General features: G+C 60.7%; 52 protein-coding genes, 3 pseudogenes and 1 riboswitch. Of the genes and pseudogenes, 36 read left to right on the top strand and 19 right to left on the bottom strand.

From position 1 onward, the window contains the following. Positions 1 to 607 precede the first annotated feature (607 nt). The 8 genes from ACTJI5_RS22480 (at position 608) to ACTJI5_RS22445 (ending at position 5,381) form a co-directional block, all read left to right on the top strand. Positions 608 to 856 carry a hypothetical protein gene (locus ACTJI5_RS22480; protein WP_440861910.1) on the top strand — a complete coding sequence of 83 codons (249 nt, stop codon included), beginning with the start codon at positions 608 to 610 and terminating at the stop codon, positions 854 to 856. 52 nt (positions 857 to 908) lie between these two features. Next, entirely contained in the window at positions 909 to 1,838 is a 930-nt protein-coding gene (locus ACTJI5_RS22475) for a nucleotidyltransferase and HEPN domain-containing protein (RefSeq protein WP_440861909.1), read from the top strand. Positions 1,839 to 2,254: 416 nt separating this feature from the next. Further along, entirely contained in the window at positions 2,255 to 2,854 is a 600-nt protein-coding gene (locus ACTJI5_RS22470) for a hypothetical protein (RefSeq protein WP_440861908.1), read from the top strand. Then, positions 2,845 to 3,462, top strand: a complete 618-nt coding sequence (locus tag ACTJI5_RS22465) for a hypothetical protein (protein ID WP_440861907.1) — start codon at positions 2,845 to 2,847, stop codon at positions 3,460 to 3,462. The genes ACTJI5_RS22470 and ACTJI5_RS22465 overlap by 10 nt, the downstream gene beginning before the upstream one ends. A 184-nt stretch (positions 3,463 to 3,646) precedes the next feature. Then, positions 3,647 to 4,063: a hypothetical protein gene (locus ACTJI5_RS22460; RefSeq protein WP_440861906.1), complete on the top strand. Its 417-nt coding sequence runs from the start codon at positions 3,647 to 3,649 to the stop codon at positions 4,061 to 4,063. Between the two features lie 46 nt (positions 4,064 to 4,109). Then, a complete protein-coding gene (locus ACTJI5_RS22455) occupies positions 4,110 to 4,415 on the top strand; it encodes a hypothetical protein (RefSeq protein ID WP_440861905.1) in 306 nt (101 codons plus the stop codon). A gap of 4 nt (positions 4,416 to 4,419) precedes the next feature. Continuing rightward, positions 4,420 to 4,950 (top strand): MbcA/ParS/Xre antitoxin family protein, encoded by a 531-nt coding sequence (locus ACTJI5_RS22450; RefSeq protein ID WP_440861904.1) that lies wholly within the window; start codon positions 4,420 to 4,422, stop codon positions 4,948 to 4,950. 278 nt (positions 4,951 to 5,228) lie between these two features. Continuing rightward, positions 5,229 to 5,381 carry a hypothetical protein gene (locus tag ACTJI5_RS22445; protein ID WP_440861903.1) on the top strand — a complete coding sequence of 51 codons (153 nt, stop codon included), beginning with the start codon at positions 5,229 to 5,231 and terminating at the stop codon, positions 5,379 to 5,381. A gap of 316 nt (positions 5,382 to 5,697) precedes the next feature. Here the strand turns inward: ACTJI5_RS22445 and hslU are convergent, their stop codons facing one another. Genes hslU through wecB (ACTJI5_RS22420) form a run of 5 tightly spaced genes read right to left on the bottom strand, consistent with a single transcriptional unit; the run spans position 5,698 to position 10,827 of the window. Next, entirely contained in the window at positions 5,698 to 6,999 is a 1,302-nt protein-coding gene (gene hslU, locus ACTJI5_RS22440) for an ATP-dependent protease ATPase subunit HslU (protein WP_440861902.1), read from the bottom strand. A 4-nt stretch (positions 7,000 to 7,003) separates the two neighbouring features. Continuing rightward, complete coding sequence (gene hslV / locus ACTJI5_RS22435; protein WP_440861901.1) at positions 7,004 to 7,570, bottom strand: ATP-dependent protease subunit HslV; 567 nt, start codon at positions 7,568 to 7,570, stop codon at positions 7,004 to 7,006. 49 nt (positions 7,571 to 7,619) lie between these two features. After that, complete coding sequence (locus tag ACTJI5_RS22430) at positions 7,620 to 8,426, bottom strand: class I mannose-6-phosphate isomerase (RefSeq protein ID WP_440861900.1); 807 nt, start codon at positions 8,424 to 8,426, stop codon at positions 7,620 to 7,622. A gap of 45 nt (positions 8,427 to 8,471) precedes the next feature. Next, positions 8,472 to 9,767: a UDP-N-acetyl-D-mannosamine dehydrogenase gene (wecC, locus tag ACTJI5_RS22425; protein ID WP_440861899.1), complete on the bottom strand. Its 1,296-nt coding sequence runs from the start codon at positions 9,765 to 9,767 to the stop codon at positions 8,472 to 8,474. Continuing rightward, positions 9,757 to 10,827, bottom strand: a complete 1,071-nt coding sequence (gene wecB, locus ACTJI5_RS22420) for a non-hydrolyzing UDP-N-acetylglucosamine 2-epimerase (RefSeq protein WP_440861898.1) — start codon at positions 10,825 to 10,827, stop codon at positions 9,757 to 9,759. The genes wecC and wecB (ACTJI5_RS22420) overlap by 11 nt, the downstream gene beginning before the upstream one ends. A 179-nt stretch (positions 10,828 to 11,006) precedes the next feature. Here wecB (ACTJI5_RS22420) and ACTJI5_RS22415 point away from each other — a divergent pair, with 179 nt between their 5' ends. The 4 genes from ACTJI5_RS22415 to ACTJI5_RS22400 all read left to right on the top strand — a co-directional run bounded on the left by ACTJI5_RS22415 (position 11,007) and on the right by ACTJI5_RS22400 (position 16,481). Beyond that, entirely contained in the window at positions 11,007 to 11,906 is a 900-nt protein-coding gene (locus tag ACTJI5_RS22415) for a metallophosphoesterase family protein (RefSeq protein ID WP_440861897.1), read from the top strand. Positions 11,907 to 11,958: 52 nt separating this feature from the next. Beyond that, positions 11,959 to 13,431 (top strand): O-antigen ligase family protein, encoded by a 1,473-nt coding sequence (locus tag ACTJI5_RS22410; protein ID WP_440861896.1) that lies wholly within the window; start codon positions 11,959 to 11,961, stop codon positions 13,429 to 13,431. Between the two features lie 125 nt (positions 13,432 to 13,556). Next, positions 13,557 to 14,228, top strand: coding sequence for a polysaccharide biosynthesis/export family protein (locus ACTJI5_RS22405; RefSeq protein WP_440861895.1), 672 nt, complete (start codon positions 13,557 to 13,559; stop codon positions 14,226 to 14,228). A 42-nt stretch (positions 14,229 to 14,270) separates the two neighbouring features. After that, entirely contained in the window at positions 14,271 to 16,481 is a 2,211-nt protein-coding gene (locus tag ACTJI5_RS22400) for a GumC family protein (protein ID WP_440861894.1), read from the top strand. Between the two features lie 509 nt (positions 16,482 to 16,990). Here ACTJI5_RS22400 and ACTJI5_RS22395 read toward each other — a convergent pair. Continuing rightward, positions 16,991 to 17,968, bottom strand: coding sequence for a hypothetical protein (locus ACTJI5_RS22395; protein WP_440861893.1), 978 nt, complete (start codon positions 17,966 to 17,968; stop codon positions 16,991 to 16,993). A 369-nt stretch (positions 17,969 to 18,337) separates the two neighbouring features. Between ACTJI5_RS22395 and ACTJI5_RS22390 the strand changes: the two genes are divergently transcribed. The 5 genes from ACTJI5_RS22390 (at position 18,338) to ACTJI5_RS22370 (ending at position 23,955) form a co-directional block, all read left to right on the top strand. Next, on the top strand, positions 18,338 to 19,048 hold the full coding sequence (locus ACTJI5_RS22390) for an acetyltransferase (RefSeq protein WP_440861892.1): 711 nt from the start codon (positions 18,338 to 18,340) through the stop codon (positions 19,046 to 19,048). A 290-nt stretch (positions 19,049 to 19,338) separates the two neighbouring features. Then, positions 19,339 to 20,220: a glucose-1-phosphate thymidylyltransferase RfbA gene (gene rfbA / locus ACTJI5_RS22385; protein ID WP_440861891.1), complete on the top strand. Its 882-nt coding sequence runs from the start codon at positions 19,339 to 19,341 to the stop codon at positions 20,218 to 20,220. A 41-nt stretch (positions 20,221 to 20,261) separates the two neighbouring features. Further along, positions 20,262 to 21,392 carry a dTDP-4-amino-4,6-dideoxygalactose transaminase gene (gene rffA / locus ACTJI5_RS22380; protein ID WP_440861890.1) on the top strand — a complete coding sequence of 377 codons (1,131 nt, stop codon included), beginning with the start codon at positions 20,262 to 20,264 and terminating at the stop codon, positions 21,390 to 21,392. Further along, positions 21,389 to 22,666: an O-antigen translocase gene (locus ACTJI5_RS22375; protein WP_440861889.1), complete on the top strand. Its 1,278-nt coding sequence runs from the start codon at positions 21,389 to 21,391 to the stop codon at positions 22,664 to 22,666. The genes rffA and ACTJI5_RS22375 overlap by 4 nt, the downstream gene beginning before the upstream one ends. Continuing rightward, positions 22,663 to 23,955, top strand: a complete 1,293-nt coding sequence (locus ACTJI5_RS22370; RefSeq protein WP_440861888.1) for a glycosyltransferase — start codon at positions 22,663 to 22,665, stop codon at positions 23,953 to 23,955. Before ACTJI5_RS22375 ends, ACTJI5_RS22370 begins: the two co-directional genes overlap by 4 nt. An 86-nt stretch (positions 23,956 to 24,041) precedes the next feature. Here the strand turns inward: ACTJI5_RS22370 and rfbB are convergent, their stop codons facing one another. Together rfbB and ACTJI5_RS22360 are read right to left on the bottom strand one after the other, a co-directional pair. After that, positions 24,042 to 25,097: a dTDP-glucose 4,6-dehydratase gene (gene rfbB, locus ACTJI5_RS22365; RefSeq protein ID WP_440861887.1), complete on the bottom strand. Its 1,056-nt coding sequence runs from the start codon at positions 25,095 to 25,097 to the stop codon at positions 24,042 to 24,044. Positions 25,098 to 25,198: 101 nt separating this feature from the next. Further along, positions 25,199 to 27,115, bottom strand: coding sequence for a hypothetical protein (locus ACTJI5_RS22360; protein ID WP_440861886.1), 1,917 nt, complete (start codon positions 27,113 to 27,115; stop codon positions 25,199 to 25,201). A gap of 255 nt (positions 27,116 to 27,370) precedes the next feature. On the opposite strand from ACTJI5_RS22360, the gene ACTJI5_RS22355 reads away from it, so the two are divergent. The 6 genes from ACTJI5_RS22355 to ACTJI5_RS22330 all read left to right on the top strand — a co-directional run bounded on the left by ACTJI5_RS22355 (position 27,371) and on the right by ACTJI5_RS22330 (position 33,205). Further along, positions 27,371 to 28,117, top strand: a complete 747-nt coding sequence (locus tag ACTJI5_RS22355) for a hypothetical protein (protein WP_440861885.1) — start codon at positions 27,371 to 27,373, stop codon at positions 28,115 to 28,117. 133 nt (positions 28,118 to 28,250) lie between these two features. Then, positions 28,251 to 29,291 carry a polysaccharide biosynthesis protein gene (locus ACTJI5_RS22350; RefSeq protein WP_440861884.1) on the top strand — a complete coding sequence of 347 codons (1,041 nt, stop codon included), beginning with the start codon at positions 28,251 to 28,253 and terminating at the stop codon, positions 29,289 to 29,291. 1 nt (position 29,292) lies between these two features. After that, a complete protein-coding gene (wbjC, locus tag ACTJI5_RS22345; RefSeq protein WP_440861883.1) occupies positions 29,293 to 30,399 on the top strand; it encodes a UDP-2-acetamido-2,6-beta-L-arabino-hexul-4-ose reductase in 1,107 nt (368 codons plus the stop codon). 4 nt (positions 30,400 to 30,403) lie between these two features. Then, the gene (gene wecB / locus ACTJI5_RS22340; protein ID WP_440861882.1) at positions 30,404 to 31,534 is read left to right on the top strand and encodes a non-hydrolyzing UDP-N-acetylglucosamine 2-epimerase; all 1,131 of its coding nucleotides are present in this window, start codon (positions 30,404 to 30,406) and stop codon (positions 31,532 to 31,534) included. 10 nt (positions 31,535 to 31,544) lie between these two features. Next, a complete protein-coding gene (locus tag ACTJI5_RS22335; protein ID WP_440861881.1) occupies positions 31,545 to 32,741 on the top strand; it encodes a glycosyltransferase family 4 protein in 1,197 nt (398 codons plus the stop codon). Further along, a complete protein-coding gene (locus ACTJI5_RS22330; protein ID WP_440861880.1) occupies positions 32,738 to 33,205 on the top strand; it encodes a WbuC family cupin fold metalloprotein in 468 nt (155 codons plus the stop codon). The genes ACTJI5_RS22335 and ACTJI5_RS22330 overlap by 4 nt, the downstream gene beginning before the upstream one ends. Here ACTJI5_RS22330 and ACTJI5_RS22325 read toward each other — a convergent pair. The 5 genes and pseudogenes from ACTJI5_RS22325 to ACTJI5_RS22305 all read right to left on the bottom strand — a co-directional run. Then, a complete protein-coding gene (locus ACTJI5_RS22325; RefSeq protein ID WP_440861879.1) occupies positions 33,202 to 34,446 on the bottom strand; it encodes a tetratricopeptide repeat protein in 1,245 nt (414 codons plus the stop codon). The genes ACTJI5_RS22330 and ACTJI5_RS22325 overlap by 4 nt on opposite strands. Positions 34,447 to 34,525: 79 nt before the next feature. Then, positions 34,526 to 35,776 (bottom strand): sugar transferase, encoded by a 1,251-nt coding sequence (locus tag ACTJI5_RS22320; protein WP_056375872.1) that lies wholly within the window; start codon positions 35,774 to 35,776, stop codon positions 34,526 to 34,528. Between the two features lie 231 nt (positions 35,777 to 36,007). Next, entirely contained in the window at positions 36,008 to 36,181 is a 174-nt protein-coding gene (locus tag ACTJI5_RS22315) for a hypothetical protein (RefSeq protein ID WP_440861878.1), read from the bottom strand. Between the two features lie 52 nt (positions 36,182 to 36,233). Then, positions 36,234 to 36,401: a hypothetical protein gene (locus ACTJI5_RS22310; RefSeq protein ID WP_440861877.1), complete on the bottom strand. Its 168-nt coding sequence runs from the start codon at positions 36,399 to 36,401 to the stop codon at positions 36,234 to 36,236. 288 nt (positions 36,402 to 36,689) lie between these two features. Then, positions 36,690 to 36,965, bottom strand: a pseudogene (locus ACTJI5_RS22305) (NAD-dependent epimerase/dehydratase family protein); the annotation flags it as partial. Between the two features lie 467 nt (positions 36,966 to 37,432). On the opposite strand from ACTJI5_RS22305, the gene ACTJI5_RS22300 reads away from it, so the two are divergent. The 6 genes from ACTJI5_RS22300 (at position 37,433) to ACTJI5_RS22275 (ending at position 47,844) form a co-directional block, all read left to right on the top strand. Next, on the top strand, positions 37,433 to 38,896 hold the full coding sequence (locus ACTJI5_RS22300; protein ID WP_440861876.1) for a protein adenylyltransferase SelO: 1,464 nt from the start codon (positions 37,433 to 37,435) through the stop codon (positions 38,894 to 38,896). 101 nt (positions 38,897 to 38,997) lie between these two features. Beyond that, the gene (locus ACTJI5_RS22295) at positions 38,998 to 40,167 is read left to right on the top strand and encodes a nucleotide sugar dehydrogenase (RefSeq protein ID WP_440861920.1); all 1,170 of its coding nucleotides are present in this window, start codon (positions 38,998 to 39,000) and stop codon (positions 40,165 to 40,167) included. Between the two features lie 196 nt (positions 40,168 to 40,363). Next, positions 40,364 to 42,643, top strand: coding sequence for a BamA/TamA family outer membrane protein (locus ACTJI5_RS22290; protein WP_440861875.1), 2,280 nt, complete (start codon positions 40,364 to 40,366; stop codon positions 42,641 to 42,643). Beyond that, positions 42,643 to 46,878 (top strand): translocation/assembly module TamB domain-containing protein, encoded by a 4,236-nt coding sequence (locus ACTJI5_RS22285; RefSeq protein WP_440861874.1) that lies wholly within the window; start codon positions 42,643 to 42,645, stop codon positions 46,876 to 46,878. The genes ACTJI5_RS22290 and ACTJI5_RS22285 overlap by 1 nt, the downstream gene beginning before the upstream one ends. Beyond that, positions 46,878 to 47,099, top strand: coding sequence for a hypothetical protein (locus ACTJI5_RS22280; RefSeq protein WP_440861873.1), 222 nt, complete (start codon positions 46,878 to 46,880; stop codon positions 47,097 to 47,099). The genes ACTJI5_RS22285 and ACTJI5_RS22280 overlap by 1 nt, the downstream gene beginning before the upstream one ends. Further along, a riboswitch (yybP-ykoY riboswitch) is annotated at positions 47,078 to 47,255 on the top strand. It overlaps the preceding gene by 22 nt. A 16-nt stretch (positions 47,256 to 47,271) precedes the next feature. Continuing rightward, positions 47,272 to 47,844, top strand: coding sequence for a TMEM165/GDT1 family protein (locus tag ACTJI5_RS22275; RefSeq protein ID WP_440861872.1), 573 nt, complete (start codon positions 47,272 to 47,274; stop codon positions 47,842 to 47,844). Here the strand turns inward: ACTJI5_RS22275 and galE are convergent. Then, on the bottom strand, positions 47,841 to 48,857 hold the full coding sequence (gene galE / locus ACTJI5_RS22270; protein ID WP_440861871.1) for a UDP-glucose 4-epimerase GalE: 1,017 nt from the start codon (positions 48,855 to 48,857) through the stop codon (positions 47,841 to 47,843). The genes ACTJI5_RS22275 and galE overlap by 4 nt on opposite strands. A 174-nt stretch (positions 48,858 to 49,031) precedes the next feature. Here galE and ACTJI5_RS22265 point away from each other — a divergent pair, with 174 nt between their 5' ends. Both ACTJI5_RS22265 and ACTJI5_RS22260 read left to right on the top strand, forming a co-directional pair. Further along, entirely contained in the window at positions 49,032 to 49,553 is a 522-nt protein-coding gene (locus tag ACTJI5_RS22265; protein WP_440861870.1) for a sigma-70 family RNA polymerase sigma factor, read from the top strand. Between the two features lies 1 nt (position 49,554). Beyond that, positions 49,555 to 50,202 carry an NrsF family protein gene (locus ACTJI5_RS22260; protein WP_440861869.1) on the top strand — a complete coding sequence of 216 codons (648 nt, stop codon included), beginning with the start codon at positions 49,555 to 49,557 and terminating at the stop codon, positions 50,200 to 50,202. Positions 50,203 to 50,205: 3 nt separating this feature from the next. On the opposite strand, the gene ACTJI5_RS22255 is transcribed toward ACTJI5_RS22260, so the two are convergent. From ACTJI5_RS22255 to ACTJI5_RS22245, 3 genes are read right to left on the bottom strand one after another with little or no spacing between them, the layout of a single operon-like run. Beyond that, positions 50,206 to 50,529, bottom strand: coding sequence for a DUF3325 family protein (locus ACTJI5_RS22255; protein ID WP_440861868.1), 324 nt, complete (start codon positions 50,527 to 50,529; stop codon positions 50,206 to 50,208). Beyond that, positions 50,519 to 52,126 (bottom strand): PepSY-associated TM helix domain-containing protein, encoded by a 1,608-nt coding sequence (locus ACTJI5_RS22250; protein ID WP_440861867.1) that lies wholly within the window; start codon positions 52,124 to 52,126, stop codon positions 50,519 to 50,521. Before ACTJI5_RS22250 ends, ACTJI5_RS22255 begins: the two co-directional genes overlap by 11 nt. Next, entirely contained in the window at positions 52,123 to 52,377 is a 255-nt protein-coding gene (locus ACTJI5_RS22245) for an iron transporter (RefSeq protein WP_440861866.1), read from the bottom strand. Before ACTJI5_RS22245 ends, ACTJI5_RS22250 begins: the two co-directional genes overlap by 4 nt. Positions 52,378 to 52,507: 130 nt before the next feature. Between ACTJI5_RS22245 and ACTJI5_RS22240 the strand changes: the two genes are divergently transcribed. Both ACTJI5_RS22240 and ACTJI5_RS22235 read left to right on the top strand, forming a co-directional pair. Beyond that, the gene (locus ACTJI5_RS22240) at positions 52,508 to 54,829 is read left to right on the top strand and encodes a TonB-dependent siderophore receptor (RefSeq protein ID WP_440861865.1); all 2,322 of its coding nucleotides are present in this window, start codon (positions 52,508 to 52,510) and stop codon (positions 54,827 to 54,829) included. Positions 54,830 to 55,293: 464 nt separating this feature from the next. Next, positions 55,294 to 55,701, top strand: a complete 408-nt coding sequence (locus ACTJI5_RS22235) for a hypothetical protein (RefSeq protein ID WP_440861864.1) — start codon at positions 55,294 to 55,296, stop codon at positions 55,699 to 55,701. Positions 55,702 to 55,782: 81 nt separating this feature from the next. On the opposite strand, the gene ACTJI5_RS22230 is transcribed toward ACTJI5_RS22235, so the two are convergent. Beyond that, the gene (locus tag ACTJI5_RS22230) at positions 55,783 to 55,968 is read right to left on the bottom strand and encodes a transposase domain-containing protein (RefSeq protein ID WP_440861744.1); all 186 of its coding nucleotides are present in this window, start codon (positions 55,966 to 55,968) and stop codon (positions 55,783 to 55,785) included. 28 nt (positions 55,969 to 55,996) lie between these two features. Between ACTJI5_RS22230 and ACTJI5_RS22225 the strand changes: the two are divergent. The 3 genes and pseudogenes from ACTJI5_RS22225 to ACTJI5_RS22215 form a co-directional block, all read left to right on the top strand. Beyond that, positions 55,997 to 56,197: pseudogene (locus ACTJI5_RS22225) on the top strand (transposase domain-containing protein); the annotation flags it as partial. Then, complete coding sequence (locus ACTJI5_RS22220) at positions 56,194 to 56,793, top strand: plasmid pRiA4b ORF-3 family protein (RefSeq protein ID WP_440861743.1); 600 nt, start codon at positions 56,194 to 56,196, stop codon at positions 56,791 to 56,793. The pseudogene ACTJI5_RS22225 and the gene ACTJI5_RS22220, both read left to right, overlap by 4 nt. Positions 56,794 to 56,805: 12 nt before the next feature. Further along, positions 56,806 to 56,922: pseudogene (locus tag ACTJI5_RS22215) on the top strand (integrase core domain-containing protein); the annotation flags it as partial. A 7-nt stretch (positions 56,923 to 56,929) separates the two neighbouring features. Here ACTJI5_RS22215 and ACTJI5_RS22210 read toward each other — a convergent pair. After that, a complete protein-coding gene (locus tag ACTJI5_RS22210; protein ID WP_440861791.1) occupies positions 56,930 to 57,001 on the bottom strand; it encodes a hypothetical protein in 72 nt (23 codons plus the stop codon). Between the last annotated feature and the right edge of the window lie 23 nt (positions 57,002 to 57,024).

Raw genomic sequence — 57,024 nt, 5'->3', positions numbered from 1 at the left:
ATGTAATAACATAGAAAATAGTATTAGTGTATTTCTGGATATTTCTGGATATTTCTGGATATTTCTGGATATTTGTGGAAGTTTTATTGATAAATTGAATCCAGATCTTTCTGGAAGATCCTTCATGACTTTTGCCGCGCGCTGCTAGCTTGAGACGGCGTCGAAGATCCATCTTGAACCACGCAAAGGATGCAAGGAACGCAGTGCCATGCTCTCGCCGCAGCCAGCGGCGCTGCTCCAGACGTGGTTGCGCGAGGGCGAGCGTCGCAATGTCATGCTACCGGCGCACGACGCCCGGAGGTCGGGTCGATATTGCGGTTTCGTCGCCGATACAGCCAGTATTGTGGTTTCGAAGCGGGTTTCAAGCCCGTAACCGTCGCGCCAAACCGACCCAGCTGGGGCGCATCCACCGAATGCGAGACCAGGGGGAGGCAAGTGAAGGGGAAGGGGGAACATCAGAGATACCGCAGCAGCAGATTGCAAATGTGAAAGAGGGAAGGAGCGACCGGACGCCGTCCGCCGATGCCTTCGATGTCAACCGCTTGATCGATGCGGGCAGCGACATTGACCCGTAACGGGCCTCTACAGGCAACTGCCGGAACGTAAAATGATCTACTTCGCTCTGAAGAACCGCCGGCTCATACGCAAGTTAGCGCAGGCGATGCGGCTGATGGCGCCGCGCGACCGTAAGATATTTTTGGGACATTTCGTTGAAGAGGCGACCTTCATAGAACTTGCGCATCTGCATTCCATCAGCATTCCTGAAGTGGAAGCGGCGCTGCGTCGCGGGCTTGAGATAATCGCCGATGTCTTGGAGCCTGAGCCGCCGCGCCGGCGGCGGTTTTGGCGGCGCTAAGCGAGTTTGGCGCTTGCCAATCAGTAGCCAGCGGGACAGGGTGAAACTGATCATGCGTACCGACCTGGACCATCTCCCCGCGAATAAGCAGCGCGAATTGGAGCGCGTTGTCCAGATCATTTTCGAGGAATTCGAGGATGCGCTGGCGCTCGCCCAAAAGCAGTGGAAGAAGAAGGGGCGCATCGAAAAAATTATCCTGTACGGCAGCTACGGCCGGGGCGGCTGGGTCGATGAGCCCCACACCGCAAAGGGATATCTGTCCGACTTCGATTTGCTCATCATCGTCAACGATAAGCGCCTAACGGAACGCGTCGATTATTGGCTGAAGCTAGATGACCGGCTGATCCGCGAACATGCGATCGACAAGAGCCTGCACACGCCAGTTAATTTCATCGTGCATACGCTGCAAGAGGTAAACGACGGTCTCGCGCACGGACGATATTTTTTCATGGACGTCGCGAAGGATGGCATCGCGCTCTACAGTTACGATGACAAGTTACTTCATACTCCAAAGCCGAAGACGCCCGAACAGGCGCTGGCGATGGCGAAGGAGTATTTCGCTGAGTGGATTCCTGCTGCTGAAGATTTTCGCGATAGCGCCGGCCATCTAATAGCGAAGGGACGCTACAAGCGATCTGCTTTTCTTCTGCATCAGGCGACTGAAAGCCTCTATCACTGTGTGCTCCTAGTGTGCACCTTCTATACGCCCCACGTCCATAATCTCGCCTTCTTGCGTACGCAGGCAGAGCGGATAGATATGCGCTTAGTCGATGCTTGGCCCCGAGAGCGGCGTGAAGATCGCGCGCTGTTTGAAAAGCTGAAAGAGGCCTATGTAAAGGCCCGCTATTCGAAGCATTACCGTATCAGCCACGAAGAATTGCTCCGGCTGAGCGGGAACGTAGACGCATTAGGGCAGGCTGTGCACGCGGTTTGCCTGGACCGAATTTCGGAGCTGGAAGCAAGCGTGCTTGGTTTTAGGTAGCGGGTTGTGTGCTCTCTTGTTGCGGTTTGGACCGTCGCCTTACAAGCGAAGAGTCGTCCCTGCTCGGGCATTCCCCTACCGCTTACGACGGCGCGCGCAAAATCGGACCATCACCGTCCCGAATCGCGACCGGCGTGCAGTCTACTGGCCCGATGGGATGATCGACGCGAGGAATAGAGCTTCGGATATCACGCCGCGTCTATTCCAGCCTGCCACGTGCAAAAGCGGCGTGCCGGCGCGGCCGATCGGCGACCTAGATATTGCCGCGACCTAGGACAATAGTGCGGCGCGTTCACGCACCGAAGCTCAAACAGAAGAAAAGGCGCAGGTTGGCCCTGCGAGAAGGATGAAAAACATCTGACGCCGGGGCTGCCGCGAGCCCCGGCACGAGGGCTCGTTCAAAACGAGTAAGCCCAATGACGAACTTCTATCCACCCGACAGCGCCATCGATCTCGTGATCGAGCCGCGCCCGACCATGCTCGACCTTATGATCAAAGGCAGCGTCCCGCTACCGATGGCGACGCGCGCCGACATGAAACTGATGCACTATCTGGCATCGTTGATGCACAGTCGCGCAAGCCGGGATGTGCTAAACATGGCGGGCCTTCTGGCCGACAGCCTGTTCATTGAGACGACCGCCGTCATCGTGCGGGCAACGGCCTGCGCCGCGCCGCTGTTCCTCAGCGAGATGGAAGCCGAGGCGATCGCAACCCGGCATTCGGTCGTGCTGCTGCGGCATACGCAGGGGCAGGCCACGGTCGATGTGACGATCGATCTCGTCCTGCCCGACGACGGCTATTTCCGGTGGCTTCAAGACTATCGGCTGTTCCGCGGCCTCGCAGGCGACAGTTGGCTGGTGCCTTATGGCGATGGCCCCTCCGTCCGATTGCTGCCTCACGGGCTCTTCCTGACCGAGCACGCGCCTTACGCCGACGACTGGGACCGGAGGGCCGGCGTCGCGCGCGCCAGCGCGCATCTCGATTCCCATTTGCATGGAGGCTGGTCATGGAGATGAAAAAACGACCTGCACCCGATGGCCTCGATTTTGTGCCCGTAGAAGGCGGCAGCGATCCCAATCTCGTCTTCGGGGTCGTCCGACGCCGGATTGGAATGGGAGCGATCCAGACCGCTCCGGCTTCCGTGCTCCGGCGTCTCTCGCCGGGGCGCAAGGCCGATGTCGCCGCGCCATGGGAACCTACCTGCTACCGCTGGGACGTCCTGCTTCCGCCGATGGCGCACGATGATTGCCTCGATCCCAAACGCCTGTGCGAGAAGTATGAGGAGCAAGCCTGTGAAGGGTTGAAGGATTTGCTCGTCATGATGACGATCCGCTTTCCCGAAGCCGACCGGCTCCATGCCATCTGGGAAGACATACGTGCATTTGCGCGCGAGCGCCTTTGCCGTGAGCGCAGTCTCGCCGTCATCGCCGCCTTCCACCTCCCGGTCCAGATCGGCTCGACCAACCCACCGCACATCCATCTGATGGCGCTCGCCAGAGAGCTCAAAAGCTACGGCTTCACCGACTTTGTCCGGCCGTTGGCGGCAGATCCCGGCAAGGCGATCTTCGCCGCAGAGTGGGCCGAATGGCAGGCGGGGCAGGGACGCGGCGCCGACGGCGTCTGACGAGGCGCCCCCTTGCCAGCGCACGGCGACTGACGTCGCGAAGTGCCTGGAAAGAAAAAGGTCCAGCTGTGGCTGGAGCGAATGAAGGAAAGCAGCCGCTGCCCAGCCAGCGCTGCCAACGAATGGATTGTACATGTCAAAATACCCCACCGCAACCGAGCGGGCCGAAGAAGTGGAAACGCTGATGGCGGCGCTCGCCATTATCCAGGTCGCCGAACTCGATCTCGACGAGAAGCCGCCGATCCTGCCCGTGCAATGCGCGCATTATCTGATCGCTGCCGACGCCTGTCTGCTCATCGTCCCCACCAAACCCTCGGCCGCTGGCGATCATCATATAGTAGAGGATATCATGTGCTTGTCGCGCTGCGACGCCCTGCTGGTCCGCGTCGCACGCCCGTGCGCCGGCGAGAAGCGAGTGCTGGTCGACATCGGGATCGACGGGCTCGTTCCCGTCTGGTTCCGGGAGTATCGGCCCTGCCTGATCGAACGCGCACTCCATTTCGTGCCTGATCAGGATGCAAGCAAACCCGCATTCAAACTGACCAAGCACGGCCTGGAGCGGGCGGCTGACTTCGACGCCCTGAGCTCTGAGTGGCTCTGACCCGCGAAGAGGGGGACGCACTGACGAATATGAAAAGGAAGAAGCTATGCTGGTGGTAAATATCGAGGTCTGGCCTTGGGGCCGTGAGGAGCGGAAGTATAAGATCGGCGAGATCACCGCCGGAAATATCGCGGGCGGCCGCATCTCTAGCTACGAGGTCCGCGTTCAACAGGCGGCCTACGAGCCCGAAGACGTACCCGCGATCAATGAAGAATTCCTGCTTCGCGATCACGACCGCCGCGACGGCGCATTGGCGTTAATTCGAGACGCGCTGCTGATTGCGGTGCCACCCATCGAAGAAAGTTCCGGCGAGGCTGGTGCTGGGACCGGGTCAACCTCGAAGGAGGGGTGAGGCGATGGATAAGCCCCCCGGTTCCCCGCGCTCTGGCTCCGCCGCCAAGATCGATATCGCACGGTTTGCGATAGCTAACCGGCGTCGACTAAGCGGGCCTGGCCTGCGCGCCTTCCTTGCTATTGCCGATCTTTGGGGACTGACCGAGGAACAGCGCCGCCTGGTCCTCGGCTATCCGGCTCGATCGACATATCATAGCTGGGTCAAGAAAGCTCGCGAGCGCCGCGACATCACGCTGAGCGTCGATGTCCTGATGCGGACTTCAGCGGTCCTCGGCATTTACAAAGGGCTTAGAATTCTCTTCGCCGACGACGATAAAGGTGTCGAATGGCTCCGGAGGCCTCATAAAGCCCGCGTTTTCGGTGGCGCGTCTCCGATCGAACTCATTGCCAGTGGAACGCAGCACGCACTTCTCACCGTACGCCGCTTCTTGGATGCTGCCTGTGGCGGACTCTACATGGGCCCGTTGTCGGAAGAGCGCGATAGGCCGCCCTATGAGGATAGCGAGATCATATTCGATGGCGCAGACGATTGAGGGCGCATCCGCTATACTGGCCCTCGTCCCCTGATCGCATCATGCTGAATCGCGACGAAGTTTTCGCGCCATCCGTTCATGCCTGATTGCAGCCTCGCGAAGCCGGACCGCCAGAAACGGATCGTCGGTCGCGCTCGCTTTCCGGCGGGCGACAGGGCTAGCTGTTCATAATAGATGGCGTCGCGCTCAGGCTCGATATCCAGCCTGATATCATGGTCAAATCGACAACTAGCTAAGTCGCGCGGGAATCCTCCTCATCTAAAAACGTGAAGATTCATATGGCAAAAATCCCGCCGAACCGTCGAAAGACAGCATATAAATCTCTTCGCCAGATCGCCGAGAAGCTGGGTGTTCCCTTTATCGTTAGTCCACCGGCAACACCGCCGACGAAGGATGGGGAGCAAGGTGAACTTGCCGATCCGAAACGCTGATCGAATTGGGCCGTTGTAAGCGTATGCCGGTGATACGTTCAAAGGCGCACCGGGAGGGACATCGGACATGATTCTGATTTTCACCGGATGCTCATCGTCTCGCTGTAATTACCGCTCGACCCCGCTGCGCTAGCGACCCAGCGCTGCGGGGCAAGCTCAAACGAGTGTGGGCCCCTCTGGCTGAGTCGATTTTCATTTGAACCATGGATCATCCGTTCCATCGACAACCAGCTGGTCAGCCGGATATCGCCGCACGAGCGCGATGCCCTAATATGCCGGGCCGCCCAGTCACAAGCGTCCGAGCGACACCCGATGCTCAAAGCACATATTTGCTGAGGTCGGTGTCGCCCACGATTTCCGAAAGCTGACGTTCGACATAGGCGGCGTCGATCTCGAGCTTGGTGCCGGGAACGTCCTCCGCGGTGAAGCTGATTTCTTCGACCAGCCGCTCCATGATCGTCTGCAAGCGGCGCGCGCCGATATTCTCGACCTTCTCGTTGACCTCGGCCGCGAGGTTCGCGACGCGCTCAATTGCCTCGGGAGTGAAGTTCAGCGTCACGCCTTCGGTACCGAGCAGCGCCACATATTGTTCGGGAAGGCCGGCCTTGGTCTCGCTGAGGATGCGGACAAAATCCGCCTCGGTTAGCGCGCCGAGTTCGACGCGGATCGGCAGGCGGCCCTGCAGTTCGGGGAGCAGGTCGCTCGGCTTGGCGACATGAAAGGCGCCCGACGCGATGAAGAGGATATGGTCGGTCTTCATCGGACCATATTTGGTCGCGACGGTGGTGCCCTCGATCAGCGGCAGCAGGTCGCGCTGGACGCCCTCGCGGCTCACCGAACCGCCGCGCACATCGCTGACCGCGATCTTGTCGATCTCGTCGAGGAAGACGATGCCGTTCGCTTCGGCGTCGGCGAGCGCGACACGCGCAACATCGTCCTGGTCGAGCCGCTTGTCCTGCTCTTCCTCGATCAGCCGAGTCGCGGCTTCGATTACCTTCAGCTTGCGGCGCTTCTTGGGTAGGCCGCCCATCGCCTTGCCGAGCATGTCCGACAGGTTGATCATGCTCATTTGCCCGGGCTGACCCGGCAATTCGAACGGCATGCCCGGGGTGTCGGCAACCTCGATTTCGACTTCGCTCTCGTCGAGATGTCCTTCGCGGATGCGCTGGCGAAAACTCTGGCGCGTGGCCTCGCTGGCGCCCTTGCCGGTGAGCGCGTCGAGTAGCCGCTCCATCGCGGCCTCTTCGGCTGCGGCGCGCACAGCCTCGCGGCGGCGGTCCTTTTCGAGCCGCACCGCTTCTTCGACGAGATCGCGCGCGATCTGTTCAACATCGCGACCGACATAGCCGACCTCGGTGAATTTGGTCGCCTCGACCTTAATGAACGGCGCGTCGGCGAGTTTGGCCAGCCGCCGCGAAATCTCGGTCTTGCCGCAGCCGGTCGGGCCGATCATCAGGATATTTTTCGGGCTTACCTCGTCGCGCAGTTCGGCGGAAAGCTGCTGGCGGCGCCAGCGATTGCGCAGCGCCACGGCAACCGCACGCTTGGCGGCGTCCTGGCCAATGATATGCGTGTCGAGGGCGGCGACGATCGCCTTCGGAGTCAGGTCCTTGTTCATATGATTATGCCTGGATTTCTATGATTTCTTGGGTGAACTGGTCGTTGGTGTAGACGCATATGTCGGCGGCAACCTCCATCGCCTTGCGAACGAGGATTGCGGGATCCTTTTCATAATCGATGAGTGCGCGCGCGGCCGACAGCGCGAAATTGCCGCCCGATCCAATTGCGGCGATGCCGCCGAGGGGCTCAAGAACGTCGCCGTTGCCGGTGATCACAAGTGTAACCTCCTTGTCGGCGACGATCATCATCGCCTCGAGGTTGCGCAGATATTTGTCGGTGCGCCAGTCCTTAGCGAGCTCGACCGCGGCGCGGAGCAACTGGCCATTGTGGCGCTCAAGCTTTGCTTCGAGGCGCTCGAACAACGTAAAAGCGTCGGCGGTCGCACCGGCAAAGCCGCCGATCACGCTGCCGTCGTGAAGACGGCGAACCTTGCGCGCGTTGGGCTTCATCACCGTCTGGCCCATCGACACCTGACCATCGCCGATGATGACGACCTTGTCGGCGCTGCGGGCAGAAAGGATGGTGGTTCCGTGCCAGGGCGCGGCACTTTGCGCATTAGGATTGGTCATGCGGCGCGATATGGGAGATAGCGGGCGGGGCCGCAAGGGGAGGGCGGCGTCAGGCCGGCCAAGTCAGTAGCGCACGGGCGCCTTGGTCGATTTCGATGCTTCGCGGATCGTCGAGCAACACCGCCTCGCCAAGGTCGACGATTTCGCCCGCGACGCGGCAGCCCGCCGACAGTGGCACGAAGGTGAGTTCGCCCGTCGTCTGTTCGAGCAGCGGCGCATCGACTGGCGCGGCGAGTTGCGCAAGATGAAAATGGGGGCCGCTGACGAGCATAAGGTTGGCGCGCGGATCGACCACCGTGTCGCGCGGATCGTGAACCGGGCCGGGGTGCAATACCTTCACTGCTTCGTCGAGATGGAGTTCGCGCGGGCGGCCATAGTCATAGAGCCGATAGGTGCAGTCGACATTTTGCTGCACCTCGACGACAGTCAGCCCGCCGCCGATCGCATGGATCGTGCCCGCGGGGTTATAGACGAAGTCGTCGGTCTTCGACGGCCGCCAGTCGATCATGTCGACGATCGATCCGTCGAGCGCGGCGTTGTGCAGGGCTTCGCGGGTCGTTTCATGCGTCAAGCCGACGCCGAGTTTGGCGTCGGGTTCGGCGTCGAGGATCATCCAGCATTCTTCCTTGCCGCGCGGAAAACCCGCAGTTTGCGCCGCCTCATCGCCCGGATGGACCTGGATCGACAGCCGTTCCGAGGTGAAGAGGAATTTGACCATGATCGGCGCTTCATCGCCGGCCGGATTGGAAAACCATATCTCGCCGATCCGACGACGGCCGAAATCGCCGAACGCGGCCGGAATATCGGTGCGTCCCCAGGGCTTTTCGACGACGATGGTTTCGAGGCGCGTCAGCATGCCACCTAGATGCGGAGCCGCCGTCGGAGCGTCAAGCGCGATGCGTCAGGCGGCCCTGTGCAAACGACTGCCGTTGCCTCCATTCGGCTGGTCGAGCCACAGGCCGCGCGTATCATAGACGATCTTGTCGCCGCGTTCCTCGATCGGGATCGATTTGAACAGGTCGTGGTCGACGAGGACGATCAACACGTCGCAGCCGGCGAGCGCGCTGTCGAGGTCGATCAGTTCGGCGCCAGTGCCCGCGAACTCCATTGGCAGGCCGCGCGCATAGGGCTCGACGATCTCGATCTGCTTGCCGAACCGGCGCGCGAGCGCGGCCGCGACCTCGACCGCGGGGCTCTCGCGGAAATCGTCGATATTGGGCTTGAAGGCGAGGCCGAGGCACGCGACGCGCGCGCCGGGGTGCTGCGCGACAAGCATTTCGGCGGCGCCAATGACGTGCGCAGTCTTGGCCAGGTTCACTTCGCGCGCGGTGCGGATCAGGCGGCTGTGGTCGGGGGCGCCATGGACGAGGAACCAGGGGTCGACCGCGATGCAATGGCCGCCGACGCCGGGGCCGGGCTGGAGGATGTTGACGCGCGGGTGACGGTTGGCGAGACGGATCACCTCCCACACATCGACGCCCATATGCTCGGCCATCATCGACAGCTCGTTGGCGAAGGCGATATTGACGTCGCGGTAGCTGTTCTCGACGAGCTTCACCATTTCGGCGGCACGCGCCGAGGTGGTGACGCACGCGCCGCGCACGAACTGGCGATAGAAGGTCATCGCGCGGCGGGCGCAGCGCGGCGTGATGCCGCCGATGCAGCGGTCGTTGTCGACGAGCTCGACGAGGATGCGGCCTGGAAGCACGCGCTCGGGACAGTATGCGACGAAGATGTCGGCCGCGCCGGTGCAGGCGCCCGGAACCTTGAGGTCGGGGCGCAGCTCGGCGATCAATTCGGCGACTTTTTCGGTCGTGCCTACGGGAGATGTCGATTCAAGTATAACGAGATTGCCTGCTTCGAGCCGCGGCGCGATCGCACGCGCCGCCGAGAGAACGCGGCGGATATCGGGTCGATGCTCCTCGTCATGCGGCGTCGGCACTGCGATGACGAAGGTGTCGGCCGGGGCGACTTCTATCGAAGCAACCAGCGTTCCGCGTGCTACGACGCCTTGGACGAGGCCGTCGAGATCGACCTCCTCGATATGAACCCTGCCGTTGTTGACAGTGTCAACGACATGCTGGCTGACGTCGACGCCGGTGACCTTGCAACCCGAACGTGCGACCAGCGCAGCAGTGGGCAGGCCGATATAGCCAAGCCCGAGGACCGTGACCTTCTGTTCGATATCAATGGGCACGCGCAACAATCTCCGCAATCTGTTTTGCCGCCGTGCCGTCACCGAACGGATTATGGGCACGCGCCATGGCTGTATAGGCGTCATTGTCGTCCAAAAGCTTGAAAATTTCGCAAACAATACGTTCTTTGTTGGTTCCGACAAGCCGCGTAGTACCCGCTTCGATGCCTTCGGGCCGCTCGGTCGTCTCGCGCATCACGAGCACGGGCTTTCCGAGCGAAGGGGCTTCTTCTTGCACGCCTCCGCTGTCGGTCAGCACCAGGTCGGAGGCAGCGAGCAGGCGGACGAAATGCGGATAATCGAGCGGGTCGATCAGCGCAACATTGCCCAGCGCGCCGAGGATCGGATCCATCGCGCTGCGGACATGTGGGTTCGGATGGACCGGAAAGATGACTGCGACATCGCTTCGCGCCGCGATGGCGGCAATCGCCTCGGCGATGGCTATCATCCCGTCGCCGAAATTCTCGCGCCGGTGCGAGGTGACGGCGATGATTCGCTTGCCGGCAAAGCGCGCGACGAGCGGGTCGAGCCCGGCGGCGAGCAACGGTTCTTCAACGATACGCGCCTTCGTCGCGAGCAGCGCATCGATGACGGTGTTGCCGGTGATATGGATTCGCTCTGCGGGCACATTTTCGCCGCGAAGCGCCGCGGCGGCGGTTTCTGTGGGAGCAAAATGCAGGTCGGCAATGGCGCCGACGACCTTGCGGTTCACCTCCTCGGGCCAAGGATGATAGATGTTCCCACTCCGCAGTCCGGCCTCGACGTGGCCGACCGGGATTTTGCGGAAATAAGCGGCGAGCGTTGCGGCCATCGTAGTCAATGTGTCGCCATGGACAAGGATGCGGTTGGGTTTTTCGGCGTCGAATGTTTCGCCGAGGCCCGTCACCAGCCGCGCGAGCAGCGCGTCGAGCGTCTGGTTGGGGGTCATCACGTCGAGGTCGATATCGGGCGTGATCTGCGCGATTTCTAGCACCTGATCGAGCATTTTGCGATGCTGGGCTGTTACGCAGACGCGCGCTTCAATGCCCGGTTGCGAGCGTAGCGCCTGGACAACCGGGAACATCTTGATCGCCTCGGGGCGAGTGCCAAAGACCGTTAATATGCGCTCAGACACTACCAAAATTCCTGTTTGCGACGATGCGTGCGGCGGGCCGCCACACGCTATCCGTGCCTTAGAAGCCTAGGCTAAAGCAATTGTTATTCCTTTAATTTCTCGTGCGCCAGATGCGTAGCGAACCGGCGATGGTCGAATTCGTTGCAAGCTCGTTCAAAGCGATTGATCGCTGGTTTGGACAGATGAACTCGGTTAAAGGGCACCGCGACGATCGGGTTTCCGATTCATTGGCGTTTTCGAAGCAAGGTTTACATCGGTTTATGGGAATTTTCTCCCGGTTTTTGAGGGGGCCAGACTCGGCTCGGATCGAACGAACACTCCCGCCGGGCGTCCTGGTGTATGCGGTCGGCGACATTCATGGCCGCGACGATCTGTTCGCCCAGTTGCTGGACAGGATCGACCGCGACCGGGGCGAGCGGCCGCATGAGCAGTGCATCCTGATTCTGCTGGGCGATCTGGTCGACCGTGGACCGGATTCGGACCAAGTAGTCGAACGCGCGCTGTCGCTATCGTCGCGCTTCGACCGGGTCCATCATCTGATCGGCAATCACGAGGAATGCATGCTCGGCGCATTGACTGGCGATATTAGCGCGCTGCGCTATTTTTCGCGCATCGGCGGCGATGCCACCATTCGCAGCTATATCAACGACGACACGCGCTATGGTGACGCATCTTTCGAGGAGCTGGCCGAACTGTTCCCAGCCCACGTTCCTGCCGCACATATCGCGTTTCTAAAACGCGGCGAGGACATGGTACGTTATGGCGACTATGCCTTTGTCCATGCTGGGGTTCGGCCCGGCGTGCCGCTGGAAAGCCAGAAACCATCCGACCTGCGCTGGATTCGCGACGATTTCCTGTCGACGTCGACCGATTTCGGGGCCTTGATCGTCCATGGCCACACGATCAGCGATCAGGTCGAAATGCGGCCGAACCGGATCGGGATCGATACCGGCGCCTATTGCAGCGGCGCACTGACGGCGCTTGGCCTAGAAGGGACCGATCGATGGGTGTTGCAGGCTTATTGCTAGATCCAGCTGCGACTGCTAGAGACCCGCTCCTTCCAATCATTAAAGTCTTACCATGGCCCATTCCAAGTCTGGCGCGCGCGGAAAAAAGGCGCGCCTTGAGTTTCTGACGCAGAGATTTAGCGCATTTTCCGGTCCGTCGGCGGACCGTTCGGAAGCGCGCGCCTATTGGGCGCTGATCGGCTTCTTGATCTTGGTCTTTCTGACCGGCGGGGCGTCACGTTCCGATGTCCAGTCACTGTTGATTTTGCGTCCTCTGGCGGTTGTTTTCTGCGGCTTCGCGCTTTTGTCGATTACGAAGGAGCAGATTCGGACTTATCGCTTCTTCTTTTTGATGGCGGGCCTGATCTTCATTCTTGTGGGTATCCACCTGATTCCGCTGCCCCCCGCAATCTGGCAGGCGCTGCCGGGGCGCGAAGTCATAATCGAAATCGACAATGCGGTGGGCAACAAGGATCTATGGCGACCGATCACGATGACCCCGAGCGCGGGGGCCAACGCATTTTTCTCGCTCTTTGTTCCACTAGCCGTCCTTTTGCTGATTGTGCAGTTGGACGGCGCGCGGCTGCAGCGTCTGGCGACGCCGATCCTGATCCTGGGCGCGATCAGCGGCGTCATCGGGATTTTCCAGGTTGCGGGTGACGCGCGCGGGCCGCTCTATTTCTATCGCATAACGAATCCGGGGGCGGCAGTTGGTTTCTTCTCCAACCGCAATCACCAGGCAATTCTGCTGCTGACGATGTTTCCGATCATTGCGTTCTTCGCTTCAAAATCGATGAAGACAGAAAATGCGATCAAGCTGCGACGCGCCGTCGCGGTCGGTATTGTCGCGCTGCTGATACCGCTTATCCTTGTCACGGGATCGCGGCTCGGTCTTTTATTGGGCCTGATTTCATTAACTTGCAGTTGGTTCATCTATCGCAAGCCGGAGGCAACGGGCGTGCGGAAGCGGACAGAGCGCAAAAATTATACCGTGGCGATAATGGCAGCGCTAGGCGTCATGCTGCTGGCTTTGGTCACCGTCCTGGCATCGCGGGCCGAGGCATTGCAGCGTCTTCTTGGCACCAATTTCGCTGAGGAAGCGCGCGTAGGCGCTTGGGGTATCACGTCGCAGATCGCATGGAAAAACATGCCTCTGGGGAGCGGCGCGGGGTCGTTCGTGGAATTGTATCGCATGGTCGAACCCGTCGCCAGCTTGACCCCGGTTTATTTCAATCATGCGCACAACGACTGGCTGGAAGTCTGGATGACCTTCGGAGTCCCGGGCGTCGCATTGATCGCACTGGCCGGCGCCGGCTATGTCGTCGCCGCGTGGAAATTGTTTACAAGTCGTACAACGCGGCCGAATTCGACAACCCTGCTTGCGCAGACGGGGGCCGCCATTATTTTATTCTTCGCCCTTAGCAGCATTGTGGATTATCCGCTGCGGACGCCGTCGCTGGCGTGCCTGTTCGTTGTCGCCTGCTGCTGGATGCGCTTTGGTTTGGGCGACCATTCGATATCCGCTGGCAACAGTCGCGGTGTTTAGCTATCGCGAATTGAAACGGTTCCGGAGAGCAAATCCTTCGGGCTGGCGCGTTGAGGAGTTGGGTTTTGTATAAAGGACTTTACACCGGCGTGCTGCTTGCCTGTGCGTTGAGTGGCTGCGCTAGCATGTCCGCCAGCAAAGTTGGCGGTAGCCCGGAGTTGCGGGTGCTGGACCAGGCGAGCCTGCCCGAACCCATGGCAAGCGACTATCGTGCCAGCCCGCGCCCTTATGCTTTGGGCGCGTTCGACAAGTTGCGGATCGATGTTGTTGGCCTTCCCGAACTGTCGCTGGAAGAGGTGCAGGCGGACGCGGGCGGCAATATCTCGGTGCCGCTGGCGGGGACGATTCAAATCGGTGGCATGACCGCCGACGAGGTCTCGCAGGAAGTCGCAAGCCGTCTGCGTACTGCGCATGTGCGCGACCCAAAAGTGGCGGTGAACCTTCGAGAGACGAACAGCCAAGTCGTGACGATCGAGGGCGAGGTTGACCGACCCGGACAATATCCCGCGCTCGGTAATATGACATTGCTCTCGCTCGTGGCAAAGGCGGAAGGGACGAGCGAGTTCGCGCGCTTGGACGAGGTCATCATCTTCCGCACGGTCAATAATCAGCGCTATGCCGCGCTATATAATCTGGCAGCCATCCGGCGTGGCGCATATGTCGATCCGGCGGTTTTCGCCAATGATGTGGTCGTGGTCGGCGATAGCCCGCAACGGCGTCTCTTCCGCGACCTATTGCAGGTCGTTCCGCTGATCACAACGCCGCTTGTTATTGCCTTGCAGAGTGGCAACAATTAGTCGCCCCGCGCTTTCTCTCATTTGAATTTGGATACCACGGCCATGCTAGTATATCGGTCCACCGAGACGGATGATCAGACTCTACGCGAGAATGCCAGTTCGAAAGAGGAACCGGGGCGTGACATTCCGCCGTTGTTGCTGGCATATTGGCAGATTGTGCTGCGTTGGAAATGGCTGATTGCCGCGATTATCGTCGCATCGGTCATTGCTGGGTTGATTCTGTCGCTGCTGATGACGCCACAATATCGTGCTACCGCACGTATGGAGGTTAGCCGCGAGCAGAAGAATGTGACGAATGTTCAAGGGTTAGAGGGCGCCGACGCGGGTCAGAATCTGGAATTTTATAACACGCAATGGGCCCTGCTTGAAGCCCGGTCGCTGGCCGAACGGGTAGCGCGTGAGCTCAGGCTGGCGGACAAACCCGAATTTTTCGTCGCGCACGGCGAGACGCCCGAAGGAGATGATGAAACAGCTGGGGCCGGATCGCCGATGAGGTCGACGACGTTGCGACACAAGCGTGAAGCACAGGCAGTGGATTTGCTCCTTGATCACATCGCGATCTCGCCGATCCGTGGGTCTGCGTTGGTCGATGTCGGCTATGTCAGTGCATCGCCGCACTTGTCGGCCCAAGTTGCAAATAGTTGGACGCAGCAGTTCATCCTGCAAAGCATGGACCGCCGGTTTTCATCGACGTCCGACGCGCGAACTTTTCTGGAAGGACGTCTGGGGGAATTGAGGGCGCGCCTGGAAAATTCAGAGCGCGAGGCGGTCAATTTCGCGGCGGACAAGGGCATTGTGCAAATCAGCAGGAGCTCCGACAACGGCGCATCTGGCGGCGATGTGACGCTGGCCAGTATGGATCTTACATTGCTGAACACCGAATTGGTGAAGGCCACCGCGCAGCGCGTGGCTGCCGAAAGCCGGCTGAATTCCGGCGGCCGGACGGCGACGGCGGAATCGCTTGGCAGTCAAGCGCTTGCGTCGATGCGGACGAAGCGGGCCGAAGCCGCGGCGGACTATGCCAAAATTCTGGTCCAGTTCGATCCTGAGTATCCGGCAGCGGTGGCGCTGAAGCGACAGATGGACGCTCTGGATCAGAGCATCTCGCGCGAGGAAACACGGATTTCTGGCACACGTACCGGCGAATATCGTGAAGCGGTGCAGCGCGAAAACCAGCTCCGCGAGCGGGTCGAAAGCTTGAAAGGGCGGCTGGCAGATCAGGAACGCAATGGCATCCAATATCAGATCTATATGCGAGAAGCCGACACCAACCGCCAGCTTTATGAAGCTCTGCTGCAGCGCTATAAGGAAATCGGCGTAGCCGGCGTATCCGCGAACAACATCGCAATCATCGACACCGCGAAGCCGTCGACGATTCCCTCATCGCCCAATCTCCCGCTGAATCTCGCCTTGGCGCTGATCGCGGGCATCGGTCTTGCCGGCCTTGCTACGCTCGTTTTGAACCAGGTCGACGAAGGTCTTCGCAATCCGGCGGACGTGAACCGCGCGCTTCAACTGCCGTTGCTCGGGAGTGTCCCCGACGTCGAGGATGGATCGGCGATCAACTTGTTGCGCGATCCGAAAACGGCGCTTTCGGAAGCTTATTTCAGCATTCAGTCGAATATCGCCTTTTCGACCGATCATGGTGTTCCACGCTCGCTGATGGTCACCAGCACGCGGCCCGCAGAAGGCAAGAGCACGACCAGTTTCGCGCTGGCAACGATTCTAGCGCGGTCGGGTCGCCGCGTGTTGCTGATCGATGCCGACATGCGCTCGCCGTCGCTTGCTGGATTCGTCGGTCTTTCGAACGAGCATGGACTCAGCAATTATCTTGCCGGTGAAGATGGCTGGCAGAAACTGGTCCATGACAATGGCGCTGGTATTCCGGCCTATATGGTGGCCGGCCCGACGCCCCCGAGCGCAGCGGAACTCTTGTCGAGCGACCGCCTGTCAAACCTCATCGGGACGTTGGGGCAGCATTTCGACCATATCGTCATCGATTCACCCCCGATCCTTGGCTTGGCCGACGCGCCGCTGCTCTCGCGCGCGGTGGAAGGTGTGGTCTTCGTTGTCGAGGCGGACGGTGTTCCCGTGCGCGGTATCCGCTCGGCCCTCGTGCGGCTTCGCGCGGCCCAGAGTCGCATTTTCGGCGTTGTCCTTACGAAGCTGCATCAGCGTCATGCGGGCTACGGCTATGGCTATGGCTATGGCTTTAATTATGGCCAGGACGAGGATGAAGCCAAGCCGGCTTGAAACCCGGCGAAGGTTTTCCGTTAAAACTCACAAAGCACCCGGTTTCCGGACTTTCGTCCAATTGCCGGCGACGTGCAGGAAGATGCACCGGGCTACGGTGCAGAAAGCCTTCGTCAACGACGTGCCTGCGTGGGACGCATTTTCGGCACGGGGCGTCCTCGACCATTTGCCAATGATGCGCTAACGATATCTCGATCAGCGCGGTAACTAGAATTTCTGCGGGCGAGGGAGCCTTGGCGGAGATGCGCTGCGCAGAGCAGATGTCACCAACGGAAGCTTGCCATGCAAAAGCCACGCATGGATGAGTCGCCGACAAAGAGCATGGCATCAGGCTTCACGAGCAATTCAATATCCGCGCCCGCGATGAAGTGCGCTGCAAAGCAAAGACGCGTCGTCCGTCTACCCGTTTGGCGGTGACCGGCTATCAAAGGCATGCGGGCTCTTTCGGGCTCTCGGAATGCTCCACAGATCGGCGTTTCCGCGGGGAGGCCCTAACGAAACTCCTCATCTTAAATCAAGTAGCCGGTTCCGTAGGCTAGGACATTCTGAATGAAGTCCAAACTCTTATATGAAAGGTACGCCATAATCACGATCACGGCTGGATGGTTTGTCTTCCCTTCGCGTAGGACGAGATAGATAAAAATGCTTATGGCCAGCATGTTTACGCGATCCCCGCCCAGGATGAATGTGGCCACCAAGGGAAATGATAATGTAATCGCCATGTTCAGCCGATCGCTTGTCACCAGCATGGCGACGAGAAGCAACGCCAAGCTTCGCGCCATGTCCGTTATGTCATACGATTGATATTGGCTCACCTTATCAATGATCTGATCACTATATATGATACAGAATAATATGAAGGCAAAAAATGTTGCAATGAACAATACGAAACTTTTCCAAGACCCGCCTTCTTTTCTCTGAAAGTATTTCACCAATCCGCGATACCTTGGGGGTAGTAGAATCGATACGAAGACAATGAGAATAGAATAATGGCTCAGTAGGGCGGCGATGCCGCCTGCGACTCTCAAGAGAGCAGGGGATAAGGCCGCTAGAATTGCAAACATATATCCGTATTTTAATCGCTCAGCTGATGTTAACAGCACTAATACGTAGTAATTCGTAAATATCAGCACCGTGAATATAAAGCTCGCTTTATATTTTCTCAATAATAGGAATATTGATGTCATCAATATCGAGTTTGATATCGATATTACGATATTTTTATCAAGCAGTGGAGACGTTGTCCACATTAAGAACCCGTATAAAGGCTCTGTAGATCCAGTGTACCTGACTTGCGTGTCGGATATCTGCCCAAATGGAGCCGAGCTCAGGGCGTTATATAGAGCGATATAAAATTTCTGATCGCCTTCGGTATATAGTTTTAGAATCCATTCAGAGAAAACATACGCTGCTATAAAAATAAGCAGCGCAAAGAAATATGTGGAATAATTTCTATTTTCTGAGCTGGCTCTGATACCGCGATACATACCTTATCCTCATCGCGCTTCTGACTTGGCCCCACGTCCGATGTTGCGCAAATCTCACGGAACCGAGCGGCCCTAGCCGCAACCATAAATGGAGGCAAGCTCGCTGGTCCGTCCGATCATGCTGACCTGCATTTGGGATATCGAGCCTTTTGCGGTGTGATAAGTTTGCGCCTGGCTTCGAGATTTGCCGAGGGGGAACTCGCGGTGCGGCCCTGGAGTGCTCCCGGTATCGAAGATGATTTGGTTGCGGGTCCGGCGTCAGCGCGTTAGCAATGCTGTCGGCCCGTGGTGCATAGGCCGTCGGCTTGCAAGAGTTCGCCTCATCCGCGAGATACATTCTTTGCAAAGCATGAGGAATTTGGTTGTAGCATGGCAAGGGATGTGGGCGATATAGTGCAGGACATATTGCTATGGGGAGGAAGAAGCCAAGCCCTCATCGTCGAAGATATGATAGATCAATATGAGATTGGATCTGTCAGATCCGTATTTGATCAGACACTTTCGGACCCATACTATAAATCCAATGGTGTGTTCATCAAATCCACACATGACCTTCGAAAAATTCTGAAGGATTTGAAGCGTTTCGTTGTCTGCATAGGAGGTGAGCACGGCTACGCTCGGCACATGACCGCGTGTTTCCTTCGTGCTCAAGGCCTATCTGACTTTCGACTCATCCACGACCGGGCGTTCCTTGATCGAGGTGTTGAGATCGGAAAAGCGATTCAAGTGATGCCGAATGTTGTTGTCCATAAGCGCGTGTATATCGGCGATGATTGCATCCTAAACACATCTTGCACGATAGACCATGAATGCAAAATCGGACATGGCGTGCATATCATGGGGAGCGCCGCGATTGCAGGCAAAGTCACTATCGGTAGCTTTGCGACTATCGGAACCAATGCCACGATCCTGCCTAATCTGAATATCGGCGAAGGAGCCCTCGTTGGGGCTGGCGCAGTTGTTACGAAGGATGTGCCGCCACATGCTATTTGTGTTGGCATCCCGGCCCGGTCGCGAGGTACATGTTTACCGCAATTCATGGACTCTCCGCTTCGCGAGATATTCAGCCGAGACGAGTAGGGCTCAGCACAATTGCCCGCGCCGATATCGAAGATATTGCTGCGTCATCGCACCTCCCCAGCGTCGGCGCCCAGCCCAGCATTTTCCTGGCGACTTGGCTTGCAATGCAAAACACAGGTCTGTGGATACGGCATATACCATGATTTGCGGGGTGGACAGATTGCGCTGATTCAGCCAGTAGGTCGCCGACCGTAAACCTGTTTTAGGTAAGTTGTGAAACCTCCCGACCGATGGGGGAGGGCCTCGCTGCTCGGCACGAGGCGGACGAATATCATTGAGGAGTATGCGATTTGCATCGCAAGGGAATAGTTTTGGCCGGGGGCTCCGGAACGCGCCTGTATCCGGCGACCCTGGGTGTGAGCAAGCAGCTGCTGCCCGTTTATGACAAGCCGATGATCTATTATCCGCTGTCGGTCCTGATGCTCGCCGGCATTCGGGATATATTGATCATCACAACGCCGGATGATCAGTGGAATTATCAGCGCGTGCTGGGCGATGGGTCGCAGTTCGGCATCCGCCTAGAATATGAGATACAGCCCACACCGGCGGGATTGGCGCAAGCTTTCATTATCGGCGAGCGCTTTATCGACAGTTCCCCGGTCGCGCTGGTCCTTGGTGACAATATTTTTTATGGGCAGGGCCTGCGCCAGCTCGTCGAGGCCGCGGCAGATGATACGTCCGGCGCCACAGTCTTTGCCTATCAGGTCAAGGATCCCAAGCAATTCGGCGTCATCGAGTTCGACGAGAACCGGCGTGCATTGTCAATTGAAGAAAAGCCAGTCCACCCTCGCAGCCATTTCGCTGCAACCGGTCTGTATTTTTTTGACGGCGAGGTTGCCGAGGCCTCACGCGGCGTGACGCCGAGTGCACGTGGCGAACTGGAGATCACGAGCGTTTTGCAGGCATATCTCGATCGACAGGAACTCAAGGTCAGCTTGCTTGGACGTGGTTTCGCCTGGCTCGATACGGGAACCCACTCGGATCTGCTTGCTGCAGCCAATTTCGTCGAAACCGTCCAAATCCGCCAAGGCGCCATGATCGCCTGTCTGGAAGAAATTGGATGGCGTAACGGCTGGCTCGAACTTGCGGAGTTGCGCCGCACGGGGGACACGCTGATCAAGACAGGCTATGGCCAATATCTTCTTGAACTGGCAGCGGCGAATGAGCGCTAGACTGCAATTCGATCTCCGTTTCTTTACGTGGCTTATTCCATATGCTGACTATACCGTTCAATAGACCGTCTGTCGGTAAACGCGAGCTCGACTATATTGGTGAGTGCCTGGCGGGCGGCAAACATTCAGGCGATGGCGTGTTTACCAAACGCTGCAACGAAGCGTTTCGAACGCTTGGACTCGGCAATATATTGCTGACGACCTCCTGCACCGACGCATTGGAAATGGCGGCGATCCTTCTGCGCATCGGGCCCGGTGACGAAGTGATTCTGCCGTCTTTCACCTTCGTTTCCAGCGCGAACGCCTTCGCGCTCCGCGGCGCGACGCTGCGCTTTGCCGATAGCGAGATAGGCAACCCCAACATTGCGCCAGATGCGATTGAGGCGTTGATAACGCCCCGCACGAAGGCGATTGTCGTTGTGCATTATGCGGGCGTGGCCTGCGACATGGATCGAATTGAGGAGATTGCGAAACGGCATGGCATCGCAATTGTGGAGGATGCCGCGCAAGCTATCGATTCTTACCATCGCGGTCGGCCGTTGGGCACGATCGGAGCGATAGGCACGATGTCTTTCCATGAGACGAAAAATATCAGCGCCGGTGAAGGCGGGCTGATCATGATCCGTGACGAAGCTCTGTATCATCGGGCCGAGATCGTTCGAGAAAAAGGGACCAATCGCTCTGCTTTTTTTCGGGGAGAGGTTGATAAATACGGGTGGGTCGACCTCGGCTCCTCGTTCCTGCCTTCCGACATTTTGGCGGCTTATCTGCTCGCGCAAGTCGAACGACTGCCCGAGATTCAAGGTCGTCGTTGCGCCATCTGGAACCGCTATGATCAGGCCCTTTCCTCGAAAGTGAGCGCTTATGGCGTTCGCACTGCGGTATTGCCAGAATGGGCAACCAATAATGCGCACATGTTTTACCTGCTCTTCGAAAATCTGGAGCAGCGACAACGGGTGATCGACGGACTGCGGGCATCGGGGATCACTGCGGCATCGCACTATATTTCGCTGCACAGCAGCCCCTTCTTCCATCGGTTCCATGACGGCCGTCCCCTGCCCAACAGTGACCGATTTACGGACACCATTTTGCGCCTGCCGATGTTTGCCGACCTGGCCGATGATGATGTGGACCTGATTTCTGATCGAGTGCTCGAATTGTTGGAGAAATGAGCCGTCGTTGGCTCCAAGGCGTAGCGCAGTATAAACGGCTCGCAGCACCGGCAGCCGCAGTGATCGCTCATGGCCTCCGGATGGCGGTCAATCTGATTGTTATCAAGTTCATTGCTGTCGCGATGGGCCCGGCGGGATTGGGCATGCTCGGCAACCTCATGAGCGCGACGACGATGGTGGCCCTGTTTTCCGGCGGCGGCATCCTCAATGGCATCACCAAATATGTCGCTGAGTATAATTCGCGGCCCGTCCGGCTGCGTCAATTCTTGCAGGGCGCAGCGGCCTATGGGTTCTCCGCCAGCGTAATCATATTGCTGATCAGCTTCATCGCGGCGCGGCCATTATCTCTTGCACTGTTCGGCACCAACGACATGGCATGGCTCATCCCGATACTCGGGATCGCGCACCTGCTGTGCTTCATTGGCAATGCCATCATCGCAATAATTAACGGCAAGCAGCAGTCCTTCTACTTCGCGCTGATCACGGGCACGGGTTATCTCTCCATCATCCCTATTGCTTTTCTGCTGATCAAATTCGGCGGGATGCCCGGCGCCGCGATTGCATTGGTTGGCGTGATCGTATCGACGGCCATTCCAGCCGTTGTGGTGGGCGCGCGTAACGGTCTAATCTCGATGCTCCGGCCGAGCTTTCATGGCGAAGATTCCAAGCGCCTTTTTCGTTTTACGTGCATCGCTATCGTATCGGCCGCGGCTTTTCCCCTCACGGAAATACTCATTCGCACACATTTGACAGGCCATCTCGGTATCGAAAGCACGGGCATTTGGCAGGCGATGACGCGACTTTCGGGCGCCATCCTGGGTTTTTTCACAGTGTATCTCGCTACGAGTCACATGCCGCGGCTCTCTGCCATCAGTGATAATAAAGAAGCGGCCAAAGCGGTCGTTCGTGCGCTTTCGGTGATCGGCCCAGCGTTCGCGTGCTGCGCGCTGCTGATCTATCTCATGCGATCGATCATCGTACCTTTGCTTTTCTCGTCTTCGTTTGGCCCATTGGAGGAGATAATCGGATGGCAATTGATCGGAGATCTGCTGAGGGTTTGTTCCTACGTCGTAAGCTTTCTGGTCGTGGCAAAGGCGGCTCTCAGGATGCATATCGTCGGTGAGCTGACGCAGTGCCTGTTATATCTCGGCTTCGCACTGGGCGCCGTTCGCATGGGCTTCGGCTTGCAGGAAGTCGCGCAAGCTTATGCACTGACATACGCGATATATTTCGTTCTAACGCTGTTGGCTCTCAAAAGGTATGCAACACGGTGATATTTCTCGCGAATATTCTGGAAATGAATGGTGGAACAACATTTCTAGTCCGGATCTGCGAAGCACTCAAAGCGCAGGGCCAGCCTTGCGCCGTGCTCGTGTTGAGGCCCGGCGGGGATCCTATATTGTCGGAGAAGCTGGCTGGCCATGCCCGTATATTTCACCTTAGCGATTTTCTGCCTGACCGTGGCTATGTCATGCGGAAGCATTTCGGAGCCTTCGCACCGATTGCTTGGCAGCGTTTATCCGATGCTCTCGCTCCGTTCGGGAATATATTGCATGCGATGGGCGGGTTTGGCCTGATTGTCGGTGCACGCCTTGCCGCCTACGACCCGAGCTTTCGCGTTACTGTCGGAATATATCATCAGAACGAATTTCTCTACGAAGGGCATTCCCTTTTTTCCAATCAACTTCTTGATTTATTTCGCAAGATTCCGAAGAGTAATATCGTTTTTTTCAATGAATCAACTCGGGACAACTACATCCAGTTCCACGCGTCTCCAGAATATGAAAATTCCACGATCACTCCCATCGGCGTGGCGTTGAGTCCTGTCATCAAGGCAGCGCATACCTATGGCAGCGGAAAGATCATATCTGTCGGGAATCTTTTTAACTTCAAGACTTACAACGCTCATATCATTCGAATGCTTCCCAAACTCAGGGAAGAATTCCAAGGCGTTACATATCATCTCTATGGTGCCGGCGACCAGCGCAAGATGCTTGAGGCGCTGGCGGACGAATTGCATGTTTCCGACATCGTGTTCTTCCAAGGGCGAATTGCCTATCATCAGCTCAGTGCCTTGTGGGCGGAAGCAGATTTGTTCGTCGGAAGTGGGACGGCTTTGATAGAGGCGGCCGCCGCAAGGGTTCCGGCGTTGGTCGGCATCGAATCGATTCAGGAACCGCTGACCTACGGCTTCCTGTCTGACGTCCAAGGATATTCGTATAATGAGCTCATCCCTGATCGGCCGATGACACCGATGCTAGCGTGCATACAGCGCATCTTTAGAGACGATGATGAATGGGAATCCGTCGCGGCGGCCTGTGTTGCCAAGGCGCAGGATTTTTCGGTTCAACGGACCGCTACAGATTTTATCCAATTGGCAGACAAGGCCGAAACCACGCCAAAACTGATCACGACCGCGGAAACCCTGCGCATGCTGGCCGGTCTGCCGCTACTGGCTTTGCGCGATAAACTGGTTCCCGAAACCGCATTTATGAACAGACGGAACCAGTCTTTTCAACCCCATCGATCTGCTATCGAGACGGACCCCCGTAACGCGGCCTAAACGGATTTTGGATTGCGAAAAAAGGGGGACGGGGGGCTGGTAGCCGCTAAGCCGCTAAGCCGCTAAGCCGCTAAGCCGCTAAGCCGCTAAGCCGCTAAGCCGCGGCGCTCGTCAGCCTCATGCTTCGCAATGATATCGCGCCACCATGTTTCGTTGGATAGATACCAAGCAACGGTTTTCTCGATGCCGGTATCGAAGGTTTCAGCAGGTTCCCACCCCAACTCATCAGAGATTCGCGACGCGTCGATCGCATAGCGCATATCGTGGCCCGGCCGGTCCGCTACAAAGCTTATCTGCTCCGCATAGCTTCGTCCATCGCCGCGGGGGCGGAAGCGGTCCAGAATGCTGCAGATAGTCCGAACCACCTCGATATTCTGTTTCTCGTTATTGCCGCCGATATTATAGGTGCGGAGCGGCACGCCTCGTTCGAATACGGCCTGAAGCGCGCGCGCATGATCATCGACGTACAGCCAATCGCGTACCTGTTCCCCCCGGCCATAGACGGGGAGGGGTTTGCCTGAAAGCGCCCTCGCGATAATCAACGGAATGAGCTTTTCGGGAAAATGAAACGGACCGTAGTTGTTCGAGCAGTTGGTCACGAGCACGGGCAACCCATAGGTGTGTCCCCACGCGCGCACGAGGTGATCCGACCCGGCCTTGGATGCCGAATATGGCGAGCGCGGATCATATGGCGTGTCTTCGGTGAAAAGACCCTCGGCTCCAAGTGAGCCATAAACCTCGTCCGTCGAAATGTGATGAAAGCGAAACGCCTGTTTTTCAGCGTCATCGAGGGTTCGCCAATAGGCATGAGCGGCTCTCAGCATGGTAAAGGTACCGACGATATTCGTCTGGATGAACGCCTGAGGACCGTCGATCGACCGATCCACGTGACTTTCAGCAGCGAGATGAGTGATGACATGTGGAGAGTGGGCGCCAAGCGCGCGCGTCACCGCATAATCGTCGCAAACGTCACCCTGCAAAAAGGTGTAGCGCGGATTGTCGGCAACGGACTCGACCGTCGACAATGTTCCGGCGTAGGTCAGCTTGTCGAAATTGAGCACTTCATGATTGGTGTTCTCAATCAGGTGCCTGATCAGAGCCGACCCGATAAAACCGGCGCCCCCTGTGATGAATATACGCATAGACTTACCCTTAACGGCGCCCATTGCTCGGCGCAATGACGAGCATCCTCATATCGGGCGCTTTATCTCCAGAATCGCCGACGCCTGACGGTCATGTCGAACTAGGGCGCGATCGCGATGGCGCTGGTAAGGGCGCTGCTACCGTTCAGCGCATCGGCGTGCATGGTAATGCACGAATATATCCGATCTGCAGATCCGTAATTTGGGACCGAGACGGTCGCATATCCTGACAGGGCCAACACATAGTCGTTGCCAAGCCGCTTTGCGGTGAGAACAGGATTGGTGAAATGCCGCTGGGTTCGAGCGCCGAGTTTGTCAATCGGCAGGCCGCCGGGGATTGCCAGAAAGCTCTTGAGCGCGAAGTCGCAATAGACGTCGTTCACTCTGTTGCCTGTGGTCACACCTTCGGACGCCGTCATCGCCACGAAATCGATGACAGCGAGCGATGTTCCGATAACCTGTCCACCTCCGGTGCGATGCTGCATCATCACGCGGATTTCTCCCTGCGTCGGGCGATACGCATCGACCACATTGTTGAGCATGTCGTCCACACTGATCTTCGCGATAGTGTAGACACCGGCGCGCAGTTCCTTCGCCGCAAGATATATCCGGGCATCGCTTATTGTCGTACGCCGCGCGCTTTGCGGAGACATTGGCGCCCGCGCATTTTTCAGCAGGCGTGACTCTGTTCCGCCGTTTCCTTCAAAGTCGACGACACGCCCCGGTGTGATAAGGTTCGCGCCAGTAGTCCAGCAGTTCCTAAGACTGGGCGGAGCGGCGATAGTCCCCGGTTGATTTCGTTCATCGTCCCAGCGAATAGCGCGATAATCGGGGTCGACAATCTGGGTAGGCGAGGGCTGAAACTGGAGCGATGCGAGGGAAACGCCCGAACTCGGAGCCGAACCGCGCTTGAACCATATTTCACATCGGGCCATGGCCGCGTCCCCGATGGCATTGGTTTCACCATAATAGCCTTCAAAAAGGCCGCCTACGACCTTTCCCAGCACCAATGCGCAGCCGCCGTCCTGAAAGCGGATATCCTTCCAGCGTATCGAAATAACAGCGGGGTCGGCGGTCACGCTGTCAACATAAATGCCCCCGTCGCAATTCGTCCCGCCGAGATTATCGAAGGAGAGGTCGAATCCCACCTTTGCATCGACCCAGCGCCGAACATTGGAAAACTGGCAATTCGACATGCCTAACGACTGGATATAGCCATTCGGATAGTCCGCGCCCTTTGCCCGAAATGATTTAACCACCGTGTCGAGCTGAGCGAAGCTGGCTTGCGAAAGCCGCAGATCATAAATGCGGTCGCCGTTGAACAACACGCTGGGTTGGTCCTGGGTCCAGTTGCCGCCGACCACGAAAATCTTGCCGGTGTACAGATTGTCACCGCTTTCCGGGGCGGCTTTGGCGGCGGCAGACGTAAAAATCGCCTCAGGCACCCCTCCGACCGAGGGGCTGTTCGCAACGATGGTCGCGCCTCCGCAGAACAGAAACATCGATACCCGGTCATATAGCGTCTGGTTGGGAAGGCCGATAACGCTTGCCAGTCGATAGCGGCTCGTCGCTATCAATTGGACTGTGCGGCTGATTCTGAACGCTCGTTCGAAATAGGGGGCGTCATCGCCTACGCCATCGACTGGCGCGCCCAACGCGTCGGGTGTGACATAAGGATCGCCAATATAGAGTTTGACCCCGCCCGCGGTCGTCAAATGCTGGTCTGTCGCGGTGCCCGGCGCGACGCGATAGAGATATCCGTTCGCGGTCCGTATCGTCGAGCCAACCGGCAGGGTTGGGCGCGTCGACGCGATTAGGGCTCTTGGATTGGGGGCGACGGCGATCGCCTGTTGTACATCGCCGCCGTCGGTCACCGCGATATGTTGCGCCAGCGCGGGCGCGGCGGATCGCGTGGAGCTCTCGGCTGCACTAGGCTGACCGCTGGAGTCCCATGCGGCCCAGGCGCCGGCCGCTGCCAGCATAGTTCGCCGCTCGATCTTACCATTGCGATAATTCATAATTTCTCCGTCCGTTGCGACCGAAGCCTGCGATCGCTTTAGCTCTGAATGGTGTGTGGGGATTGGGCGCTGTGGTGTAGAACTTGCCCGATATGTCCCTCCTGCGATAATAGAAATCCTTACCATCGCCTCGTGAGACCAATTTCCAAACGGGAAAATTATCGTCGTTATTGCTTCCTTTTGACCTTGGGCTTCCCTATGCACCGCGCCCGGCGAGCGTGCGAGTCATGACTTTTCGATGGGATCTTTTCGGCGATGACTATGGAACTTCAACAGAAACTTTCTCCAGGCCAAGTCGCCGAATTCTACCATGACGAGTTCGTTCAGGATCAAGTCCGCGATTTCGGAGAACTGGCCAGCCCGCTTGATAATGGTGTCGTCGTCGATATCGGTGGCGGCGTCGGCTATTTTGCAGAGCGCATCCGTGCAGTGTTCGGCTATCCGGTACGGGTAGTCGATATGGATCCTGAATCTGTCGCGCAGTGCATAGCGCGCGCGGTTCCGGCGCAACTGGGCGACGCGCTCACCCCCCCTGTTTCTGGCGATGAGGGTTGCGTCTGCTTCAACCTGATCCTGCATCACCTCGTCGGGAGGGGGGAGACGCGTACCCGCTCGCTGCAAATAGCGGCATTGGCTGCGTGGAATGGCGGAGATACTCCGGTTTTCGTCAATGAATATATATATGAATCCTTTGTCGAAACGGTCAGCGGACGGTTGATCTACGCGATAACCTCCAGCCAGCTGCTGTCGGCGATGGCGGGTTTTGCCGCGCGGTTCATCCCCGCCTTTCGTGCGAATACCTTCGGCGTCGGGGTCCGGTTTCGCGCACATGCTGAGTGGATATCATTGTTTCGCGAGGCTGGGTTCAAAGTCGAGGCCGTCAGGATCGGCGCAGACGAACCGGTGAAGCTCCCGCTGCGACTGCTGTTGATAAAGGCGATCCGGCGCGACAGTTTCATTCTGACGCCCACGCAGGCGGCCTCGTCGATATCGAGAAACTGATCCAGATGTAGAGATGATCGGAGCGGTCGCGGACGAATGTTTCGTGGCCGGAGTATTGGTCCAGCGCGCGGAGAAGCGCTAGGCAGGGCAGCGCCGCATCCGATTCGGCCACATGACGACCACGGAGTATGGAATGACGCGTAACTTGTTTGAAGGCCGCACGCTGCTGGTCACCGGCGGCACGGGCTCGTTCGGCAATGCCGTGCTGCGCCGCTTCCTCGATTCCGAAATCGCCGAAATCCGCATCTTCAGCCGCGACGAGAAGAAGCAGGATGACATGCGCAAGCGCTTCGACAATCCGAAGCTGAAATTCTATATCGGCGACGTCCGTGATTATGGGTCGGTCGTCAATGTCGTTCGTGGGGTCGATTTCATCTTTCACGCGGCGGCGTTGAAGCAAGTTCCATCGTGCGAGTTCCACCCGCTCGAAGCGGTGAAGACCAACGTGCTGGGGACCGAGAATGTCCTCGAGGCGGCAATCAACAACGGCGTGAAGCGCGTCATCTGCCTCAGCACGGACAAGGCGGTCTATCCGATCAACGCGATGGGCATTTCCAAGGCGATGATGGAAAAGGTCGCCGTCGCCAAATCGCGCAGCAGCGACAAGACGATCATCTGTGCGACGCGCTACGGCAATGTCATGGCCTCGCGCGGATCGGTGATTCCGCTGTTCGCCGATCAGATCCGCGCCGGCACACCGATAACCATTACCGACCCGCATATGACGCGCTTCATGATGACGCTCGACGATGCCGTGGAGCTGGTCCTGTACGCGTTTCAGAATGGCAATCCAGGCGACATCTTTGTTCAGAAGGCGCCCGCCGCGACCATCGCGGCGCTGGCCCAGGCGATGTGCAAGCTGATCGGCGTCCCCGAACATCCGGTCAACGAGATCGGCACACGTCACGGCGAGAAGCTGTTTGAGGTGCTGCTAAGCCGCGAGGAGATGGCGGCGGCGGAGAATCTGGGTGACTATTTCCGGGTTCCGCCCGACCTTCGCGATCTCAACTATGGCAAATATGTCGAGCAGGGCGAAAAGAAGATTTCGCAGGCCGAGGAATATAATTCGCACAACACGACGCGCCTCGACGCAGAGGGCATGACGGCGCTATTGCTGAAGCTTCCCTTCATGCAGGCAATGGCGCGCGGCGACAGCATCGCGCCCGAGGAGTGACATGAAAATATTAGTGACGGGTGCCAGTGGCTTCATTGGCAAGACATTGCTGGTCCGACTGGCCGAAGAGCAGGGGTTTGAGTTCGATTGTTTCACGCGCGCCGACGACGCGGTATCGTTGTCGGCTAAGGTCGCCGCTGCCGACGCTATCGTCCATCTCGCGGGCGAAAACCGACCCGCTGACCCCGCCGCCTTCATGCAGGTGAACGGCGACCTGACCGCGAACCTGTGCGACGCGGTGCGCGCGGCGGGGCGCCCCATCCCCTTGCTGTTTGCCTCGTCGATCCAGGCTGAAAGCGACAATCCCTATGGCGACAGCAAGCGCGCGGGCGAAGAGGCCATCGCACGTCTGGCCGAGGTGCCGGGGCAGACCTGCACGATCTTTCGGCTACCCAATGTGTTTGGCAAATGGTGCCGGCCCCACTATAATTCGGCCGTCGCAACCTTCTGTCACAACATCGCCCGCGGCGAGGCGATCCGGGTCGACGATCCCGCCGCGCCGCTCACGCTCGTTTATGTCGACGATGTGGTTGAGACGATGCTGGCGACGCTTCGCACCGCGTCGCCGGGACTGCATTGGGGCACGGTCGACCCGGTCTACCAGGCCACCGTGGGCGAAGTCGCCGACCTGATCCGCGCCTTTCACGACAGCCGCGCCACGCTGACGACCGAGCGCGTGGGAACGGGGTTGGTCCGCGCGCTTTATTCGACCTATGTCAGCTATCTGCCGACCGAGGCGTTCAGCTACGCGGTGCCGGTGTATAGCGACGCACGCGGTGTCTTTGTCGAGATGTTGAAGACACCCGACAGCGGGCAATTCTCCTTCTTCACGGCGCACCCCGGCATCACCCGCGGCGGCCATTATCATCACAGCAAGACCGAAAAATTCCTGGTCATCAAGGGGCGCGCGCGCTTTGGTTTTCGCCACATCCTGACCGACGAGTTTTTCGCGCTGGACACATCGGGCGAAGAACCGCGGATCGTCGAGACAGTCCCCGGTTGGAGCCACGACATCACCAATGTCGGCGACGACGAAATGGTCGTCATGCTGTGGGCGAACGAGATATTCGATCGCGATCGTCCCGACACCATAGCGCGGAGCGTCTGAAGCCATGACCAAGCTGAAGGTAATGACCGTCGTCGGAACGCGGCCCGAAATCATCCGCCTGTCGCGCGTGCTCGCGAAGCTCGATCAATATTGCGATCACACACTGGTCCACACAGGCCAGAATTATGATTATGAACTGAACGGGATTTTCTTCGACGATCTCGGCATCCGCAAGCCCGACCATTTCCTAGAGGCGGCGGGGGCCAGCGGTGCCGAAACGATCGGACGGGTGATCATCGCGGTCGACAAGCTGCTCGAACAAGAACGCCCCGACGCGTTGTTAGTGCTCGGCGACACCAACAGCTGCACCGCGGTCATCCCCGCCAAGCGGCGCAAGGTCCCGACCTTTCACATGGAGGCCGGCAATCGCTGTTTTGACCAGCGCGTGCCCGAGGAGATCAATCGGCGGATCGTCGACCATACGGCCGACATCAACATGACCTACAGCGACATAGCGCGCGAATATCTGCTGCGTGAAGGACTGCCGCCCGACATGGTGATCAAGACCGGCAGCCCAATGTTTGAGGTTCTGAGCCATTATCGCGCGAAGATCGACGGGTCGGACGTTCTCGACCGGCACGGGCTGCGGGTAGGGGAGTATTTCCTGGTCAGCGCCCATCGCGAGGAAAATATCGAACCCGACGCCAGCTTTGGGCGGCTGGTCGAGACGCTGAATGCGGTCGTCGCGAAATTTGGCCTGCCGGTGATCGTGTCGACCCACCCGCGCACGCAAAAACGCATCGACGCCGCGGGCGTGCAGTTCGGCGAGCGGGTTCGCTTGCTGAAGCCGCTCGGTTTTTCGGATTATAACCAGCTGCAAATGTCCGCGCGCGCAGTGTTGTCGGATAGCGGGACGATCAACGAAGAAGCCTCGATCCTCAACTTTCCCGCGCTCAACATCCGCGAAGCGCATGAGCGCCCCGAAGGCATGGAGGAAGCCGCGGCGATGATGGTCGGCCTGTACCCCGCACGCGTACTTCAGGGACTTGATATCCTCGCCGACCAGCCACGCGGCGACGACCGGTTGATCCGGCTTGTCGGCGATTATGCAATGCCCAACGTCTCGGACAAGGTCGTCCGCATCCTCCACAGCTATGTCGATTATGTGAATCGCATCGTGTGGAAGACATATTGATCGCCAGCCCATGCGCGTTGCGATCGTTGCCGATGTCTTTCCGCCGCTCAGGTCGTCGGGCGCCGTGCAGTTGCGCGACCTGTCGCGCGAGTTTGTTCGGCAGGGACATCAAACAACGGTGCTCGTCGCCAGCCCCGACCTGAAGTCCGCCTTTCGCATCGACGAGCAGGATGGCGTCACCATCGCGCGCCTGCGATCACCAAAAACTAAGGATGTCGGTTATGTCCGGCGCATGGCGGGCGAGTTCCTGATGCCGTTCGCGATGAAGCGAAATTATCGCAAGTCGCCGATCGCGGGCCGCCCGTACGATGCCGTCATTTGGTATTCGCCGACGATATTCCTCGGCCCGATCGTTCGCTGGCTGAAACGGCGCAACAATTGTACCTCCTACCTGATCGTTCGCGATATTTTTCCGCAGTGGGCCGCCGATATGGGGCTGATCTCGCGCGGTCCGGCGTTCCAGTTGCTGGACCAAGTGGCACGCTATCAATATCGCAGTGCAGATGTGATTGGTGTGCAGACGCCGGGCAACCTCAGCTTCTTTGACGATTTTCGCACGGCGCACTCCGAATGTCAGCTTGAAGTCCTGCAGAACTGGCTGGGCGACGCCCCTGATCGGGGATGCAGCATCGATCTTGAGGCGACGAAACTCGCGGGCCGCCGGATCTTTGTTTACGCCGGCAACATGGGCGTGGCACAGCAAATGGACAAGCTCCTCGATTGCGCCGTGGCGATGCGAGACCGCGATGATATCGGCTTTCTGTTTGTCGGACGAGGCAGCGAGGCGGGTCGGCTGAGCCAATTGGCGGCGGAGCGCAGCCCCGACACCATCCTTTTTCACGACGAAATCAGTCCCGACGAGATTCCGGGACTCTATTCCCAATGCAATGTGGGCCTAATCTGCCTCGACAGCCGGCACCGCACCCACAATATTCCGGGGAAATTCCTGACCTATATGCAAGCAGGCCTGCCGGTTCTCGCCAGCATCAACGACGGCAACGACCTGCAGAAGATGGTCGAAACGCGGAATGTCGGGCGCGTGTCGGTCGCCGCAGACGGCGCCGATCTGCCGGGCCTAGCGAGTGCATTGATCGAGCGCGAGCTTGCCGATCCGGCGATCGCCGATCGTTGCCGCGCCTTGTCGAACGAGCTCTTCTCGGCGCGCGCGGCGGTCGGTCAGATCCTCGACGCGGTGACGCAGCGATGAAGTCGATCGACGAGGAACTGATCGCCGACATTGGCCGGCAGGCGGCGGAGTCGACGCGGCGGCGCCAGCACCATAATCTGCATGCCGATTATAGCGACCCCTGCCAGCGTCTGCTCAATTTTCTGTGGCACGACAGCTATATTCGCCCGCACCGCCATGCCGCCGATCCAAAGGAAGAAACGCTGATTGCCTTGCGGGGCGAAATGGGCTGCCTGATCTTCAATGCTGTGGGCGGGATCACCAGTCGCATCCGCCTTGTCGCGGGAGGCGACTGTCCAGCAGTGATCATCGAGCCGGGCGAGTGGCACAGCGTTGTGGCGCTCAGCGGATCGGCGGTGTTGCTCGAAACCAAAGCTGGACCGTTTGATCCCGCGGCGGCAAAGGAGCCGGCGCCCTGGGCTGTCGACGAAACGGCACCGGGTGCGGGGGCATATCTGCAGTCGCTGCAGCGACTGTTCGATTAAGAGCCGTTTGCCGGCGATTCCGATTTCGCAGCGAGCGCCGTCTTGATAGACGCATTTTTGGCGGGAACAAGCTTCATATCGCTGATCCGCATGGCAGCGTCAACCTGAGTGTCAGCGCCCGAAATATCGATAGTCAGCAATTGGGCCGGGCAGGATGGGGGCACTGCGAACAGGAACTGGTTTTCGCGCGCCTTGATTGTCGTGCTCGACGAACGGTTCCATTGGCCTGGTCCTTTGTTGCACAGCAGGTTGACGCTGACCGATCCGCCGCCGTTCATCCCGCTGAGATCGGCGTCGCCGGTCCAGCGATAGGTCCCGGGGCGCAGGAAAAGCAATTTGCGGGCGGCAATGCCGCTGCGACCGGGAATGGCTAAGCCTTCAATGCTGACGTTGCCGTCCTCGACGTCGCCAAATCCCTGAACATCACCGTGGTTCATCGTCTCCCACCCGAAGGGTGGAAAGCGGAAGGTATTGGAGGGACGGCCAAAAGAGATCGACGTAAGTGTTCTGGCGCTCGTGCCGGGCAGTTTCAGATAGAGCAGGCGTGCGTCTTCAATTGGTCCGCGATCAACCAGCGCGCCGAGCAACTCGCTTGCGGTTGGCTCATCGAGTACGCCCGGCGACAGCGGCATCAACTGAATCAAGGTCCGCGACAGAAACTCGGGCCGCTGCAGCCTGACGTTATATTGGATGAATGGCTTCAGCCAAGGCGGCTGATTCCGAACGTAGGGAATGAAGACTTTCCGGAATTCAGCGTCGGCAAGTGCGGTGCCAAGCGCGGCATAGGCCGCCTCGCGTGTTTCAGCCTGGGTCCGGATGACGATGTCGATCGCCCGCAGCCCCTCCCGCGGTTTATCAGTACGCAGATAGTCATCCATCAACCAAAGCTGGCCGGGCGTGTCGCGGTGCGATAGCTTTGCCGACATCTGGACGAACTTGCGGCCCTTCGCGACGTCGCCCGTCGTGGCATAATAGACACCGAGTTGACGCAGCGCGCGCGATGACAATGGTTCGCTGCGCAGGGCCGCGATGCTGTTTGCGCGCGCGTTTTTTAGAAAAGCGGTCTTGGTCTTTTTTGCCGCAGCCTTGTCGGTCATGTTCATCAGCGCCTGCGCCGAATCTGGGTCCAGCCGCAAACCGCGCTCCGGCGAAAATTTGCTGAACAGCGTGCTCGCCGAATTGGCCCATGCCGCATAGGTGAGCGAGAGCGTGGCAATTGTGATGGCGACGATACGAAGCATGGGGGCCTTTGGATCTAGCGATTGCTGTGGAAAACTATGCCGGAAGAAGCGAGTGTTGTCGCGTTTGGGTGGTTGCCGATTATTTTGCGCCGAAGCCGTTAAAAACGACGGCAATCGTGCGAACGATGATGATGACGTCGATCCAGTACGAAAAATGTTTGACGTAGAAAAAATCATACTGAAGCTTGGTATGAATGTCCTCAAGTTCGGTCACATGGCCTTGATTGACCTGCGCCCAACCGCTGATCCCCGGGCGCACGATATGGCGATAGGCGTAAAATGGGATTTTGCTGCCGTACCATTCGGACAGAGGCAAGGCTTCGGGTCGCGGACCGATCCAGCTCATGTCGCCGCACAAGATGTTCCAGACTTGGGGGAGTTCGTCGATTCGGGTTCGGCGCAGCCATTTGCCAGGGCGCGTGATACGTTCGTCGTCGGTGGTCGTCATCGCTGCGCGAACGTCACGGCTCCGGTCGTCCGCCGCGCTGTCAGCGGGACGCATGGTCCGGAATTTGAGCACCTTGAAACGCTTTGCGCGAAAGCCGACGCGGTCCTGGCGGAAAAAGACGGGGCCCGGCGAATCTAGCTTAATAGCAATCACCGCGATCAGGAACACCGGCGCGAGAAGGGGCAGCGCGATGATCGCGCCGATCAGATCGGCCGCGCGTTTCACACCGTGATAGCTGTTGCTGGGGATCAACGAACCCAGAACATTTTCCGACAAATGGTCGATCTGGACGCGACCGGTCAGCGCTTCCAGAACCTGCTTGTAATGAAAGATCGGGACGCCTTCCAACGCGGCCTCGGCCATGCGGCGTTCCCACGCATCATTATGGTCGTAATGTAAATCGGCGACCACAATCGCTGCGGCGGGCAGCGGGGCGTCGGGAGTCGCCCAGACATGCGAATGGCAATCGCGGAGGCGCGTAATCGCCGATGCATGGCCGCCAGGCACGACATAATGAACGGGATTGGCCGACTGTTTCAGCATCGCGGCGATCGCATATTGAACCGCCACCGAACTAGTGAAACACAGAAACAGGATCGCGTTGCTGTATGGTTCGCGTAAAATTAGCAGTGCCGCCACGACGATGCCATAGGCTGAACCAAAGACCGGCAGGATGGTACCGGCATGTGACACCCCCGGATATCGGATCATGCGGGTCAGGACGATGACCCCCGCAATCGCCGCGCCTGCCGACAAGGTAATCGTAAATTGCGCGATGTCGCGCGCCGCCATCGCCGACGGATACAAGACGCCATAGACCAGAAGCGGGACTATCACTCCAAACAGCAGCGTCAGCGCGACTTGCAATGTGCCATGGGCCAAGACCGTCGATCGTGAGGGTGCGTGCGCGTGGTTGGACACGACAGAGCTATGTATCAACCCCACCGTCTATCTCCGGACGACAATATTTGCATAGCAAAAGCCAAGGTAAACGTTCCAGCGAGTTTCCGAACATCTCAACAGGCCTGATGGTCAAGCGCCATCAAGAACCGAGAGCTACGAAAGTTCTTATCGCGCGCTCCTTAGGGCTCACCGGCGTGCGATACAATGGAATTATAGTCTATTCGGGTGGCATTGAACCGGCGGTTTTCCGGTTTGGCAGGTGACATTCGACCAAGAGGAGATGCCTACGTCGATCGGAGTGGTCGGTGCAATGCTCAGATCGCGCGCGATATCGTCGATGTCGGCAAGCGTCTGATAGACGTCGCCGTCCTGCATCGGCGGCATATTGATCTCGCCCTGCGCCCGTACGCCCGTTAGATCGCGCCGATCAGATCAATCAACTGTTCGGGCGGGTATTGCTGACATTATAAAAGCGGAGAGGCGTGGCGAACCCGCTCGGCTTGATCTGGTCGTCGTCGCGAGGCGCGTGAATGAGTGCCAGCAGGAAGCCGGCGACGATATCGTCGATGGTAACGTCGCGCCGCATATCGCTCTGATTATCCACGTCGATTGAGCAGCCTTTGAGAAACGTTTCATTGAATTTCCATGCCGCCGCGTCCGGCTCTGACGTGGATGTCGCGCAAGCCGTCCATTCGTCGTTGTTATCGAGTGCAGCGAGATGCGCCGCGCGAGATTGACAACGTGGATATAATCGCGCTCCTCGGCGCCATCGCGGGTCGGATACTCGTCGCCGGAAATGGACAGCTTCGCACGGCGTAGAATCGAAACCTGTGCTCCGAAGGGCATCAGACTACTGAGCGTATCTTGCGGATCTTCGCCGATCCGGCTCGATTCACGCGCGCCCACCGGGTTGAAATATTCGCGCAGCACTGCCGATGTGCTGGGCGCGAGTGGCGATCCAGCCGCGGCTCATCCCTTCAGTCATCGCCTTCGTTAGGCCATAGAGATTAGTCGGCGCAGTCGGGTGGCCCTCGTCGAAGGGACGATATTGCGCTTCGTCATAAATCGTTACCGACGATGAAAAGTCGATTCGGCGACAGCTCGCTGCATCCATCGTGACGGGCAGGTCCATCGTGCCGGTAACGTTGGTCTGATAGTAAAGCAGCGGGACCTCATTGGATTAGCCGACGGCTTTCTGTCCGCGAATTTTATAGCGTTGGGTTTGAAGGCGAAACACACTTGGTGGATCGCGGATGTCGCCGTCGACCTCGACCATGTCGCGATTGGTGAGTTGGCGAACCCGTGTAAGCGGCACGGGCGAACTGTTGCAATAATTGTCAAAAACGTAAACCTCGTGCCTCGTGCCTCGTGCCTCGTGCCTCGTGCCTCGTGCCTCGTGCCTCGTGCCTCGTGCCTCGCGCCTCGCGCCGAGCCACTGGTCCAGCATGTGTCTGCCGATATAGCCCGCACCGCCGGTTTGAAACCTTCATTACTTTGCTTCTTAGCCGCGTGGCCGCGGATGTTCTTGCGCGTATCCAGCCTGAATGTCGGAAAATGCCGGTTGTCTGTGCTCGCCGCGGGCAATTGTTGGCGCCTAAATCTTGCAATCGCGAAGATAAGGCTCGACATAGTGCTATGGTTTTTGCGTTCGACAACAGCTTTCACGACCATATGGAGGGCTTCTACGCCCCCGCCGAAGCCGTGACGCCGTCGGCGCCCGCGCTTCTGGCTTTCAACCATCCCTTGGCGAAGCGACTGGGGCTCGACGTCGACAGCGCCGACATGGCAGAGCCAGTGCGAATATTGTCGGGGCAGGGGCTTCCCGACGGCGCTAACCCGCTCGCGCTTGCCTACGCCGGTCATCAGTTCGGGCATTTTTCGCCGCAACTCGGCGACGGCCGTGCGCTGCTTCTGGGCGAAATCATTGCTCCGGACGGCGCGCGGTTCGACGTCCAGTTGAAAGGGTCCGGACCGACTGCCTTTTCGCGCAATGGTGATGGCAAGGCCGCGATCGGCCCGGTGCTGCGCGAATTCCTCGTGTCTGAAGCGATGGCGGCGATGGGCGTCCCGACGACGCGGGCGCTCGCCGCCGTTGCGACGGGGGACCGCGTTCAGCGCGAGCGCGCGCATCCCGGCGCGGTGCTGACCCGCATCGCGAGCAGTCACATCCGCGTCGGAACCTTCCAGTTTTTTGCCGCGCATTTCGGTGCGGACCATGTTGTCCAGCTCGCCGACTATAGCATTCGCCGCCATTTCCCCGACCTGGTGGAAGCCGCCAACCCGTCGCTCGCGCTCCTCGATCGCGCTATCGGCCTGCAATGCGAACTGGTCGCACAGTGGTTGGGAGTGGGCTTCATCCACGGCGTCATGAACACCGACAATGTCGCGATCAGCGGCGAGACGATCGATTATGGCCCTTGCGCCTTCATGGATCGCTTTGCCGTAAACACGGTCTTCAGTTCGATCGACGCCAACGGGCGCTATGCCTATGGCCGTCAGCCGCAGATATTGCACTGGAACATGGCGCGTTTTGCCGAGGCTTTGCTCCCCGCGATCCACCGGGTGTCGCCCGGCGATGTCGACGCGGCGAAGGCATTGGTCGATGCGATTCCCGTCCGTTTCCGCGCGATATGGCACACGCGGGTCCGGGAAAAGCTGGGGCTGGCCGGCGAGGGCGCCGACGACGGCGAACTCATCGATACGCTCTTCGACGAACTTGAAGAACATGAGGTGGATTTCACCTCCTTCTTTCGTGCGCTCGCCATGCTGCTGCGCGGCGACGGCGCGATGCTCGAAAGCCTGCTTCCCGCCCCCGACGCGATGGCGCCGTGGATCGCCCTGTGGTGGGAGCGGATCGCGCACGAGGCAACGGGGCCGCTGGAACATGCCGCCGCGATGGACGCGGTAAACCCGCTCTACATCCCGCGCAATCATCTGGTCGAAGCCGCACTGGACGCCGCCGAGGCGGGCGACCTCGCGCCGTGGCTCGAATTGCTCGAGGTCGTGCGCGATCCCTATGCGCTGCGTCCGGGGCACGAACGGTTCGCCGCGCCGGCCCTGGCCGACGCCGGTCCTTACAAGACCTTCTGCGGCACCTGACGCCCCACGGTTGAGCCGCTGCGCCGCAATTGCTAGGGACGGCGCCACATCGATCAGAGGATAAGTCATTGCCCCCAGCAAATGAGCCGCATGCGCCGTCCATCAAAATCACAGTCGTCGGCACGGGCTATGTCGGTATTTCCAATGCCATCTTGCTGGCGCAGCGCAATGAGGTGATCGCGCTCGACATCGATGCGCGCAAGGTCGAGCAGATCAACGCGAAGCAATCGCCGATCGCCGATCCCGAGATCGAGGATTATCTCGCGAACAAGCCGCTGAACCTGATCGCGACGACCGATCGCGGTGCGGCTTATTCGGGCGCCGACTTCGTCATCGTCGCGACGCCGACGGACTATGATCCCGACACCAATTATTTCAATACGCAGACGGTCGAGAGCGTGATCGCCGACGCGCTGGTGAAGGCGCCGGGCGCGCTGATCATCGTCAAATCGACTGTGCCGGTGGGCTTCACAGAGCGGATGCGAGCCGAGCATGGCAGCGACGCGATCGTCTTTTCGCCGGAGTTCCTGCGCGAGGGACGCGCGCTCTACGACAATCTCTATCCCTCGCGCATCATCGTCGGCAATACGCACCCGCGCGCGGCCGAATTCGCGCGCCTGTTGCTCGAAGGCTCGCTCAAGCCCGAGGCAGAGATTTTGCAGACGGGCAATACCGAGGCCGAGGCGATCAAGCTGTTCGCCAACACCTATCTTGCGATGCGTGTCGCCTTCTTCAACGAACTCGATACCTATGCGGCATCGCACGGCGTGGATTCGCGCCAGGTGATCGAGGGTGTGTGCCTCGATCCACGGATCGGGCAATTCTACAACAATCCGTCCTTTGGCTATGGCGGCTATTGCCTGCCCAAGGACACCAAGCAGATGCTCGCCAACTATCAGGAAGTGCCGCAGAATCTGATCCAGGCGATCGTGTCGTCGAACACGACGCGCAAGGATTTCATCGCGTCCGAAGTGATCAAGCGCGCCCCGCGCGTCGTCGGCATTCACCGCCTCGCGATGAAGGCGGGATCGGACAATTTCCGCGCCAGCAGCATATTGGGCGTGATGAAGCGGGTGAAAGCGAAGGGCATCGAGGTCATCGTCTATGAACCTCTGGTCGAGGAGGACCGCCTGTTCAACTCGCGCGTGATCCGCGACCTTGCCGCATTCAAGGCCGAGGCTGACGTCATCATCGCGAACCGCGTGACCGACGACCTCGCCGATGTCGCGGACAAGGTTTACAGCCGCGACCTGTTCGGCGCCGATTCCTGACTTTCCTCCATCGCCGCAACTCGCCGCATCGCCGGGAACTGTCCCATTGTCGGAGAGTTAGCTTATCAAATGGGGAGAAACGGGTTGCACAGCTATATCTCGCAAGCCACAAGTGCGCATCGGTGGCCAGCAGATGAAAAAATCTGAAAATTCCTGTGTATCGTCAGGCCGTCGATCCTCGCGGATGCGGCCGCTATTGATCGCTGCACCCTCCTTTCTTTGCCTCGCCTGGGCCGGTGCTGCCCATGGGCAGCAAGTCGAACCGCCGCAGGTCGTCCGGACCGTCGACACCGCCAAGACCGACCCGATCACAGCGCCATCGCCGCCGCCGCCTGATGCCGTGCTGCCCGAAGTGGCGCCGATCATCGAGGACGAGGAGTTCGAGAAGGCGATTCCGCCGATCAGCGCCGAAGACGACGCCGAACTCGACCGCCCGCTGGAATCGATCGCCGATTTCGAAAAGCGCCAGGCGGCCGAGGCCGCGAAGGGTGCGAAACCGGCGGCCGAGGGAAACGCAGAAGCGACGGTCGAGACACAGCCGCCGCAGGTGGATGGCGTTGCCGTGCCGGCGCTGGCCGACGGCGATACCGTCGAAGCGATCGGCGACGCTCCCATAAGCGACAGCGAGCTTGCGGCCCCGCTTCCGCCGCTCGAAAATTTCGATGTCGAACCGGTGCAGTTTGCCGAGGCCGAGGATGACAAGGACAATGTCAGCATCGCCTATACCGTTCAGGTGAACGGCCTCGATGCCGCCGATGACAGCACCGATGTCGACCTCGCCGACCTGTTCGGCGATTTGTCGGCGCTTTATGATGGCGATGGAAAGGCCGATAACGCGGCGATGATCCGCGCGCGCCTCACCGCCGATGGCGAGTTGATGCAGCGCGTGCTGGCGTCCGAAGGCTATTATGATGCGATTGTCGATACGCGTATCGACCGCGGCGAGCGTCAGGAAGGGCAGGAACGCCAGCCCCGGTCGATCACCGCGGTGATCGATGTGAAGCCCGGCAAGCGCTACACGCTGGCGGACATCATCATCAACGCGGCGCCGACGGTCCCGCCGACGCTGATCGCCGACAATTTCCCGCTCGCCGTCGGCGAGCCGATCGTTGCGCAGCGGATACAGGGCGCCGAAGCCGCGATCGCGCTCAAGCTGCCGCAAGAAGGCTATCCCTTTGCCAAGGTCGGGCAGCGCGACATATTGCTCGATGGCGCGACGGGCGACGGCGTCTACACCTTGCCCGTCGATATCGGGAAACGATCGCGCTTTGGCGGGATTGAGACGACGGGCGAACTCGCTTTCGAGGCCGAGCATGTCGAGGTGCTCGCGCGCTTCAAGCGCGGCGACCTCTACGACAGCCGCATGGTTGACGACCTTCGACAGGCACTGGTCGCAACCGGGCTGTTCGCGACCGTCGCCGCCGAACCGCAGCCGACGGGCGAAAGCGCGGGCGACGATACCGAATATGTGACGATGCTGGTGACCCAGCAGGCCGGCCCGCCGCGCACGCTGGCCGCCAGCGCAGGCTATGGCACCGGCGAAGGTATCAGGCTCGAAGGCAGCTGGACGCACCGCAACCTGTTCCCACCCGAAGGGGCGCTGACCTTCCGCGGTGTGTTGGGCACGCAGGAGCAGGGGATCGGGGCGACGCTACGCCGCTCGAACGCCGGCCGGCGCGACCGTACCATGGAGCTCGTCACCGAGGTCAAACGCAGCAACTATGATGCATTCAATGCGATTACGGGCCGCGTCGGCGTGCGCGTCAGCTATGATTCGACGCCGATCTGGCAGAAGAAATTCACCTATGCCTATGGCGCCGAGCTGATCGCGACGCGCGAGGATGATTATGATTTCACGACAGGCGAACGCTCGTACGATTTCTACACCATCCTCGGGCTGACGGGGCAGGTCGGGATGGACCGCACCGACAGCCTGCTCGACCCGACGAAGGGCTTTCGCATCACGTCGCTGATCCAGCCCGAAGGTTCGCTCGCCGGGAGCTTCTCGCCTTATGCACGGCTGCGGACCGACATCAGCGGTTATTATCCGGTGACCGACAGCATCGTGCTGGCGGGCCGCGTACGCGTCGGGTCGATTCTCGGCGCGGCGCGCGAGCGGCTAGCGCCGTCGCGGCGCTTCTATGCGGGCGGAGGCGGCTCGGTGCGCGGCTTCGGCTATCAGGAACTCGGGCCGAAGGATCCTAACAACGATCCGATCGGCGGCCGCAGCGTCGCCGAGGCGGCATTCGAGACGCGCTATCGTTTCGGCAATTTCGGCGTCGTCGGCTTTGTCGATGCCGGGCAGGTTTATCGCTCATCGGCGCCGACCTTCCAGAATCTGCGTTTCGGCGCGGGGATCGGCGCGCGCTATTATACGAACTTCGGCCCGATGCGCTTCGACATCGCGACCCCGATCGGGCGCAAGCCGGGTGAGGCGCGCGTCAGCGTCTATGTTTCGATCGGGCAGGCGTTCTGATGGCGGACGACGCGCCTTTCGCCGAAGAGGGAGCCGCGCCGGCGAAAGCCTCGAGCTCGTGGCCGCTCACCATATTGCGTTGGGTCGGGCTGACCCTGCTCGGGCTTGTGCTGCTGTTTGCACTGTTCCTCGTCGGGCTCAACAGCGACGCCGGACGGCGTTTCGTCGTCACCCAGATCGAGAAATATGAATTCGAAAACGGGATGAAGATCGGCATCGGCCGGCTCGACGGGTCGCTCTATGGCCAGATGATCATCCGCAATTTCACGCTGTCCGACACCAAGGGTGTGTTCCTCGCATCGCCCGAGGTCAGGGTCGACTGGCGGCCGATCCGCTATCTCGCCAATCATGTCGACGTCCGCTCGGCCACCGCCGCGACGATGACGATGCGCAAACTGCCCGAGTTCAAGGTCGTTCCCGACACCGGCGAGCCGCTGCTCCCCGATCTCGACATCGACGTCGGGCTGGTGCGTGTCGATCGTTTCGTTTTCGAGCCCCCGGTGGCGGGCGAGCGCCAGATTGCGAAATTGAACGGCAAGATCGCGATTGCCGACCGCCGCGCGCAGGTTACCGCCAATGCCGAAACGATCGCGGGCGGCGGCGGACAGGGCGATGCGCTGAAACTGGTGCTCGACGCGGTTCCCGAGGCGAACCGGCTCGGGGTCAAGCTCGACGTCACCGCGCCGCAGGGCGGCGTGCTCGCAGCGATGGGCGGGTTCAAGGAAACGCTGACCGCGAAGCTCGACGGACGCGGCGACTGGAAAGCATGGAACGGCAATCTGACTGCGAACCTCGGCGCGGCGCCGCTCGCGCGCGTCGCGCTGACCGGGCGCGACGGCACCTTTGCCGCAAAGGGGACGGCGCGGGCCTCGCGGTTGCTGACCGGGCCGATGACCGAGATATTGGGCACCGAAACCGCGATCGACCTGACCGCACGGCTTCAGGAGCGCAACGCCGCGATCGACGGGCGGCTGTCCTCCGATGCCGCGCAGCTCGGGATCAGCGGCGGCATCGACCTTGGCAACAGCCGCTATGAAGGGCTGAAACTCGCGGCCAATATCCTCCGCCCGAGTGCGATTGCGCCGGCGGTACGCGCCAACGGCCTGCGCGCGACGGCGACGCTCGACGGCGCGTTCGCGTTGCCAACGGTGGAATATCAGGCGAATGCCAACAGCCTCGCGTTCAACGACATTGTCGTCGAGGGGATCAGCCTCGCGGGCAAGGCGCGCGTCGATGCCGACCAGATCGTCATTCCCGTCGCGGGCAGGGCCACGCGCATTCGCGGACTCGATACCGTCGCCGGCGGTACGTTGGTGTCGGTCCGGCTCGACGGCGACCTTGCGTACAGCAATGGCCGCATCCTCAGCGACAATCTGCGCCTGCGCTCGCCGCGTATCGATGCAAAGGCGATCATCATCGCCGACCTCAACAAGGGTTTCTACACCGGCGCGATCGACGGGCGGATCAACGATTATCGCATCGAGAGCGTCGGCATTTTCGACATCGACACCGATGCCGATTTGAAGACCGCGCCGCGCGGCGGGTTCGAGATCGTCGGCCGCGTCCGCGCGCGTTCGACCAAATTGTTCAACTCGGGCGTGCGCGATTTCCTCGGCGGCAATGCGACCGCGTCGAGCGACGTGCGCTATGGCACCGATGGTATGATCCGTTTCGCCAATCTGCGGATGTCGGCGCCGCGGCTGCGGGTCACGGGCGGGCAGGGAAGCTATGCGCCCAACGGCCAGATCCGTCTGACGGCGCGGGCGAATTCGACCGACTATGGCCCCGTCGGGGTCCAGCTTGCCGGGACGATCAGCGACCCGCGCGCGGTGGTGACCGCTTCACGGCCGGGGCTCGGCATCGGGCTCGCCAATCTGGTGGCCAAGATCAACGGCGCGAAAAACGGCTATCGCCTCGCGGCGACCGGCGACACTGATTATGGCCCGCTGTCGGCCGACGTCGTGCTGCGGACCGCGTCGGGACCGCTCACGATCGATGTCGAGCGCGGCGACCTGTCGGGGATCGGGTTCAACGGACGGCTGGTCAAGAGCGACGCGGGACCCTTCGTCGGCCAGCTCAACGCGTCGGGACAGGGGCTCGGCGGTCTCGTCCGGCTGACCGCTGCGGGGCAATATCAGGCCGCGGCGATCAACGTCCGCGCCAACGATGTCGTGCTTCCCGGTGCGGCGAAACTCGCGGTCGGTTCGGCGATCGTCGATGCCGATGTGACGCTCTACGACACGCCGCATATCGTCGCCGATATCCAGATCGCCGACACGCAAATCCGCGACTATGACATCGCGGTTGGGCGCGTGAAGATCGACTATCGGGGCGGCAGCGGCAAGGCGCAGGCATTGGTCGAGGGCACCAGCGGCGTGCCGTTCCGCATCGCCGCCAACGCCGACCTCCAGCCCAAGCTCTGGCGCGCGGCGGTGCAGGGGCGCGCGACCGGGATCAATTTTCGCACGACAACGCCCGCGCGCATCATCCCCGGGGCCGACGGCTACGAACTTTTGCCGACGAACATCACCCTCGGCCGTGGCAGCCGCGCGCGGATTGCGGGGCGCTTCGGCGACGGCATCATGCTCCAGAGCCGGCTCGAACGCGTCAACATGGCGATCCTCAACGCAGTCTATCCCGACATGGGGCTCGGCGGCCGCGCGACGGGCAGCCTCGATTTCGAGCAGGCCAATTCGGACAGCTTTCCGCGCGCCGACGCGCGGCTAACGATCACCGACTTCACCCGCACCACCGCGGCGTCGGTCAGCCAGCCGGTCGACGTCAATTTCGCGGGCAAGCTCCTCGCCGACGGCGGCGAGGCGCGCGCGGTGATGCGCAAGCGCGGCAGCGTCATCGGGCGAATGCAGGCATCGCTACGCCCGCTCGGCCCCGGCGCGGGCGGCTGGACCGAACGGCTGATGGCGGCGCCGCTCGGCGGCGGCATCCGCTACAACGGCCCCGCCGACACGCTCTACTCCTTTTTCGGCCCGGCGACGCAGCATGTGTCGGGACCGATCGCGGTCGCCGCCGATTTTAGCTGCAGCGTGTCCGATCCGTGCCTGCAGGGCGTCGTTCGCGGCAAGGACATGGTCTATGAGAACCAGACCTATGGCACGCGGCTGACCAATATGGTCGTGAACGGCCGCTTCACCGGCAACCGGCTGGAGATCGAGCAGCTGACCGCGACCGCCGGTGAAGGCACCGTCCAGGCCAAGGGCTATATCAGCCTTGCTTCGGCCGACGGCTATCCGATGAACATCTCGGCGACGCTCGACAATGCGCGCCTCGCCAAGAGCGAGAATATCGCCGCGCGCGCGACGGGTAATCTGACGCTCGAAAAGGTCGCGGGGCAGACCGCGCTCCTGTCGGGCAGCCTTCGCCTTCCCGAAACGCGCTATCGAATCATTCGCGAGGGTGCCGCGCAGGTTCCGGTCCTGACCGGGGTGCGGCGCAAGCCGCCTGCGGGCCGCCAGCGGATCAGCGGCGACGGGCTTGCGGCGGTCGGCGGCAGCCTGTTCGATCTCATCCGCCTCGACATCGCGCTGAAAGCGCCTGACGAAATCTATGTTAGCGGCATGGGACTCGAATCCGAATGGAAGGCGGATGTCGTGCTGCGCGGAACGACGCAGGATCCGCGCGTCACCGGCGAAATCGAATTGGTGCGCGGTACGCTCGGCTTTGCAGGGCGCTCGTTCGAGCTTCAGGAGGGCAGGGTAACCTTCCCGACCGGCGAAGCCTTCGACCCCGCGATCCGCCTGCTCGCGAGCGACACGATCGAGACCGTTACGGTGAGCATCAGCGTCACCGGCCGCGCGAGCAATCCGCAGATCGCCTTCTCGAGCGTTCCCGGCCTGCCGCAGGACGAAATCGTGTCGCGCATTCTGTTCGGCGATTCGATCACGACGCTGTCGCCGTTGCAGGCCGTGCAACTCGCCTCGTCGCTCAACACGCTAAGTGGCACCGGCGGCGGATTGAGCCCGCTTGGTTCGCTCCAGTCGGCGACGGGGATCGACCGGCTGCGCGTGCTCGGCCCCGACGATACGGTCGGGCGCGGAGCGGCGCTGGCGGCAGGGCAATATATCACCAAGGACATTTATCTGGAGGTGATCACCGACGCGCGCGGCTATACGGCGACGCAGCTCGAAATCAGCCTGACCCCGGCGCTGTCGCTGCTCAGCCAGGCGGGCGGATCGGGCGGATCGAACCTCAGCATCCGTTACCGCAAGGATTATTGATGCGCGCCGCGGCCCTGCTCGTCCCGTTGCTGCTGCTCGCGGCGTGCAAGGACGAGCCGCGTTTCGAGGAACGCTACGACAAGGCCGCGAAGGAGATAGAGGCGCGCGCGAAGGCGATGGATGCCGACATCGCGAAATCCGACGCTGCCGCCGCGGCCGCATCGGAAGGCTTGCAACCCGCGGCCAAGCCGTCTAACGCGCCTCCGTCATCTGGGGAGTAGCCAGCCGTCGTTCGCGACGGGCCACCGTGTCAACATACTCGGCCGAGAGGTCGTGGTGCGGTGGAAGCGGGAGACCGCTTGGGCGAGACCAATGGCATCGACCTTCGTCCGGGCCGGGCGGCGGGTTTGATGTCTATTGGAATCGCGAAGCCGCTCGGCCCCGGAGTACCCCATGGAAGCCCTGTTCACCTCGACCGCCGTCGTTGCGCTCGCCGAAGTCGGCGACAAGACGCAGCTGCTCGCGATCCTGCTCGCAACGCGGTTCAATCGCCCGGTGCCGATCATTCTCGGCATTTTGGTCGCGACGCTCGCGAACCATGCGCTGGCGGCGCTGCTCGGCGCATCGGCCGCCGCTTTCCTTGACAGCCCGGTTTTCCGCTATGCAATCGGCCTGTCGTTTATCGCGATGGCGGCGTGGACGCTGATCCCCGACAAGTTCGAGGACGATGACGCGCCGAAGCCACGGTTCGGGGCGTTCCTGACGACGCTCGTCGCCTTCTTCCTCGTCGAGATGGGCGACAAGACGCAGGTCGCGACGATCGCGCTCGGCGCGCAATATCACGACATCGTCGCCGTCACCGCAGGCACCACGCTCGGCATGATGATCGCCAACGTCCCCGCGATCTTCCTCGGCCACGAACTGCTCAAGCGCGTCGATCTGGCGAAGGTTCGCAAGGTCGCTGCGGGCCTGTTCCTCGTGATCGGCCTGTGGGTGCTGGTGCAGACTGCTGGCTGGCTGAGCTAGTCGGCGTTGCGCCCGGCAAGGGTGCGCTCGAAATTCCAGCTCGACGAGCACATCGCGTCGAGGTCGCGCTCCGCCGTCCAGCCCAGTTCGCGCGCGGCGCGGTCGGGGCTGGCGAAGCAGCTTGCGACATCGCCGTCGCGGCGCGGCGCGATGCGATAGGGGATGCGGACGCCGTTCACGCGTTCGAACGCCTCGACCATGTCGAGCACCGAATAGCCCTGGCCGGTGCCAAGGTTCCATATCGACAGCGGCTGGTTGGCCTGCGCGATCGCGGCAAGCGCCGCGACATGGCCGTCGGCCAGGTCGACGACATGGATATAGTCGCGCACCCCGGTGCCGTCGGGCGTGTCATAATCGTTTCCGAACACCGACAGCTCGTTCAGCCGCCCGGCGGCGACGCGGCTGACGAAGGGCATCAGATTGTTCGGAATGCCGTTCGGATTTTCGCCGATCAGCCCGCTGTCGTGCGCGCCGACGGGGTTGAAGTAACGCAGGATCGCGATCCGCCAATCGGGATCGGCGGCGGCGACGTCGGCGAGCATTTCCTCGATCATCAGCTTGGTGCGGCCATAGGGGTTGGTCGCCGAGGTCGGGTGATTTTCGTCGAGGGGCAGATATTGCGGCTGGCCATAGACCGTGGCGCTCGACGAGAAGACGAGCGTCTTGGCGCCGCAATCGGCCATCGCCTCGAGCAGCGACAATGTGCCGCGGACATTGTTGTCGTAATATTTCATCGGCTCGGCAACCGATTCCCCGACCGCCTTCAGCCCGGCGAAATGGATGACGGCCTCGATCGCATGGTCCTGCATCACGCGGCGCAGCGCATCTCCGTCGCGGATATCTCCTTGGACGAGCGGAATCGGCTGGCCCGTGATCGCCTCAAGCCGCGCCATAACCGACGGGTCACTGTTCGACAGATTGTCGAAGCACACCACATGATGGCCCGCTGCCAGGAGCGGTGCTGCGACATGGCTGCCGATATAACCCGCACCGCCCGTCAGTAGAATATTCATTGCTCGATCATCTCCATGCGCGCGCAGCGACCGTCGCGGGTGGACCTATTCTATCCGCGACATCCTGCCAAATCATTGCCCGTCGGCCATGTGCCGCTTTTCGTGTAACCTTCGCGGGGATATCGGCGAACAGGTCATCAAACGCCGTCATCCGCTTTTATTAGGATCCGCCAATTGAGCATCGACGAACCTTCGCTGGCGCGCCTGATGGCCGCATCGCAGCGGGGGGACCGCGCGGCCTATCGCGCGTTGCTCGGCGATTGCCGTAAATGGCTCGCGCGCTACTTCGCGCGGCGGATCGCACCGCACCATATCGACGATCTAGTGCAGGAAACTTTGGTGTCGATGCATCGCAAGCTCGCGACATGGGATAGCAGCAGGACTTTCCTGCCATGGCTTGCGGCGATCGCGCGCTATCGCTGGATCGACATGCTCCGCCGCCAGCGCGACGAGGCCGAGCTGGGCGACAACGATGCCGCGGTCGGCGCCGGGGACGAGGCGGTGCACGCCAAGCTCAGCATCGACCATCTGCTGACGCTGCTTCCGCCGGGGCAGGCGCAGGCGATCACGCTGGTGAAGATCGAGGGCGCCTCGATCGCAGAGGCATCGCAGATTTCGGGGCAGAGCGAATCGCTCGTCAAAGTGAATATCCATCGGGGGCTCAAAAAGCTCGCCGAACTGATTGAGAGTGAGTGAGATGAAGGACGCATCGATCGACGATCTGATCGACGGCTTGGCAAGCGACCTGAAACCCGTGCGCCCGCGGCGCGTCGTGCGCGGGTCGCTGTGGGTCGCGGTCGGATGGCTGGGCGTCGGCGCCTTGCTGGTCGGGCTGTTCGGGAGGCGGCACGATCTCGCCACGGGCGTAATGCCGCCGCTTTCGATGCTCGCCTTCTGGTTGCTCGCCGCTGCGGGTGTCGCCGCTGTATGGAGCGCGCTGCGCATGGGGCTGCCCGGGGTCGGGCGCGACTATGGTGGCTGGCGCTGGGCGGTCGGGGCGTTGCTGGCGTTGCCGCTCGCGGCGCTGTTCGTGTTTTTCGGTGATGCGCATGGCCCCGCTGACACCGCGCGGCGCGGTTTCGACATACATTGCCTCGCGCAAGGCGTGGTTTCGGGGCTGGGCGTTGGGGCGGCGCTGTTCCTCTGGCTGAGGGCGAGTGCACCGACGTCGCCGACGCGCGCGGGCTGGGTGATCGGGGTTGCGGCGGGCGCGGCCGGGGCAACGATCATCGCGCTGCTGTGCTCGAGCGACGACCTTGTCCACATCACGCTCTGGCATGCGTCGGCGGTGCCGCTCTCGGCGATCGCCGGCCGGCTGATCCTGCCCCGCTTCCTGCGCTGGTAAGCGTCAGCCGAGCGGTATCAACATGCCAAGCGCCACCGCCGCGGTGGCGAGCCCCGTGACCAGTGCGCCCCTCGGCCAGCGTGAAAGCAGCAGCACGAGCGGCAGCCCGGCGATCGAGACCATGCCGATGAAGGCGACGGGCCCCTGATAGGGACCGAAGTCATGAACGGCGCGCCACGCCGCGAGAATGATCAGCACCGCGGCGAAGGCGCGCAAGGTTGCGACCGCCGGGAGCCCCTCGAACGCGACGTCCCGCCGCAACCGGTGGGTGCTCAATGCAAGGCACGCGAGCGCCGCATAGGAAAGAAGCGCAGGCTCAAGGCGCATCGACGGCCTCGCGCAAGGCACTGGCGGGGCGTGGCGCCGTGCGGGGTTTCCGTGCCGGGCGCAACGATATTTGCGCGGCCCGCCAGGCGCCGAAGCCAAGCAACGCGCCCGTCGCAATCATCGCGAGATCGAACGCGACGAACAACCAGTCGCCGTTCGCGAAAGACCGGAAAAACCCCCGATCGGTCGTGAGCGCGTTGACCAGCGGCAGCGCAACGAAAGCGACCGCCGCAATCGCCAGCGTTTCGGTCCAGGCGCGGCGGATCGGCCGCAAACAGGCCAGCGCCGCGAGCCCGAACCAGCTCCAGAACATGATGCTGACCTCGACGTCGCCACGCGCCGGCAGCGTCGCCGGCAGCAGGCGGTTGGCGAGCAGGAACGCCGCCATGCCCGCGGGAAGACAGGCGATCGCGCCGACGTTCAGCCGCTCGGCCAATCTTATTCCGAAGAAGGGCGCTGCGCCCGGACGCTTGCGCTTCACCGTCCACAGCATGAGCCCCGTGCCGACCATCGCCGTACCCGCGAGGCCGAGCAGGAAATAGGTCCAGCGCAGCACGGGGCCGGCGAAACTGCCCATGTGCAGACCGAGCATGACCCCGCTTGTCTCAGCCGCCGGGCCGGGAGGGGGGGATGCCGATAGCCGCCGGCCATCGACGCCCGAAAAGACGATCGATCCGCCGCGCGCATTGAGCCGGTCCTTCGCGCTCTGGAACAGGGTGACGGTGGCAGTCTCGTCATTCGGATTGCGAACAACCATCGTCGCGGGCCGGCCGCCGCCCCATTCTTCGGATGCCTTGGCGATAAGCGGCGCGACGGGCGTCAGCGCGGCAGGGCGCCCCGTTGCCTCGGCGTCGGGCTCGGCGCCGAAGACCGCGGCCTCGAAGGTCGCCGGGTCCTTGTAATTCGCCTGGATCGGCCAGGGCATATACATCGCCACCAGCGTGATCAGCCCGGTGTAGGTAATCATCGCGTGAAAGGGCAGGGCGATCACCGCCGATACATTATGCGCATCGAGCCAGCTGCGCTGCCCCTTGCTCCACCGCAGCGTGAAGAAATCGACGAAGATGCGCTTGTGCGTGATGACGCCCGAGATGATCGCCGTCAGCATCGCCATCGCACAGAGCCCCGCGAGCCAGCGCCCCCATGGATGCGGAATCTGGAGCTGGAAGTGAAAGCGATAGAAATGCTCGCCGCCGCGCGTGTCGCGCGCCGTCACTTCTTCGCCTGTCGCCGGGTCGAGCCGTAGTTCGGCGCGGCGCGGCGCCGGCTTTGCATTCGGATCGGGGTTCGGACGTTCGCGAATGAAGATGCGCGTTGCGGTCGTGCGCGCATCGGGCAGGGTGATGAACCATTGCTCGGCGGTCGGGGCGACCTTTTGCAGGTGCGCGACCGCGGTGTCCGCGGCGGTCGCGGCCGTGACCGGGCGCAGGTCGATCTCGGGCTGCATCCAGCGCGTGATTTCGGGCCGGAAATAGCTCGCGGTGCCGGTGAGGAACATCGCGAACAGGATCCAGCCCGCGAGCAGCCCGAGCCAGCCGTGAATCCACGCCATCGACTGGCGAACGCCCGTCGCCGCGTTCGATGCCGCTTTGCTCATAGCGCCGGTCCCAGCAGCCACAGGCATCCGACCGACCCGAAGGCGAGGCCCCAGATGGCGGCCGTGACGCGCGCAAGCCGCGTTTCATGGAAGGCCCAGAGGATGAGGCCGGCATAGACGAGGAAGGACAGCGTCATCGCCCATATCGTCGCCTCGGCGCGGTCGATCGGTGCGATCCGCGCGAGGAGCGAGACGAAGCCTGCCGTCGCGGCATAGCCGCCGACGATCGCGGTGAATGCCCGCGCAGCCATTCGGCCGTTCGCGATAGATGAGCCCGCCATTTTCCCCTTCATCGTCAATCGTCCGACTGCGGCTTGCCCTAAACAGATTATGCGACTAGCTGCAACTGCGAATCTGTAGCAATAGCAATAAGGGGTTATCATGAAGCCGAATTCGCGCGCCGTCGTGCGGTCGAATATGTCGCGCGCCGCGCTTGCCGCAGCGATGCTTGTGGGCGCGCAGCCCGCCTGGGCCGCCGAAGACGCGGTCGAGAGCGGCGGGGCAGGCGAGACGATCGTCGTAACCGGCCTCCGCGAAGCCAGCGTCTCGTCGGCGACCAAGACGGGAACCCCGCTGATCGAAACGGCGCAGACGATCACGGTGATCGACAGCGAAGAGCTGGAGCGGCGCAATGCGATCTCGCTCAACCAGGCGGTCGGCTATGTCGCCGGCGTCGCGGCGAACCAGCGCGGCGGCACGGTGTCGCGTTACGACCAGATGTCTCTGCGCGGCTTTTCGCCCGGCTTTTTCCTCGACGGCATGCGGCTGATCGCGGGCCCCTATTCGACCCCGCAGACCGATTTCAACCGCATCGAGCAGATCGACATCATGAAGGGGCCGGCCTCGGTCCTTTATGGCAATGGCACCCCGGGCGGCCTCATCAACCTGTCGAGCAAGAAGCCGGAAGCCGAAGCCTTCGGTCGTTTCGAGGCGCAGGTCGGCAATTATGACAGCCTGCGCTTCGTCGGCGACATCAACCAGCCGCTCGATGCCGAGGGCAAGTGGCGCGTGCGCCTTGTCGGCGGGTGGCAAAAGGCTGACGGCTTCACCAAGCGCACCGAGAGCGAGCGCTATCACATCAGCCCGATGATCGCGTTCGCGCCCGACGACCAGACGAACATCACCCTCATCGCATCCTATCAGCATGCGCCGTCGGGGAGCGGCTATTCGGGGGTGCCGGCCTATGGCAGCGTGCTACCCAGCCCCGCCGGGCCGGTCGAATATCATATCAACACCGGCGATCCGGCCTATGAGGTCTATGACCACAAACAGAAGTCGGTCGCGCTCTTGTTCCGGCGCGAGTTCAACGAACATCTGGCGTTCCGCTCGAACGTCAGGTTCCAGAACAACAAGCTGAGCTACCGCCAGCTTTATGTCGGCGGCTTTGCGACGACGGGCACCGGGCTCAATATCAACACCGATTACAGCACGATCATCCGCGGCGGCGGCGGCGCCGACGAGGATTTCGACACGCTGACGATGGACAGCAGCTTCAACGCGAAGTTCGAAACCGCGGGCATCGAGCACGACATATTGGTCGGCCTCGATTATCTGCGTATCACCGGCGAGAATTTCCAGCAGTTCAACACCGGGCAGACCGCCAACCCGCTGACGAGCATCCCGAACCTCAACCTCTACGCCCCCGTCTATGGTGTCGGCATCCCCAGCCTCGACCTGAAGCTGCTCTCGCCCGCCTACACCAACAGCTATACCACCCGCGACCAGACCGGCATCTATATCCAGGACCAGGTGAAAATCGGCGGGCTCCACCTGATCGCGAGCGGCCGGTGGGACTCCTATGATCAGCGCACGCTCAACAAAAAGAATCGCGTGCTGACGCCGCTCTCGCAAAGCGCCTTCACGATGCGCTTTGGCGCGCTCTATGAGTTCGAATTCGGCCTGTCGCCCTATGTGAGCTACACCGAATCCTTCGAACCGCAGGCGGGCGCCGACTATCTCGGCAATCCCTTCTCGCCGACCACGGGCAATATGTATGAGGCGGGGCTCAAATATCAGCCGCGCGGCCTGAATGCGCTCATCACGCTGTCGGCCTATGAGCTGAAGCGGCAGAATGTCCCCGTCGGCGACCCGCTCGCGGGCACCGGCGGCCGTCCGACGAATTCGCAGATCCAGATCGGCGAAACGCGCGTGCGCGGCGTCGAACTCGAAGCCCGCGGCGAGCTCCGCCCGGGACTCGATATCATCTTTGCCGGCACCTACACCGATGCGCTGATCACGCAGGGGGCGCCCGCGGTTCCCGCGTCGGTGCCGACGCCCACCCGGCTGGGCACCACGGGCACGCCGTCGACCACGGGCACCGTCCCGCTCGGCGTGCCCGAGTGGCAGGCATCGGGCTTCCTGTCGTACGATTTCGGCCGCGGCGGGGCGGGTGAGGGGCCGCTTGGCGGCCTGAGCCTCGGCGCGGGCTTCCGCTATGTTGGCGGCTCTTTCGGCTCGACGAGCTACAAGGTCGTGAACAGCGTGACGACCTTCGAACTGTTCAAGACGAAGAGCTTCACTTTGTTCGACGCGATGCTCGCCTACGACCTCGGGCATGCCAGCCCGGCGCTGGACGGCCTCAGCGTCGCGGTGAACGCACAGAATCTGTTCGACAAACAGCATGTCTCGTCCTGCTTCTTCTCGAACAGCTGCTATTTCGGCGCGTCGCGGACCGTCGTGGGGGCGCTGCGCTACAAATGGTGAGGTTTCGTCCGGCTTAGCCGGGCGGATAGTCGAAAGGCCGGCTTTCGGGCGAAGCGACCCGAAGGTCGGCCTTTTGCGTGCCATGTCCGCACGGGAGGAGCACAAGAGGTGATCGGTAGGGCGACACCTATGCGCCTTACTGTGTTGAAAAACTCCGGAGGCGCATCTCGCCCAAGTCGCCGGCGTAAGAAACATATCGAGCGAGGCCAGGCAGTGATTTAAAATTATGTCACGACTGGGAATGATGTAATTTGCACTCGCTCCGATGTGTCCAAAGCCAATGACAGAGTTTTTCAACACAATACGCCTGACGTCTGACGTTCCAAAACTTTTGCGAAACGCATGTAAGCTGCCATTTTGCGATTTTGCGAAACGTCAGCTAACGAGCGGTTTCAGTCAGCAACGTGCGGACGGACGAACCCCTAGCCACGTGACGTTAAGATGCATCGGATCATGGAGCGCCGATGGAGAGCCTTATCGAATTTTATCGGCCGCTCAGCGCCGCAATCGGCGCGATGACTGGTGCGTCGGACAGCCTCGCTCATGTGCACGGCGGGATGTTGATCTTGTTCATCGCCCGGATACTGACGCGCCGATCATTGGCGACGTGGACGCCGTTTCTGTTCGTGTTAACCGCTGCGCTCGCGAAAGAGGGCGCTGACAGGATCGCCCATGGTGCCTGGCGGCTCCCCGATACGACGTTCGACATTATCAATACCATATTTTGGCCGTTCGTCCTGATGGTCGGCCTAAGGTGGCGCCGCGCTCATCCTCAGAAAGAAGGGGAAACATTTCAGGCCGACGTCCCGATAGACCCCAGCGCGAACTCTTCAGATGAAAACGTTTCGTCCGGAAACTTCTCTTCCTCATAGTCATCTTCGGCGACGAAATTATCCATATCAGGGCCGAGTCACGGCTTCGTAAGGTAAGCGCTGTTCTCAGCCCACGTCGACCTAGGGTATGAGATTCCCAACGTTATTCGCCGGGTGACCATTGGCGAGTTTGCTGAGCGTCTCGGTCATCCAGTCGTGTGGGTCCATGCCGCTGGTGTTGCAGTTTTCAACGAGCGTGGCGATCATCGCCCGGTTGTCGCCGCCCTCGTCGGCGCCGGCAAACAGTGCGTTCGTGCGGTTATGCATACCTTTCCATAACCGCAAGTCATGACGGTTCGCCGGCTCCGACCGCGGCGGTGAGCGCGCCGCCGATCTCTATTCACTCATCGTCACCGCCAAGCTCAATGATATCGACCCGCAGGTCTGGCTCGCCGACGTCCTTGACCGCATCGCGAGCATCGCGCAAAACCGTCCCCACGAGCTTCTCTCCCGGGGATGGCGGACACGCCAGCCCGCACTTCAGGTCGCCGCATGACGCTTATCGCCCGCCTCAAGATCGTCCTCAGGGATATCGAGCCGAAGGTCATGCGCCGGATCGAGGTGCCGCTGTCGATCAATCTCGACCGGCTTCACACGGTCATCCAGATCGCCATGGGCTGGACCGACACCCATCTCTACGAGTTCCGTTTCGCCGGCGACGCCGCCTTCGGCATTCCCGATCCCGACTATCTTTCCAGCATGAATGATGCCCGCAAGACCACCCTGCGCTCCGCGATCGACGACTGCGGCGGCAAAACCTTCCGCTATATCTATGATTTTGGCGACTATTGGGACCATGCCGTCACCGTCGAACGGATCGAAGCGCGTGTGCCGGGCTTTCCCTACCCCTCGCTCCTCGCCGCCACCGGCCGATGCCCGCCCGAGGACGTCGGTGGGTCTCCCGGCTATGCCGAGTATCTCGAAGCACTCGCTGATCCGGACCATCCCGAGCATGAAGACATGCTCGAATGGGGCGGCGATTTCGATCCCGACAAAATCGATATCGCCGACATCGCAATTCGCCTCACGGATATCGGTCTGGCGTGGGAACGAAAACCCCACCGTAAAGCCCACGCTACACCAAAGTCATAGAACCCGCAGCCTTCACCAAATGATGCAACGCAGAACGGGTTCGTCGAGAGCTTCAATGGTCGCATGCGCGACGAGCTGCTCAACGAGACGCTGTTCTTTACGATCGGTCAGGCCCGCACGATCGTAAGCGATGTTTTCAGGCCACGGCGGTCCAGGGCATGAGGTTGCGGACGGCATTGGCGGGATGCCCGTTGGCGAGCTTGGTCAGTATTTCGGTCAGCCAAGTGTGGG

The organism is Sphingopyxis sp. 22461, from assembly GCF_052044915.1.
Taxonomy (GTDB): Bacteria; Pseudomonadota; Alphaproteobacteria; order Sphingomonadales; family Sphingomonadaceae; genus Sphingopyxis.
The sequence above is the reverse complement of the archived record's forward strand: the minus strand, read 5'-3'. Positions and strand labels throughout refer to the sequence as shown.

Coding starts and splice junctions, on each gene's coding strand:
- ACTJI5_RS22480 (WP_440861910.1), top strand. CDS start 608: ATGATCTACTTCGCTCTGAAGAACCGCCGGCTCATACGCAAGTTAGCG.
- ACTJI5_RS22475 (WP_440861909.1), top strand. CDS start 909: ATGCGTACCGACCTGGACCATCTCCCCGCGAATAAGCAGCGCGAATTG.
- ACTJI5_RS22470 (WP_440861908.1), top strand. CDS start 2,255: ATGACGAACTTCTATCCACCCGACAGCGCCATCGATCTCGTGATCGAG.
- ACTJI5_RS22465 (WP_440861907.1), top strand. CDS start 2,845: ATGGAGATGAAAAAACGACCTGCACCCGATGGCCTCGATTTTGTGCCC.
- ACTJI5_RS22460 (WP_440861906.1), top strand. CDS start 3,647: ATGGCGGCGCTCGCCATTATCCAGGTCGCCGAACTCGATCTCGACGAG.
- ACTJI5_RS22455 (WP_440861905.1), top strand. CDS start 4,110: ATGCTGGTGGTAAATATCGAGGTCTGGCCTTGGGGCCGTGAGGAGCGG.
- ACTJI5_RS22450 (WP_440861904.1), top strand. CDS start 4,420: ATGGATAAGCCCCCCGGTTCCCCGCGCTCTGGCTCCGCCGCCAAGATC.
- ACTJI5_RS22445 (WP_440861903.1), top strand. CDS start 5,229: ATGGCAAAAATCCCGCCGAACCGTCGAAAGACAGCATATAAATCTCTT.
- hslU (WP_440861902.1), bottom strand. CDS start 6,999: ATGAACAAGGACCTGACTCCGAAGGCGATCGTCGCCGCCCTCGACACG.
- hslV (WP_440861901.1), bottom strand. CDS start 7,570: ATGACCAATCCTAATGCGCAAAGTGCCGCGCCCTGGCACGGAACCACC.
- ACTJI5_RS22430 (WP_440861900.1), bottom strand. CDS start 8,426: ATGCTGACGCGCCTCGAAACCATCGTCGTCGAAAAGCCCTGGGGACGC.
- wecB (WP_440861898.1), bottom strand. CDS start 10,827: ATGTTCCCGGTTGTCCAGGCGCTACGCTCGCAACCGGGCATTGAAGCG.
- ACTJI5_RS22415 (WP_440861897.1), top strand. CDS start 11,007: ATGGTCGAATTCGTTGCAAGCTCGTTCAAAGCGATTGATCGCTGGTTT.
- ACTJI5_RS22410 (WP_440861896.1), top strand. CDS start 11,959: ATGGCCCATTCCAAGTCTGGCGCGCGCGGAAAAAAGGCGCGCCTTGAG.
- ACTJI5_RS22405 (WP_440861895.1), top strand. CDS start 13,557: ATGTCCGCCAGCAAAGTTGGCGGTAGCCCGGAGTTGCGGGTGCTGGAC.
- ACTJI5_RS22400 (WP_440861894.1), top strand. CDS start 14,271: ATGCTAGTATATCGGTCCACCGAGACGGATGATCAGACTCTACGCGAG.
- ACTJI5_RS22395 (WP_440861893.1), bottom strand. CDS start 17,968: ATGTATCGCGGTATCAGAGCCAGCTCAGAAAATAGAAATTATTCCACA.
- ACTJI5_RS22390 (WP_440861892.1), top strand. CDS start 18,338: ATGGCAAGGGATGTGGGCGATATAGTGCAGGACATATTGCTATGGGGA.
- rffA (WP_440861890.1), top strand. CDS start 20,262: ATGCTGACTATACCGTTCAATAGACCGTCTGTCGGTAAACGCGAGCTC.
- ACTJI5_RS22375 (WP_440861889.1), top strand. CDS start 21,389: ATGAGCCGTCGTTGGCTCCAAGGCGTAGCGCAGTATAAACGGCTCGCA.
- rfbB (WP_440861887.1), bottom strand. CDS start 25,097: ATGCGTATATTCATCACAGGGGGCGCCGGTTTTATCGGGTCGGCTCTG.
- ACTJI5_RS22360 (WP_440861886.1), bottom strand. CDS start 27,115: ATGAATTATCGCAATGGTAAGATCGAGCGGCGAACTATGCTGGCAGCG.
- ACTJI5_RS22355 (WP_440861885.1), top strand. CDS start 27,371: ATGACTATGGAACTTCAACAGAAACTTTCTCCAGGCCAAGTCGCCGAA.
- ACTJI5_RS22350 (WP_440861884.1), top strand. CDS start 28,251: ATGACGCGTAACTTGTTTGAAGGCCGCACGCTGCTGGTCACCGGCGGC.
- wbjC (WP_440861883.1), top strand. CDS start 29,293: ATGAAAATATTAGTGACGGGTGCCAGTGGCTTCATTGGCAAGACATTG.
- wecB (WP_440861882.1), top strand. CDS start 30,404: ATGACCAAGCTGAAGGTAATGACCGTCGTCGGAACGCGGCCCGAAATC.
- ACTJI5_RS22335 (WP_440861881.1), top strand. CDS start 31,545: ATGCGCGTTGCGATCGTTGCCGATGTCTTTCCGCCGCTCAGGTCGTCG.
- ACTJI5_RS22330 (WP_440861880.1), top strand. CDS start 32,738: ATGAAGTCGATCGACGAGGAACTGATCGCCGACATTGGCCGGCAGGCG.
- ACTJI5_RS22325 (WP_440861879.1), bottom strand. CDS start 34,446: ATGCTTCGTATCGTCGCCATCACAATTGCCACGCTCTCGCTCACCTAT.
- ACTJI5_RS22315 (WP_440861878.1), bottom strand. CDS start 36,181: ATGCCGCCGATGCAGGACGGCGACGTCTATCAGACGCTTGCCGACATC.
- ACTJI5_RS22300 (WP_440861876.1), top strand. CDS start 37,433: ATGGTTTTTGCGTTCGACAACAGCTTTCACGACCATATGGAGGGCTTC.
- ACTJI5_RS22285 (WP_440861874.1), top strand. CDS start 42,643: ATGGCGGACGACGCGCCTTTCGCCGAAGAGGGAGCCGCGCCGGCGAAA.
- ACTJI5_RS22280 (WP_440861873.1), top strand. CDS start 46,878: ATGCGCGCCGCGGCCCTGCTCGTCCCGTTGCTGCTGCTCGCGGCGTGC.
- ACTJI5_RS22275 (WP_440861872.1), top strand. CDS start 47,272: ATGGAAGCCCTGTTCACCTCGACCGCCGTCGTTGCGCTCGCCGAAGTC.
- galE (WP_440861871.1), bottom strand. CDS start 48,857: ATGAATATTCTACTGACGGGCGGTGCGGGTTATATCGGCAGCCATGTC.
- ACTJI5_RS22260 (WP_440861869.1), top strand. CDS start 49,555: ATGAAGGACGCATCGATCGACGATCTGATCGACGGCTTGGCAAGCGAC.
- ACTJI5_RS22255 (WP_440861868.1), bottom strand. CDS start 50,529: ATGCGCCTTGAGCCTGCGCTTCTTTCCTATGCGGCGCTCGCGTGCCTT.
- ACTJI5_RS22250 (WP_440861867.1), bottom strand. CDS start 52,126: ATGAGCAAAGCGGCATCGAACGCGGCGACGGGCGTTCGCCAGTCGATG.
- ACTJI5_RS22245 (WP_440861866.1), bottom strand. CDS start 52,377: ATGGCTGCGCGGGCATTCACCGCGATCGTCGGCGGCTATGCCGCGACG.
- ACTJI5_RS22240 (WP_440861865.1), top strand. CDS start 52,508: ATGAAGCCGAATTCGCGCGCCGTCGTGCGGTCGAATATGTCGCGCGCC.
- ACTJI5_RS22235 (WP_440861864.1), top strand. CDS start 55,294: ATGGAGAGCCTTATCGAATTTTATCGGCCGCTCAGCGCCGCAATCGGC.
- ACTJI5_RS22230 (WP_440861744.1), bottom strand. CDS start 55,968: ATGCATAACCGCACGAACGCACTGTTTGCCGGCGCCGACGAGGGCGGC.
- ACTJI5_RS22220 (WP_440861743.1), top strand. CDS start 56,194: ATGACGCTTATCGCCCGCCTCAAGATCGTCCTCAGGGATATCGAGCCG.